Origin of the sequence: Atlantibacter sp. RC6 (assembly GCF_014193285.1) — a bacterium.
Taxonomy (GTDB): Bacteria; Pseudomonadota; Gammaproteobacteria; order Enterobacterales; family Enterobacteriaceae; genus Atlantibacter.
The window spans coordinates 343,951-394,164 of record NZ_JACHZE010000001.1; the positions used below are offsets into that span (position 1 = coordinate 343,951).

Genomic DNA, 50,214 nt, shown 5'->3' on the forward strand with positions numbered 1-50,214 from the left:
CTGAAGGTTATTGTGCAGCTTCTGGGTATCCAGCCAGTCAACCATGCGCTGGCCGGGCTGCAATCGCCCGCGCTGCTTCGGTGCGCCGGGAAGCCGCTGTATTTCAAACGTTGCCATACTGAAGAAACTCCGTCCTGGTGAATGCTCGCTCTAAAACCGGCAATGGGTCGATCCGCACACTGCCGCCATCACCCTTTGAATGCAGCATCTGATTGCCGTCGATAACGATGCCGACGTGATCAGGTGCTCCCCCGCGATAAAACACGCCAATATGCCCATCTTTCCGCGCGCCAGGATGCCAGAAAACCCGGTCGCCTTCGTAGCAGGTGATGAAATTCTTGCCGGCTTCGTAATCCGTTGTCTGGTGAACCTCCACGCTCAGGACGTGGCGGTAATAGAGAACGACAAGGCCCCAGCAATCCACTGCCTCAAAACTACAGGCGCGATCAGCCCACGGCAGGCCATTAACCTTCCGGATAAATTCTTCTTTAGTCATCAGAGATTACTCAGGCCGGGATACTCGTTGACGGTGTAAATGATGGGGTTAGCCACGCTGAGCGGATTGGTCATACCCACGGTCAGGGTGACGTTCTCCGCACCCGCTGAAACATCACGAACGTACAACTGGTAGGTTTTTAACGGAGATGAATCGCCGATGTTTTCCCAGATATCGTACCGAAACAGAATTGGCTCCATTCGCGACGCCCCGCGCCAGCCTTTCAGCCGCTGCTTGATGTCCTGCGACAAGGCTGCAAATGTGATGGTGGCGCTTAGCGTTGTGGTCCCGTCTTGCGCGGGCTCAGTGAAATCGAACCGGGTCGGCTGATACAGTTCGCCGCCGAAAGTGGCAGGCTGAAACAGATTGTTGACCAGCCGCTCAACTCCGAAAGAAGAGTGACTGAAAACTACTGTCTGTTTCAGGTCTGACGCCGGGCGGCGCTCTTTCCATTCCCTAAGAGTTGGCATCTGGAAGAATCTCCGTCACAAGTAAGTCGTACCAGTACCCGGCATCCGGCGGCGCGTTAATGATCCACTCGTCGTAAGTTTCAGTGATGTCCTTAATTCCGTTACAGATGATATTGGCCGTCCAGGTAACGGTTTGCCCGTTTTTACTGGTCTGTACCGGCATCGTAATGAAATGGACCTCCTGAACCTGCACCCCCTGGTTATCGCCAAGGTCAATGGGGATATCAAACCACGCCTGTCCCCTGTTGCCGTAATCAGGGTGACGCAACCATGACTTAAACCGCTCGGCCTGCTGAAGTGTAAAAATCCACGTCAGTGACCAGGTGGTTTTCAGGTCGGTGGTTATCGGCGTGAACACCGCAGGACCGACTGCCGGGTTGCTTTGCCGGAAGCTGGTATCCTGCGTCATGTTCATGTTGGCACGCTGCGGGAGCGGCAGGTAAGGCGGGTATTTAACGTCTGCCATCAATAATCTCCGTTAGCGTTGCGGCTGAGCCCGAAAGTAGACTGTATAGCTGAGGACATTGGGCCTCCCGTCTCCATGTCACCAATGAATAAATCCACCATCATCGCGCCATCCTGATAAGAGGCGTTTCCAGCTTCAACGCGCGATCCGTTGGTGTTGGTCACATTAAGGATGAACTGTACCCCGCCACCACCAGTAATCTCCTTATTGCTGATGACGCTGCCGTTATCGCCGGGGATCATGTATTGCTTTCCCGTGCTGGCCCGGTAGATTTCAGGCATTCCCCCTTCACCAACCTGGTACATGCTCCCGGCAGATACCGGTCCGCCATTTTTGCGCTTCCCAGACAACCCCTTTCCTACCGCAAGAGCGGCCACCAGAGCGCCTAGGCCAATAGCCGCAGCGCCGCCAAACGAACCGATAGAGGCTACCAGTGCCGCTGGGGTCCATGCTGCCGTAGTGGTAGCTGCTGATGCTGTGCTGGCTGCTGTCGTGGTGGCAAGGGAGCCAACTTGCGCAGCAGTAACGGACGCGATAGCGCCCTCCTGGATGGCGCCGCCCATGATTGCGGATTTTGCCTGCTGAATACCCATCTGAACGAATGTGTTGATCACTTCGTTGAGCACGGTATTCCCAATAGAGCGAAGCGCCTCAGACGCATCCATGCTGCCAGTTATTATGCCGGTTAGAGCATTACTGGCGCTGTTGGCGAAACCATCAAAGGCGGCCGCAGCAGCCTCGTTTGCCAGGCTTTGGTTCCGGTATATCTCCCACCCCGCCTCAACGCGCTGTTTTTCATACTGCGTATTTGCAGCATTGCGCAATGCGATAGCCTGTTCCTCAGTAATGGTTTTATTGGCTTCGAACTGCTTGATGAGCTCAAGCTTTCGCGTGTGCTCGTTAGCCAGTTGCTGGATGGGGTCAACCGTTCCTGCTGCATCCATCTGAGGCGAAACCGCCTGATCAGCTCGTATCTTTGCCAGGTTTGATTGATGCTGCGCTTCGAGTCGTTCAATAGTTTCGTTGTACTGCTCCTGGCTAATTTTCTTAGCCGATAAAGCAGTATCCAGATCGCGCACATCCTCCTGATAACTTGTATTCTCCCGCGCTTCGGGGAGTAGCTTCTCAGCCGCCGCCTGAGCTTTAATGGCGTTCGCCGTATCCCAAGCCTTAGCTGCATGCTCTCCTGCCTGCTTAATAAGCTCAGGACTGGCATTTTTGCTAAGGGAGTTTTGCGCATTGAGGATGGCCTTGGATCTACTTAGCTGCTCGGTGGATTCAGCAGCTAGTTCGGATGCTTCTTTCAGCTTCTGAACCTTCTGAGCGTCTGATTCGGCTGCAGTGGCAGATCGCTTGCTCTGCTGCTCTGCCTGCTGCTGTTCTTTCCTTCGTTTAGCAATGGCCTGCTCTGCGTCGAACTCAACGCCAGCGCGCTCGCGCGCAAGGTTAATATCTGCATCGGTGCCGCCAAGAGCTCTGAGTTCCTGCTCGGCCTTTAATTGGGCGCGCTTCTTGTCGTTGAACTCGCTTTGTAGCTCAATTTGTTCAAGTTGCTTGTCGAGGTATTCCTGGATATTTTTCGGTCGCTCGACTTTAAGGCTGGATGAGTTGAAGTTTTGCTTAGCCTTAGCGGCGAAGTTAGTCATCTCACCAAGCTGCTTCATCATCCCGGCAGCAATACCAGCCTCTTGTCCGTCTCGGCGTAAAAGATCAATGCCCTGCCGGAACTCACCGCTAAGCATTGCCCTTCCAATATTGATAGCGCTTAACGTCTGGCTGTATCTGCGACTCGCCTCGTCAAGATTCCCTGTAGCTATTGCCAGTCGATCTTGTGCTCCACCGAGCGCCTCCGCAGCCTGACGCCCCCTTGTGGTATTTGTGCCGTATTTCTCAATTTCCCTTTGATGGAATTGGACTGATGCTGTGGCTTTGTCGAAAGCTTTTTGCGCATCAGAAACAGCATCGCTTAGCTCTGGCAAGTTGCTGCTCAATTTCCCCAGCGTAGCCGCCAGCTCGACATGCGACATGCTCTGGAATTTAGCACCAAGTTCATTGACGCTATCGGCCAGTTTATTGGCCTCATCCCGAGCCTCTTGGGCGCGCTGATAAAAATAATAAATGGCAGCTCCAGCCAGCATCGCAGCACCTTGCGCGCCACCTACAAGTGATAGAGCGCGGCGTAAAATACCGCCGGATAGTGATGCTCTTGTTGCTGCGGCGGCGGCGGCATCTTGTGCAACAGCGTTTGCTGCAAGTGCGGCATTGTATTGACCAACCGTTGTGGCGGCAGCTACTCGGGCAGCAGATAAAGCCTCCTCCGCAGCGGTCAAGCTGGCGGCGCTAAAGGCCGTAGCCTTCATCATCTGCGCCAGCCTTACTTCCTCAAGCGCTCTGACCTTTGCCACTTCGGCGCTACGCAGTGTGGCGGCGGCCTGTAAAGCAGCGGACGATGCCGACTGGTTGTCAGCCAGTGCCAGTTGTCTGGCTGCGGCGGCAGATTTAATTTTCTCTGCGGTCGCTATTGCGAGCGCTCCTGTAAACCTAGCACCCAGAACGGCGGCAGCAATAGTTATTACTCCCGCCAGCGCATCCATATTTTCGCTTACGCTAACAATGGAATCGTTAAATGCAGAGACAAAGGATTTTACTGTAGCGTTCTCGCCAAAGAATTTAGTGATGTTGTTACCAGCGACCTGCATTGCCTGGCTGATTGTGGTGACCGTATTCGCAAACTCTTTACCGATCGCATCGCCCTGTGAAAGAAGGCCATTTACCACTACGTCAGTCGTCAGTTTGCCTTCAGCGGCCATGGCTCGAAGCTGACCAATACCGACCCCAAGAGAATCAGCCAGCGCCACCATCAACCGGCTGCCCTGTTCTGCTACTGAGTTAAATTCCTCACCGCGCAGGGCGCCAGAGGCGATGCCCTGAGATAATTGGATAATCGCGTTTTCTGCTTCTTGCGCTGTGGCACCAGAAACCACAAAGCCCTGGTTAATGATGGTCGTAAGCTTAGCCAGATCTTCCGCTGAAGTGTTGTACTCACGAGTGCCGCGCTCCAGGCGGGCATATAGTGTTGCCGTTGCATCGAGACTGCTGCGTGTCTGCTGCGTAATTTCAAATACGCGAGACGTAACATCAACGAGTTGCTCCTGTGGCCGCACGGCGTTAGCCAGCTTGTTATTCAGGGTTGTCCATGCATCCGCATAGTTCGCAACCTGCTGTACTGATAGTGCGGCCATAAGCCCACGCGCCACGCCGCTTAGGTTGGACATGGAGCGATCCATGTTGGCGATTGATCGCTCAGTGCGGTTAACGCTGGCCTCCAGACGACCCATTCCGCCGTTCATACCATTAAGAGCGGCATCGACTTCACGCCGCCCCTGGATAAGGCGAGCAGTATCAATATCTACTTCATAGGTGATGCTTCCAGCGCTAACTGAGCCAGCCATTGTTTATCTCCGGGCAATAAAAAACCCCGCCGGAGCGAGGTTTGTAAGTGTCACGATTTTCGTGATTGTTAAGCAACTTCAGCGCCGTGAATCAGGTGTCGAAGTGCCTTGATACCTTCTGCGTTATAACGAAACGCTTCTACCTGCTTATTCGAGTGTTTAGCTTTATCCCAAACGTACTTTCCGTATTGCTCAGTTTTGAGATTATGCTTGTTAGAAATACGGCCAATCTTTTGAGCCGTAACGCCAAGCATTTCGGCAATAGCTCCAGCAGTGTGAAGATGCTCTTCAACTTCAGGGAGGGGAAGTAATTCAATCCCCGCCGCATCGTTTACTGCACGGGCCATAGCGGTCTGCCTGGCTACGTCACTCAGCTTAGGCATGTATGACAGTGCCAGGGTCATTGCCTCCACCTCCATCTTAATGGCGCGGGCACGGCGATACTCGGGCAGGTATGAAGAGCTTTTTTGAGGCAGAACCTCACCCGTTTCAAGTTGACGCCAACGCTTTGCCACCTTGTGGCGAAGCGGGATGCTGTAGCCCATCATCAAGGTCATGGTCAAATCCTGATCGAGCCAGTACTCCTGATAAGTTCGACCGCGACTGTCTTTGTAATCTCCCGAAAAATCGGGAGATTGAAGATTGAGCGATTCGAACATCTTACGACAGTCAGCCATTACGTGATCGTGGCGCTTCCCGGTCAAAGTCGCGATTTCACGGCTTGACATCTTCGTGACAACAGCACTGCGATTTGCTACAGTTAATTTAGTCATATACGTTCCTACACGTTGTTAGACTTCGATGACCCGCCAGCTGACACTGGCGGTTTTTCTTTGCGCCATCCTGTGCGCGATCAATGAATCCATTCCTCTCCCCGCAACTTCGCCAGCATTGGCTGGGCGCGTCTTACGATAGAATTCTTTTGGTCCAGATTTTTCGATTCCCGCATGAGAAGTTCCTTGTTCCGTTCCGTCATGTAACGGGTTTCGTTTGCGATGTCGAAGATATCCCCGCTCATTTCTGAATTAATTTGTTTCAGCGCCGGGTAGAGTTTCTTGCATACCTTCTGGCTTTTCTCCATCCATAACTGCATGTAGCAGAGGCCAACAATTTCTTCATCAGTGAACTGCTTTGCAATCGGCGAATGCATCACTTCGCGATCGAGGATGTCCAGCACCCAGCGGCGAAATTCTTTGGCTACATCAGTGCGGGCGAACATTGCGATCAGGTGAGCACCGCGAAGTGAGAAAACGCGAACCTTTTTGCGGTAGTTTCCTGAGGTCACTGATTCGATGACCTGAGTCATTCCGCTGGTAAATTCGTCTGCATTCTGGTTAAAAAGGTTGGTTACTGACTTAGCGCTTTTGTACTGGAGAGCATTTGCAATTTCAGCAGAAGAAAGCCAAATTCCGCTCATGCCAGCGACAGGAACAATCGCTTTACCTTGGAAGTTCAGATCTGATTTTGCTACAATATTCATGTCGATATTTCCTATGCTGGATTTGTTCGATAAGAGGCCCTGACTATTGCAAGTAGTTGGGGCTTCGTCGTTTTTAATGACCATTTAGTAAACCTTCTTCACGCAAACTTTTCTCCAATCGCTTAATCACTTCCCCGTTCAAGGAGCGGCACTCCTTACTAGCCGACGCCTTTAATGCTTGCTTAAGCCATTCGGGAAATCTGATACCTGTTGGCGGGATATCTCTAACCTTTTCCATCGTGATTCATTTCCTCTTCATCGTGTAATGACTACACAAATCTTACATCGTGAGCATAGATTGTCAAACGCTTTGTGCTTACATTGTGTAGAAGGTTTATATTCACGGTATTTGATATGAAAGTAAGAGACATCGCCCCATACGGCGTCAGGATGCCAACAGAGCTAAAGGAAAAGCTTCAGGAAATAGCAAAAAGAAACGGACGATCTCTCAACTCTGAAATCGTAAGAATTCTAGAAGAGTACGTAACTCCACCTCATATTGATGAACTGAGAAGCCCGACAACTGAAGAAATTCAGTCTCCAGAGAAGATGCAAGAATGGATCAAGGAACTCAATTCCAAGATAAATACTCTTGAAAGGGTCATTCAAAAAAACTTCCCAAACGATGCATCCAACAAAAAACCCACCTGATGGTGGGTTTGATAATTACGTTATTTACTGCACGCATCATTCCATCTGGATGCAAAACCCTCGCTTCCGTCATCTATTGATGAGACACCATTTGCAGATACATATCTTGTTTTCCCAGCGTAAGCTCCAAAGCTGTTTTTGGCGTTTACATAACCACAAACAGAATCGTTCTTGCCTTGAAAATCACCTGAGAATTGAGCAGATGAGGCATCTTTTAAGCTTGATTTAACTGAGTCTTTAGCGGCCATTGTTTTCAAAACTCGCTGTTTTTCATTGTAAATTTCTTCTTTTCTTGCTCGTTCAGAAATCGCCTCACGCTCCATTCTTAAAGAATAACGCTCTCCGAATATTGGAGTTTGAGAATCAACCCAGAATAAAAGCCCAACACATACACAAACCGTAAGAATGGTAGCAATTTTAGCCCCGCCACCTGCCTTATCAACCAGCCAGAAACCGAATATAAAAGTTGGGACTGTGATAGCTAGCGAGATAATCTCTCTTGATGAGTAATAGCAAATAATAACGAAGCTGATAGCTGCCACGCATAAGAATGCAATGTCTATTTTTTTTCCTGCCTTCTTTTTTGCATTTTCTTGGTCCTTTTCGCCATCCTGAATCAACTCTTTCTTAAGAAGGTACTCGCTATGAATGTATTTCTTATCTGGGTAGTAATTTCCAGCGGCGTCCTTTTCTGTTATGGCCCCATTGATTTTCAGCTTCGAAAGGAGTTCCTGATAATCATCATCGCCTATTTGCAATGCTTTTTTAAGATAGTCATCATCGAACTTTCCTGAAGCAAATATAAAATTCACCGCAGTTTCATAAAGCCGTTCTTTTTCGAACTCAGTCATATCCCTATCCCCATCAAAAATTATTGCTCAATCCTATCACGGGTTCCCTGCAACGCAACGCAAAGGCTTTTACTGGGCGGTCTGTTTTTCTTTTGCCAGGCGTCGCGCCTTGCGGGCAAGGTAATCGTCAGTAACGGCTTCGTATTCTTCTTTTGTGAATCCTTTCTGGTCCGGGTATTTGGCTGCCAGAATCTGTGTGAACTCGGTCATGGTGAGCTTCTCCGCCTCTTCCCGGCTCATGCTAAAGTGGTTGCGCGCGGCGCTGATGTACTCGAAGGCGTTGAACTCCGATGTTGATTCGTTACTCTCATGCCGCTGAAGCCGACGCACTTTAGCTTTACCGATGATACCGTGCGTGATCAGGGACTGTGCGATCGCCAGCATATCGAACTCATCCATTGCGCCGCGACGCATTTTGAACGCCTTACCTGATGCTTTGGCCGGTCGTATCTCACCGATTAATGGCGTCACGTCCCGGTCACAGCACGCCTCCAGGACCGTCATGGCTGCCATCATCGCCTTGCGCCCGTAGCTTGTCGATTTGATGTGCTGGATAAGCCAGGCAGGGATAAACCCGTACGCCTCAAGCGCCGACTGCAAGACGCCAGACACTTCATCGTGGTGCAGATCATAGAACGCCTGCACAATCTCCCTGGGCTCCCCGATGCGGGTCATGTTGATAAACGACGGGCGGAAGAAGTATTCATCGTCTCCGATGGTGATAAGGCATTCACCAATCTCTTTCAGTGGGATCATGGGAAATTCCGTTTAGCGGTTATTATCAAGGGCAGCCTCAGCCACCCTTTGTAATAACCGTCAGGTGATCGTAACGGTATGTGTTGCCACTTTATTGCCGTCTTCAGTAGCCACGATGATTTGCGCGGTACCTGTTGCAACACGGTTAACGGTCACTGTGTTTCCCGATACGGTTGCAGTGGCTTTAGTCGCGTCCGTGGTTGCTACGGTAAAGTCTTTGTTGCTGGCATCTGCTGGCAGAACGTTAACCGTGAAAGTGCTTGTGCCGCCTGCTGCACCAGTGCTGGTTGTCGGTGTCAGAGTCAGGCCAGTTACTGCCACACTGTCGGTTTCGATAACCTGGATAGTAGAAGCGTCTCCCACTTTGAATTCAGTGGAAAAAGTGACGATGTCATTTGTTCCACCATCAGAGCTCAGCGCGGTAACAACCATGTAGCCAATGAAAGTTACCGGACCGTACTCCATGCGAACCCAGATGCCTGGCTGACGACGGGCTTTCAGTTCGGCAGCAAAATAACTGATGAATTTACCAATTCCGTACTGGTCCAGCTTGTCACGCTTACGCACTTCACCCTCGAAAGAAATGGTGAAATCCGAGTTAGTGATGATGCTTTCAACGTAGCCGCCACCATCATCGGCATCGCTGGTAACGGTGTTGGGGGAGAAATCCCAGCCTTTCGAAGTACCGGCAGCGAGAGCCATCCAGTCCGACTCTAACGGCAGCACATCAGGGCAGCCATCGGCCACTTCGAGCACTACAGCGCCGCCAAACAAACGCTCATTGCTATTAGGGCAATTAGCCATAGCAAAACTCCTTTGATAAAAAGAAACCCGCCGGAGCGGGTTATTTGGGGGATATGGCTAATCGCCAAAATTGCATGAAAACTGAAGTCGGAAGACTAATCTCCCCTCTTCGGTTAAAACCGGCGGCGGAACTCCGCCCATGTTCTGTATAAAGCCAACGCAATCATCTGCGATGGGATTAGCCTGAACGTAATCGACAATTCGCTGAACCGCATTCGTTGCGGCCCCGCGTTTGTCCTTTGCGCCTATCACATCAACCATCACATAATGCTCAGCGCCAAGGTCATTGCGGATCGGAGTCCCTCCACCAGGACGAAAAACCATAGCGGCTTTCGTCAGGTCATTCGGGTCTTCGTACATCAGCAACTGGATATCGAAGCCGACCGTTAGCCCTGCCTCTACAAAGAGGTTTCTCACCCGTTCGAACATCATTGGTGTCATAGCGAAAGCTCCCGGGCTACTGCGGCGTCAATTTCGCCTTGTTTTTCTTCAAAGCCCTTAGTGAGGAACTCTTTCTTCGCCCTTGCGAGCCTGAAGTTTTGCGGTATGGACGGATCATGAACATAGGCAGCGTAATTTGCTGAGTATCCAACCCTGCCAGTCATTCGAGTGCCATTTACAACTAACTCCCGGAACTGACTGTTGATCAAAAATGAAGTGTCGACTGGCGTATAGGCTGCCGCCTGCAACGCCCCGATATTGAGAGCGGAATAAATGGCCCTGGCGACTTTTCTATGCTGAATGTTATCTATGACACGATTAATGTTTCTCGATACCTGACGAATACCCCTGACCTTTACTCCCACGCTACACCCCCGTCAGCAATGCCCAGTCATCCGCAAGACGCTCAAACGTGTCGGCATAGCGAATAACCTGACGAATCTCGTCAGCTCCGGCCGCCACCGGGTCTGGATTATCAGACTCCCCTATGAGGAGGTAGTCTCCAGACCCGGCATCTGTAAATTCAGTCCAGACGGTGTTCTTCACGACTATTTCAGCGCCCAGGCTACCAATACGCTTGCTAAGGCCGCCTTCGTAATCGCAGAGGATGATTACCGGCGCAGCGTAGCCAAGCGGGTCTCCATACTCATCTTTACCTGGTAATTTCCGCCAGATGGTGGCCTTGGCGGTGTAGGACCACGAAGCAATGCTCGACATCAGTCCTCCTTCCAGCGCAGCACCTTCGCGCCAGTCGCCCGGATGCGCGGGCAGTTGATATGCCACTCGCCGTCCGATTTCACGTAGCCAGTAGTCTCCCGCCCGGTGTTGGTCATCACCCAGACGCGGGTGAACGAGCGCGGCAGCCCGTGCTTAACTGATTTGTACGTCATCACTTATCCCCGCACATGCAGCCGCCTTTTCCTATCCAGATACCAGCGAATGCCGGAGCGGCGGTAGGGTCGGCAGGGATCATCGAGGTGGCGCAGCCGTACTTATCCAGCCCGCGCAGCAGGTTCACTGATGCTTTCCAGCGATCGGTGAAAGAGTGGTATCGGAACGAGCGAGACGCCCCGCTCGGCGCTGTTTGGCTGGAAATGTACTTATCTCCCTGCCCGAGCCCCATAAGCGCCAGCAGATAGAGCTGAATCAGCAGCGCGGTCGACGCCGGATAATGCGCATCGAGACATTCCTGAATGCTGTTAGCCTGGTCGACGAGAGCCTGAAGAACAAAATCGGGAATGGTAATTCCCTGGCTATCCAGATACTCCTTCGCCTGTTCGAGAGTTACCATTATCGACTCCGTGAAATACCCCGCCGGAGCGGGGCATAAAAAAACCGCCTTAGCGGCGGCTGTTATTCAGCAGGGAAAAGCTTTTCGAGCTCGCCATCAGGCAACAGCTCACTGAGCTTTTCAGCGCCCAAATTGCCTTTGAACTCAATACCCAGCTCAGTAAGGCGGCCCTGAATAATCTCTTTGCGAGATTTCTCACCGGTACCGGCATCAGGAGTCGACGGTGTAAGTTCTCCGCCTGCCTCACCATTCATGAGACGGACGTTAGACTTCAGCGCCGGGTGAAGTTCTTTCAACTCCACCACCTGCCCCACCTTTACGCCGAACCACGGGCGCACAACTTCGTATTTAGCCATGCTGTTTCCTTAAGCCAGGTCAGCGCCGTAGACAACGCCAGACAGGCCCTGATCGTCTGCGGTGATTTGCAGGCCTTCAGCAGACATAATCTGGAAGTTGTAGTTAACGTTTGGCAGTGGACGCGGCAGCGGAACAACACCGACAGCCATACCCACCAGTGGAGAGATCACGTCACGGCGACGAACGTACGCGATAAACTCGTTACCGGTCAGCGCGAAGCTCATACGGATTTCTTTCACCGGTGCGAACGGCAGAACCGCCTGCAGTACAGTGCCGCTTACAACGCCGTTTACCACATACGGCTGAGCCAGGTTTGCCCAAATTTCTGGAGAAACCCACATCACATCGTATGCGGCGACTTTGTTAGTGCGTGCGGTGGTGCCGAATGCGCCTTTACCGAAGAACGCAAAGAGCGCGGTCATGTCAGCGGTGGTCAGGTCGATGTTCGCGCCACCAGCACCAGACCCAAGGTTAATCTTCTTGGTGTGACGGTGGTTTTTGATGCCCTGCGCCGGATAGGACTGAACCTGAATTTTTGAATCGCCGTTCAGGTAGTAGTTGACGCGCTTCTGGTTGAACTTGCGCATCTTCGCCATCTGAGAGTCCAGCACCAGATCGATGCCCACAGAGTTCAGGCCAGCAGCATGACGCCAGTTAACACCGTAACCAGCAGTGAACACTGGAATCGGGTCGCCATCGCTAGCGTAGTCAGTGTGGTCGAAGGAGAACGGTGCCTGACCATCGATGCTTACTGACACGTCGTCGGCGATGTCGCCAACCACGTTATACAGCTTGGCGGTTTTACCGACCGGCAGCACCGTCTGAACGCCGATAAGGTCGTTCACGATTTCCATGCCTACTTCCTGATCGCGCAGTTGCAGCACCTGGTTGTCAATCTCAGCCCAGAAGTCACGGGAGAAACCGCCAACAGCGTTACAAGCCAGCATGTCAGGCGTCATGATTGCGCGGTTAGCCGCGATGATGGAATCGTTCTGCAGGTTCCACATGTTACGGTTTGCCCACAGCTCGCTCCAGTGCCCGCCGAGGCGGGAGTTAGTCGCCAGCGTCTCTTTAGAGAAGTACATATCTGTTTGTCCTTTTGTTACGCGCCAGCTGCGGCGACAGTGCCAACGCGCATGCGCACGCGAATGAAGTCGGTAGTGCTGGCTGCGATGGTGTATTCATCCTGGCTGTAGCCGATCACTGAATCAGTGTCGGAGGTGGCAAGGGTGAACTGACCAGCTGTGCCCAGTTTGATCGGGCTGTCTTTCTTATACGCACCAGGCAGGCAACGCAGCGCCAGCTCGCGGCCTTCTTCGACGTAGTTGCCGACAGCCGAATCACCGGCAGGGATTGATTCGGTGATAGTCAGACCCTGGTGATAACCGACATCGATGATATACAGGCGGCCGGTTAGCTCGGTGGCCTGAGCGAATTTATCGGATGAGTTGATGGTTGCGGCGGTGCCAGGAAGCAACGCGGCGGCCGTTGTGCGGGTTTCGGTCTTGTACAGAGACTGACCGTCGATATTAACGCGACGATAACGTGGCATTATTCCGGCTCCTTACTTGAAGTGTTCGTCAGCGGCAGGTGCGCCGGTTTCTTTGTGCTGCTGTGCATTGTTGGTGCCCAGCGGAGCAGCTTCGCCCAGCGACTTGAACATCGCGTCCAGAGCTTCGCCTGACAGAGCGTTCGCGACGATATCGCCATGGACCTTCGCAACCGCTTCGCGCTTTGCTTTCTCTTCGGCACGGGAGTTCGCGGTCAGGGTTTCCGCGAGTTGCTTCTGATTGGCCTGCAGCGCATCAACCTTTTCCGCGAGAGGCTTAATAGCCGCTTCAGTATTGGTCGCAACAGCCTGGCCGATCATGCTGCCGATTTGTTCCAGTTCTTCTTTGGTTAAAGGCATGTCGCCCTCCGTTTTGTGGTTTGGTGCAGGCTGTTCCTGCGGTGTGAATAGAGCTTTAAATTTGTTGGCGACGACGGCCACCCACGACTCCTGGCGCGCTACTGCGGTGCCGGTATCGTCGAAGGTGATAACGCCGCCCTCATACTTGTAGCCAAACACCTCAGCGGTGCCGCCGTTGCGGATGATTACAGCTTGCGAGTCAGTGAAGTCAGCAACCCATGCGTATTCATCCGCGCCCGCCGCAAACTTCGCTTTGGCTGCGCGATCGAGACGCTGCTCGCGCTCCCGGTAGGATTCGCCCACCAGTGCGCCAGAGTTGGCCTTAAGAGGCTGGGCAAGATCGGCATTGACCATCAGGCCAACACCTTGCTCAGGGGTGGCCGCTCCGACTTCATGCAGCAGGATTGCGTCGTGGTCCATGCCGTGGATGTCGGCAACCCACTCCGCGCCTGTTGCACGCTGCTGCTCGTTGGGCTCGAGTTGGTCAAGGAATGCGGCGACGCTGGTATGAATCGGCGGAACATCTTCACCGCGCTCAATAGCAGCGACTCGCTCAAGCAGTTCTTTACCACCTTCCGACTCACTGGCGCGGGCCACATCAACCCACTTTTCGAGGTAAATGCGATTGCCGGACTTCTTAACGTTGCGGTTCCACGCGCCGATATGGCCTGCGTTAATCCCCTCTGGCGAGAAAGCAGACACGAACTGACCGTTAACCTGAGGGTGGCCCAGCGGCGCCAGGGTGCCTTCCAGCCCCTTATAGTGGGCGTCGATTTGTTCTTGCGTGTACAAGCCGCCATTCATGACGACGTTCGCCGGCAGCGTGTAGCTCGGCAACACCAGATGCTCACGCCCGTTGTATGTTTCGCGCCGGATAGACTGGCTGTTCACCTTCGTGGTGATGTTGACCTGCATAGGCATAGCTATTTCTCCGCCCAGGCGTAAGCGCGCGCCTGCATCGATTTATATTCCTGTTTGAGTTTCGTGATGGTGTCCGGGTATTCCGGATTACCGTCCGCATCCACCAGCACCGACTGCTGGCTGCATTTGCAGTTGATGGAGTTGCCATCTTTGCTGTACCAGTCACGGACCTCTTCATTGGTGTAGAGGTGGGCGTGGCGCACTGCGTGGGTATGTCGGGTTGTCGGTGACAGCGCCGAGATATGAACCAGAAGGGTTTTTAGCCCGTAAAGGTCATTCGCCTCCTGGTCTTCATCCCACTTAGCCCGGCGCAGCGCGGTGGTCACTTCAGTCCGCGCTATCCGGTTAGCCCTGCGCTTCTCAATGCCGGTCTGCTCGGTAAGGTTCCTGGAGATTTCCAGCGGGTTAAGCCCGCGCCCGACACCATCCGTCAGCACCCTCGCCATATCGCGCTTCACCTCAGCACTGAGCCCTTTCATCTCCTCAAATACGCGAGCGTGAACCAGCGCCATTCGTTGCTGGTACGGGTCACTTGCGAGGATGGAGGCCAGAGACTCCCGCCCGGCGGCATACACAGGAGACTGCTGGCTGAGGTTGTAGAATGACTGACCAGTACCTTTCTCTGATGCCAGATCGATGTACTCGTAGAACCAAAGGTCGTACTCGTTACCCCCCATCAGTACCTGATCCACCAGGTAACTGGCATCGTTTAGGATGATGGAGAGTAGCGTTGGGTTTATCTGGTATTCGTATCTGGCGTTTACTGCGAGGGAGGAAGGTATTTTGTTGAGTGCTGATTTGTACGCTTTGCCAATCTTATTCATCCGCCTGGCGAAGTCTTTCATTGCCCGGCGTTCCAGCGCATCGGCCCCAGTCGGATCCTGATAGTTACGCGGCAGAATCGGTGGCTTCGTCTTCTTCGTCGCCATCCTCTTCTCCTAACGGCTCTTCGTCATCATTGTCATAGCCCGCAGCCGTGCGAATCTCTTCACGGGTGAACGCGGGTTCATCGCCGCTGCCCTGCATGGTCTGGTTAATCTCACCCATAGTCTTGGCATTAGTGAGCTTCTCAGTACCGGTCTGTTCATTCAGGTCATCCCAGATAACTACTTTCTGGCTGACGGGGTCGATGATTTGCAGGTCAATAAGCTTGTCGCAGAAGTCCTCTATCTCGAAAGCGAGGTCTATGCGGCGCGACTGACAACGAGCATTAAAGTATTTCTGGTCTTCGGTGCTGGACCGCTCAGCCTGCTGGTTACCAACCAGAATCCGCGTCGGGATGTCCACCCCGGCAGCGGCTGTTTGCAGGTTAACGTCATAGGTTGGAGACGGGTCAGAAACCGGAGAAACGAGGGAGGTTACGCTGGCCCCCTGGAGAGAAAGCAGCACATCATTTCCGCGATTCATCTCACGGGCAGCGTCGTTGAATCTGTCCTGCAACTCGTCAACACTGACGTTGTACATTGATGCCAGACTGGCAAAGTTGATTTCCTTGTCGAAACTAAGTGCTAATTGGCGAGCGGCGTTCTTCAGGAATGATTCGCCTGAACCACCCTCTACTTTCTCCAGGCTCACAAAGGCGTTATAAGCTGGTTCAAGGAACCCAATGGCATCGTCAGAATAATCACCAAGGATGAAAACGCGATCGGGGTGGATATTGACGCGGCGACTTGAACCATTCGGCAACCGTTCAGCGTACTGCCACATCTTCGGTTGGCCGTACGTATTCGAGTTCAGGCCAGTGTCCCACTCGCTCACCGTGAGCGATCCGGCCCACGCCACGGATATTTTCTGAAGACCTCGCCCTTTGGTAACCGGAAGGTTCCAGTCTTTTTCATCGCGGACGTGCAGAAGGATGCCTGCATAACGACCGACAAGGCGACGACGATCCGCCTCGGCAAATGAGCGCCAGAACCGGTTGTTGAATACCTGCTTTGACTTGTTTTCCCAGGCGGTTTCGTTTTCGCTCTCGTCGGCATCATCACCCTCGATGATTTCCGGGTTCGTCTGCCAGCACTTGCCCACCAGCTTCTCTACTGCGCCGTGTGCTATGCCACCGCGCCGGTACAGGGCATAGAGGTTTTCGTAGGTTACCTGCTCAGGGAAGCCATACTCGCACCATGCGGAATGGCGCTTATTGTCCAGCCCCATCGTTGGTGCCATCAGCCCCATACGGGCGCGCGCCATCCGCGCATCGTTCAACGCATGGTTGACGGCTAGAGTTAATTGGTCAGTCATGGTTTGTCCGTTTGGTTAGCGAAGGCGTTTCGGAATCATCATTCCAGCCATCTGGCCCTTACGTTTAATGTGTCCGTCAAGGCTGTAGCGAATACCGTCCCAGCAGTGCTCATAACCATCAGCGAGCTTCGGTAACACCTCACCGGTGATGCGGTCCGTTTTGTACGACCACATGCGGGCCTCACGCGCTACGTTCTTGCAGCGCGGATGGATAATGATTTCGTCGAAGCCGCGAAGATGGGCGATCCCGTCCTCAACGCTCCCCTGCCATTTCTCAGCAGCTGAGATGTTGAATCCCTGCCGCTTGAGATAGCTAATCGTCTCGGGTCGAGCGGAGTCAGCCTTGATGGGCCAGTCACGCGATCCGGGGATAGTGTCGTACAGCTCTGGCATGTGGTCGAGCTCTGTCTGCTGCCCATATGCCTCGTACTCGATATACAGCCGGTTATGCAGGATGAACGAGCGCACCAGAGTGTTCGGGTCTTTAGCGAAACCGAAGTCAGCACCGAAGAACAGGCGCTCAGCTTCTTTCCAGAGTTGGTCCGAGAACTCAGCAATCCGGTATTTTCCGGCCAGCACCTGCTTATCAGAGTTTTCGAGGTAAGCGCCTTCCCACACCCATGCGTATGTCGCCGGGTCGAGGCGGCGCTGATCGTTCTGTCGCTCACCTTCAAGCACGTCAGGGAACCACGGGTTATCCGTATAGTTCATCTCAACGGTAATGCAGTCGTCGCCGGCTTCTTTGCGGAAACGTTTATCCGTTGCGCTGCCGTCGCGCTCCGGGTTCCACGTCACCCAAATCTCTGAACCTTCCTCACGAACGGTCGGGCTCAGCTTCTGCCATGCTATTTCGCTGACTGATTCAGCCTCATCGACCCAGCATAGCAGGATGCGCGCTTTCGACTTGATGCTGTCGAGGTTATGCCGCAGACCGCAGAATACGTAGTTAACGCTCTTGTCGATGGTGCGGATGTACTTCTCGCCGATATCAAAGTTGGAAGCCAGCCAGGGGACAGACAGGATCGCCTGTTTCACCTCCTGCATGCTCGACTCTTCCAGAGAGTTCATGAATTCACGCGCGCAGAGCACCACTCCGCTTTCTCCGTTCATCATCGACTGATACGCCTTTACGGCTGTCATCAGCGCAAAAGTGCGCGTCTTGGCACTGCCACGCCCACCATGCGAGCACCGGTAGCGCTTATTCTCAGCAGTGAACAGCGGCGCAAGCTTCGCGGGGATCGGTAGTTGAACGGCGTTACTCATACTTTCGGCTCAACGGGTAGTAGCTGGATGATTGTCGGCTGCGGAGTCATGCTGCCATCAGGGCTTGTATGCTCGACTTTCTGGCGATTAGTGTAAGCATCGCCCATTTCTTTGGCGGCCTGCTCGATAAGTTGAGAGGTCATGCCGTAGTTCTTCATCTTTTCAGCATTGGTCGCCATTCTGTCGAGAACGCGCAACCGGTACGCTTTATTTGCGATCGGGATGTCGGCGATCTCATTCTGGAATCGTTTACGGGTGGCGTTGAACAGATCAATCCACTTCTGGCTCAACTTGGCCGCCATTGCGTTGCCGGGCGTATATTGCGACACCTGCTGCCGCGAGACATCGATGCCGTATTCAGCCTTTACAAGCTCAATGACTTTTACCGGGGTCTCGTAGCAGGCGAGTGATTGAACGATGAAGGCTTTAACCTCTGTCGATAATGCTGCCACAGGCTACCTCCATGACAATCTGAATAAAGCGTTACGCCAGCTTCAACATGCATGTCCCGCATGACCTGGCTATATCGATGTGAGCCACTTCTGCTGGCGCATTGGCCGCATCAACGAGCTCCTGTACTTCTTTGCTGGCACCGTATCGACGTACGACACCTGTGAATTCTTCGACATCGTGGCCGCGCAGTGTAAGCACTGGCTGCCCGGTCTCTTTGTTGAACTTCGGCGCGCCGAAATCATCGGTGGCCTGGGCGATGTGGTAAAGCTCATGCTCTACCAGCGCGCAGAACTCGAGGTCACTGCATTGTGAGCAGTAATCAGCTGCCAGCGTGATGATGAACTTCGGGATTCGCCCGAACCATTCATACATCTGCTGTTCCATTCTGGCTTTCTGCCAACCACCGGCGCGGAGCATTACCTGCTCGGCCTGGCCGAGAACGTAGCGCCCTTTCTTCGAGAATGAGCCTGACGCCCACATGAAGCAGAGGTCAGCCTCTAACAGGTGTTCGTGGTCAGGGTTATGGATGCTTCCGGTATCGCTGAGGATTTGGCGGCTTACCCACTCATGCACTTCATTGGCGGGTATCAGCCTGGTGTATGGCTGCCAGTTGTCGGAGGCGATGAAGTTAACTGGCGGGTATGGCCTGCGCTCGTCATCGTTAGCCATGGGTTACTCCGTTGTTTGTTCGGTCTGCTCTGCCGGTACCGGCGTGAACTCCACGCGTTTCACATCGGCAGGAGCGAAATACAGCCATTGGCCCGTTTCTGTCGCCAGCGGCACAAAGCCGTTAACCAGCTCAGGCTGACGGCGTGACATCTGGCCTTTGTACTCTCCGCCGTCGTTCGTCGTCAGTTTGATGTTGTAGATGTCGGACATGATTACCTCTTTTCCTTGTCGCAGCTGTTGCCCTGCTTCTCAGAAGTGCTTAGCCACTTACGGCTTACCCGTCAGCACCTAGAATCTCTTGGCCGAGTAGGCACAGCCCATGATCAAGCCCACCGATGACAGGCTTTGTAATAGGGGCAAAAGACACGCTTTCGGCAAGCTAGGCTATTTGTTACTCTATGCGCTAAGAGGAGATAGGTATGCGTACTTATGCAGTAATGGCTTTGATGCTTGTTTTTTTGATGGCTATATTTTCCGTTTTTGTGCCAGTGATAATATTTTTCAAAACAGCGCTTCTCGCGATCCTTGAGTGCTGGTTAAACCATTACAAATACTCTTTAGTACCCGAAGTTTTGAAAGATTATTTCACGCTGAATAAGATCCTGCGTCTCGTTGCTGCGGGCGCGTGGTGTGGATTTCTTATTTCCATACCTATTTGCTGGAAATTATGGCGCTCAACTCCTAAATACGACCCGCTCGATAAATACTTCAAATAGTTACCTCTGGCACTGCGTTTTAATGTATTCCTGCAGGGTTCTCAGGGAAGTTTGGTCGCTGATGATTCCGGATCGAATACCGAGAACGTTTCGTCCAGCAACGTCAGAGAGTTCGACGGTGGCATCATTGCCCATGCCGGAGGTGCCGGAGGTTTTGGTTGTGGCTGACACAGGGCAGCTTCCTTTGACGCGCACCCGGCCACCATTATCGAGACGCTTACGCAGAGCATCATTTTCAGCATTCGCATCAGCCAGCTCCTTCGTGTATTTAGCGTCGAGTGCCGCGTTGTCACGCTGGCGCACTGTCATGTCTTTGATGGTGTCGTTCGCGAGATTCAACCTTTCAGTGGCCTTATCGCGCTGCTCTTTGTAGGTGACGGCATTATCGCGATAGTGATTAACCGCCCAGACCAGAGCACCAAGAACAGCTGTGAGCAAAAGCGGAAGCCAAAGCTTTTTCAGCACCGTAGTAACTTCAGCGAGTGAAATCATGATTTCGCTTCCACAACGAAACCACCTGCCTCCCGGAATTTCTTCAGGAGGTCTTCGATTTTGTGCTCATACTGACCGTAGCCCGCGCCAGGCAGCGATGCCCAGATGTTGCTACAGCGGTCGATGGCCTGCCGGATATTGCCGTTGTCGATCAACTCCAGCGCGCGACGCTCTTTAATCTGCTGAAGCGCCACGGCATCCTGGCTGGCCGGTGAGAAATCTTTCAGCCCAAGCTGTTTGCGGTATGCATCCCAGTAACGGGCCAGTAGTTGATAGCGACCGGCTGCCGTGGATTTAATCTTCAGTCTCGGCAGGTCGACCAGCTTGCGGGGATGGTCGGCATAACTGGTAAAGAGCGATCCGCCAACAATCACGTTGTAGCCGTTATCGGATGCCTTCAGCAGTTTGTCACCGATTTCAGACCAGGCCAGCATATCGAGGAAGGCCTTGCGCTGCTTATTGATTACCTGCATTGGCATCCCCCGCTTTACTCAGGAACCGGGCTTCCAGCGCTTTAATCAGCGCCGGGCCAGACCATCCAGCCAGACCACAGATGCCACCAGTAACCTCCAGCGGCCACATGTAATGCAGGCCGGCCATAATCATCAGCGAGCCAGCAAATATCGAAACGATGACCTGCAACAGCAAAACCAGCCAGGAGAATCTTTCCCCTTTGACTATTCGGTTGGCGTAGCTTGCAATCGCGCCGAGCGTCGTCATTAGCAGAGCGACGAGCATAGATAGCAGGTCAGGTTGGTTTTTCCACGGCATAGGCATATCTCTCACCTCCGGACAAATGGTCGGGGTGCTGGGTGTAGGAGGTTCAGGCCACGGACACGATGTGACAGATAGATGAGGGTATGATTGTCCGGGCCTGAAAATAAAAACCCCGGCATTAGCCAGGGTAATTGGTGTTCTGCTTCGAGTTGCTTTGATGAGCCGAATGAGGGAGTTATTCGGCTCATGTTTTGATGCGAATAAGGCAATAAAAAGCCACCGTGGCAACTTAAGAGTCACTGACGGCAGCTTACCCTGTAAGTATGGCTAAATGGATAATTGGCTGTCAAGCACTTTAGGAGCAATATGCTTGACTTTACCAACACGTTTGCGACTTTTGAAAGCAACTTGCATTGGTTGGTATAAAACGAAAAGGGACGCATTGAGGATTTCGTCAATTTCGTTCCGGCACGTGGCTAAAGATGGCTTCCTCCACCCTTCCCCGCTTCTTCCGCACATCTTGCGTGGCTTTGCAGTCGAATGATAGTACGATGCAATTGCTCTCTTGGATGAGCCGTGAGAGTAGTAACTGAGCAGAATACCGAAGGCCTTTGTGTCGATGCGCATAACGGAATCTACGACCTGAGAAATCAACATTCCGTCATCGTCATTGCACATTGGCCGCGTCATTACCCTGGACGGCTCAACCTTCTCCATGAACTGAGCTATAACGCTGCTCATGCGCTTTTCAAGTCTGCCTGAGTAAACCCATGCCCCCCATAATTCAAGCCAGCCGTTGAGCCACTCATGCTGTTCTTTATTTAGGTTTAGCTCTCTCGTCCTCACGCTGCATCCTCCGGGCCGTTCGTTTTGTTAATCCCCAGCCTGTTGATTAGTTCCCGCCTCGCCTCTTCCAGTCTTAGTCTTGCGTCCTCGTTAAACTGCAAAGCTGCTTCGATGGTCTTCAGCATCTCCCGGTCTTTGTGGTGCTGCTGTGCTGACTGGAGATTAATTACATCTGGCATGATTTATCCCCCTGCACCTGGACGATTGTCAGGTTTCCGCAGAACACGGCACCGGTATCGATATAGAGTTGATTGGCGTATTTATAAGGCTTGCGGGCTGGCGTGTGACCGAAAATGAACAGGTCGGCGCCGGATATTTCACGCGTAATCCCATCCATAGAATTGCTGATTCTTTCCCTGTTCCAGATAACCATCTCAGTATCGATTTGTTTTCCGAACTGGTATTCATCAGACGGATAATCAGCGTGACAAACCACGACTGTTTTACCGTTGGTGGATAGCTCGATAATCAGCGGCAATTCTGCGGCTTTATGGACCAGCGCTTTCGCCAGCACTTCTTTTTCATAGTCGAGATTGAAAAACCATCCGCCCCCATTACAGAGCCAGTGATTTATGTTCCCGTATTCACTAAGTCCATCAATCATCATCTGTTCATGGTTTCCACGTACCGCCCTGAACCATGGCTGAGTAATCAGGTCGAGGCATTCAACATTTTCCGCCCCACGGTCTACCAGGTCGCCCACTGAAATAATAAGGTCTTGCGCCGGATCGAACTGCAAAGAGTCGAGTTGGCCCATCAGATTTGAGTAGCAGCCATGCAGATCGCCAATCACCCATATATTTCGGTAATTGCTTCCGTCTATTCGTTCGTAAATGTTCATGCTGCCTCCCGAATTAACTGGTCATCGGTCAGATACAGACCGCCAAAGCTGTAGCGGATGCCTTCACGGATATTTTCCAGCGTCGCGTATGGGAAGAAGTCGAGATAAAACTCAGCAGCCCGGTCAGCCTGATTTAGAAGCTCCGAGTAGTGATTTACTCGCATAAAGAAAAGCACATCCTGAAATATTGCTGCTGTTTCGCATGGGTAATGGATTTTCTTGACGTATTCTCTGGTCATGCGGCCTCCCCTAAACGGATTGTTATCCCATCCTGATACCAGTCAGGCAGTGTGAACTCGATGCGCCCCATAACACCCTGCCGCCTGAGCTCCTCAATGCGCTTCAGTTCGCTTTTCATGTGCTGGTAAAGCTCATCCATCTGCCACGGCTTTAAACGCACAGGAACGCATGCCAGATGCGCTACGCGGTCGATTGTCATTTCGCCGTAGGTTAGCTGGGCGTGAGAGGTGAATTCGTACGGGTCTTCTTCGAGCTTTCTGTGGCAACCGATGCAGTGAGCAAAGGCGTTATAGGGGTGGTATCGGGTTGCTTTGTGTCTTCGGGATTTGAAGTGGGAACAGTGTAGTCGTTGTCGTTCTGATGGGTCTGTGGAGTCAAATATTTTACCGCAGTAGTCGCATTGCCATCCCGTTCGCTCTCTGACGAGCCGGGAGAATATGTCATCAAACTTGTCCCGTTTTAGTGCCATGACTCCTCCAGTACTTATTCATAATATGATTAGGTACTCGCAGACTGATGCGATTGCGATGACCCCAGTTGTAAACGTTCTTTTCCTTACGACCTATCTGTTCAGCCATTACGCCAGCCGGTACTTTGCCAGCCACGCGTCTGATGTATGCCTTCTCTTCGTCGGTAAAGTGTTTATGGAATTTGCTAACCATCTTCCTCGTCCTCATCAAACATGGTGGTGTTGGGGTCCGGATAAAGGTTTATGGCGCACTGGTCGCAAACATAGGTTTCAACCATCGCGAGCTTCGTTCCGCAATGCAGGCAGTATCCGGCGCGACAATTACTTTCGGCCTGGTACTGGCGGATGGATTCAGGAGAAAGCATTTTTGGCCTCCAGTTCCAGAACTAATCGCTCCAGATACCAGCGGGCTTTTTTCACATCTTCCAGCCCATTCTTTTTCTCGTAGCGCCAAAGATATTTGATCACGTTAGCGACACACACGGACTGAATACCATGCTTGTTAATGGTGGCGGCAGATATGGCGTCTATGCACTCAATGCCAGCCTGTGTGTAATGATCGGGATGATTTACATTGTCAGTCATGTCTTTTCCTCGCACGCATACGGTCCCATTTCACCTGGGTGAGATGAGCGGTATACGGGAATGATTTAATGTCGGATGGGTTTGGTTCTGGCTTGCGTTTAGTGCGGGTGGTGACGCGGAAAATCATATTGTCTATCGCGATTTGGGTAACGCTTCGTCGTCGTGTCATGCCGCCGCCTTTGTTATCCGGTTGATGATCCGCCTGCCAAATTCCATCAACTTTCCTTTTTCGACTGTTGTGAGTCTGCATTCTCCGGAGCGGAGATAAGGGTGCCAGATAACCAGCATTGAGCCCTTGTTATTTCCGTTTACCGCTTTGCCTGTAGTCGCGTTCAGAAATGACAGCCGGCCGCCAGTGATAAAACGCACTTCATGGGCTGTGCTTATTGCTTCCCTGAACCATGCGACGGACGTATCTGCCGGGAGTAGCATTACGCATCCGGTGAAGTGATCCGCGTTTTCCTGCGCAGCCTTTTTCACGAATGGCATAGGTTTGCTGTACGGCGGATTAAGCCAGGCGTATCCGGGAATATCCGGCATCACTTCATTCCACGGCGTTTTGAGCGTGTCCTGATATTCGGTGATGAAGTGGTTGCACAGACTGTTATCAGCGCTTGCAGCGGCATCCAGCACAAAGCAGAACTCAGCGTTCAGTGCGTGGAATATTTCAGGCGGGGTGCGCCATCTGTCTTTGTCTTCTGGCGGGGTATTTGATTTGTCGGTCATGCTGCTTTTCCTGTTCGTTGGGCCCATTCGTATTCCCGGCGAGAATCATCACTCCACCTGACGTTTCGCTCAGCGCCGAACCAGAACATGATTTCGATTAACTCCGTCATGCTGGCCTTGCGCATTTTGCTGGTACGAACGCCGAGCAGCACAACGCCGCCGTCAATGCCGGGTACGATTCTCTGCTCAAGCTTCTTCGTCTTCAGCCATAGCGCGGTGAAAATGTCTTTCCAGTCTTCAGGCGCTAATCGCTGTCCATGCCAGAGAACCTGACGCGAGACGTCCTGAAGCATCGGCCAGAGACGGTCGTTCTGCGCTTTGGTGCGCTTGGGCTCTTTAACGTGGATTTCGTGAGGTGACTTATCGTCGAGTGGTAATGAGAGAATTGTGTCTATGGCGTTATTTCTGATTGCTTCGCTTCGAAGCAGGTATGTTTGCTTTGTCATGATGTCCTCTAATGATTCTCACCATGTCACGGTAAATTATTGGATATGACCTGCATGAGGCGAAGTTTGTCTTAAGTAGATTCCCCATAACTGGCTGCTCTTTGAAATTTTTGGTCCATTTACTGAATAACCATCGTCGCCACAAAAACCATTTCACTATTGGCATGCTCACCCCTTCGCTTTGATTCCAGCGGCGCGGATGGCGTTAGCGCTATCGTATACGCCGGAGTTGTAGGCTGACTTTTCAGCCTGCGCCCTGGTTGTATCCTGATTTGTGTAGTCGTGGTATTTCGGCAATTCAATCTCGATAGCTGCGCGGCTTGCCTGCCATGACGCCCACTGATTTGTGAAAAGCATTGAGCGCTCTACCGGTGGCATTGATATCTGGTCGTAGCGTGAATGAAACCACGCCTCAAACTGTTTCCGTGACTCTTCCATATTCCCCTCCACATGCCAGCAGACTGGCTGCTAAATAACGTCACCGCCATCAACCCAATGCTGCAGGACTTGAATTAACTGACGCGCTTGCTGTTCATCAATACCTAGTTCATCGCTGAGATAGAAAAATTCGTTGTCAGCGGTTACCTCTAATTCCCAGCATTTTTCGCTTTCGTCGATTATCACTCTCCCACCTCCATCAGCTCATCGGGAATGTCTACCTCATCGCCAAGCTTTGAGGCGACTATTAAGCGACATGCGGCTTCCTGATGCGTCAGACCGTAGCAATAGTGAGGGTCATGCAGATACGAATGGGCTTCCAGAGTTGCGTCTGATACCCATTTGAACTCAATCCCTTCTGCTTCAATCAGGTTGCCGCACTGGCTCCAGTCGGTAGATGGACTAAATGTTTTCAGTCCTGATCCGTTGTAGTAACTACACCCGTATCCACCTCGAACGCGTAAATCTCCGCCTGTCATTTCAAGAGCTAATGCCACTGCAACGTCAAGTTGCACACCGCTAAGCTCTGATGTTTTTACTTTCACGATTTATCCCCTTCCTTAGGCTCCACCTTTACCGACCAGTTACCGTTTTTCTTTCTCTCGATGAGTGCTGAACGGCCTGAATTTGTTACAACAAACGACTGGCTGGGACTCCTATCATTGCCGATGTACATGTCGGCCCACTCGGTGGCCAACTTCATTCCCTGCTCGTCATTATCAGGAACGTTAATCGTTATCCGCATATCTCTATCCTCAAATAAAAAGGCCACTGTGTAAGTGGCCCTGTTAACAGGTGGCTTCTTTCAGCCTTTCATTGAAATCCTCTGCGCTTATTCCAGGCTGAATGCAGTTAGCAAAAACTATCTCGCCGTCCAAAGTTCTAACCCAGCGCCAGTCAGCAAAAATCACATCGGAAACGTTAGCGCTCATCGCTTTGCTGGGTGAGATATCGTCTGGAAACCGGTAATAATTTCGAAGAAGCCATTCCATTGCATCTTCTCGTAGTATTGCGTCTTTGTAGTCCATGACGAACATGCCCATCAAAAACCTCCTTTGCGGTTTCGTGGTTTTTCTTCCAGCTCGCGTCGCTTGTTTTCCGCGGCTACCTGGTCGGTGTCGTAGATTGATCCATTGCGCTGTTCGCAATAGACCACACCAGAATTGCCATGGCGATTAAGGCGAAGCAAAAGCTCTGTATCACTTTGGTTGGCGTTTTCGTCATAAGCCCCTTCCCTGTAAATCCCAAGCCAGTAGTCGCAGTCCTGTTCAATCTGTCCGGTATCACGCGAGTCACTTGGCAGTGGGCGTTTGTTTGTCCGTTTCTCCAGATCACGGTTCAGTTGCGTGAGTAACACAACAACGCAATCCAGTTCCTTGGCGAGGCTCTTTAAACCTTTCGTGATCATCCCGTAAGCAAGATCGTTACGGTCGGCTTTTTCAGCCGTCATAAGCGTCAGGTAATCAACCAGCACCATGCCAACCTTCCCTTTTTCGCGCTTAATTCTGCGGGACTCAGAGAAGATGTGAGACAGAGAGGCGCCGGGGGTATCGTCAATGAACAGGTTTCCACTTTCTGCCATTTGCATAGCCCTGGCGTTTGCGTGTGAAAACTCAGACTGATTATCAGCACCGCGGTAGAAAATATCGGTGTTACAGCCAGATAATTGCCCAACCATACGTTCGAGGATCTGCTTATCAGGCATTTCAAGACTGAAAAGAACAGCCGGGAGGTCTTCACTGATGGCACAGTTGATAGCCAGCTGACTGTATAGCGTCGTTTTACCCATTTTGGGACGGGCACCGATTACCAGTAGCGAGCCACGCACCAGTCCTTTTGGCTGTAGCATTTCATCCAGTGAGGCAATCCCTGTTGATAAACCCCTTGCACGTTGCCGTGGATCGAATCTCCCTTCCAGTTCTGTTACCCAATCCTCCATCACTTCCATGAACGGTCGGGCACCGCGGCGTATTCCTGTTCTTCCATGCTCAGCCATATGCGTAAAAATCGCCTGGATGGCTTCATATTTCTGTGCGGCCGTCATTCCATTGCGGGCATAAAACAGCTCTGTTGCCTCGGTCATCCGCTGAATTCCGTAGCGCTCCATGGCTGCTTCGCGTACAGAAATGGCATAGGCGACTGAGTTAGCTGCGCTGGGCATCACCTTGGTTAGTTCAGAAAGATATGCAAAGCCGCCAACCTGAGACGCCAGGCCTTTGCTTTCCAGTGCGTCGTAAAGCGTCAGCCCATCCACAGGCTTGTTCTCCCTGTACATCTGCCGCATTTCTTCGAAAATTACCTGGTGGGCGCGGCTGTAGAATGACTCCGGCTTCAGGATGGAAAGAACTTTCTGGACCCGCTCGCTGCTGTCGTCGTCAATCAGGAGGCTGCCAAGAACGCTTTGCTCTGCTTCAAGGTTATGCGGTGGGGTAAAAATACTATCGGTCATCTTTGTCTCCTTCCCGGACTTCGATGTAGAGCTTGGCATTCAGGAAACTGTCGAATTTCATGCGTCGCCATGTCTTACCAGTTTTCTGGTCCGGGCGGTCTTCCAGCATCCAGCGGCAGTTTTCGCTGATGTATTTCAGGTATCCACGAAACCCCTCCATGTCCAGAGGCTTTCCGTCCAGTTCGCGGGCAATCTTGTTCGCCTTTCCCCAGAAGTTGCGGATCATGTTTTTCCGGTCGTCAGTGAGAGCCCTCCATCCCCTTGCCTCTGGCAGTTCGTCTTTCAGGCATTGCCAGACTTCTTCACAGGATATTTTTGCCCGGGCTGGTTTCTGCTTTTCAGCCTCTGGATTTCCGTCGCGAGTTGCACACTCATTAGGTTTACCTAATGAGTTATTAGTTAATAAATTCTTTGTGGCACTCTGTTGGCACTCTGTTGGCACAACCTCCTCTACAGCCCTTTCCTGATGCGGGTTTGCGATGGCACTCTGTTGGAATTCTGTTGGCACAAAAAAATGCTGATATTCGTCATATTTCGTGACTGTCAGCAGGGTGAATTTTTTGTTCGCCAGCGTGGTGATCATGCCCATTTTCTCAAATTTGTTGAGCAGGTATTTAATCCTGTCCGGTTCAATCCCTGTCTCACGCGCCAGCGTGTTCCGGCCTGTAATAGTCTGCCCACGTCCAACAGGATATTCACCAAACTCCGTAGTTACGTTAGCGGACTCATGGTTGACTCCCATGATGAGATGAACCCAGAGATGTACAGCTTCGCTATCCGTCCTGTAGAACGGTAATTCACGTATTTTACGGTGCAGGAATACCAACCCCTGCCCTGATGATTGAGGCTTCTCCATGGGCTTATGAGACCCTCTGAAATCGGATATTCGGAGAACGTTACTCATGACCTTTACCTCTGAATAATTGCTTAACCCTTTCCCACTCAGCCCGGAATCGACCAGGCTGCTTGAAACCGGACAGGTAGCGATCACGAATAATGTTTTTGTGTAATTTGTCCTGGTCAGGACTGAATGGTTTTGACATAATTACCTCAACTGATGTTGGCGAAACACAGTGTGATCAGGCCTCTAAGAATTCACCGTTCTTAGGGGCTTTTTCTTTTGTCAGGATTGATGCAACCTGACGGGCGAGATGTGCCATTTCTTCATCGACAACACCCCACTCCAGAACGGCGAGAAGCATCGAGAACTTGGGTATCCAGTCTCGTTTCCACCGGCTAATCTGCGCTTTATCGACACCGACAGCTGCGGCTGTTTTCTCAGTGCCGAGTAATGCGATTTTGTTGAGTAATGCGCTCTCAATGCGGAGCGCCTCATTGCGTTTGTTTGCGTGTTCCATTTCGTAGTATTTCCATAGTGAATAGTTAATTGGTCGCATCGGTTGATGCGATTGTGAGAGTGGGCCGAATCAGCCCGCAGGTTATTAAAGAGCGTGTTGCTTAAGCTGCGTTATCAGCTTTCATGTAACGTTGCGGATAGAGAATCTGCATCTCTGAGATTTCCTGCTTGAAGAACTTTGCGAGCTTCTCCGCCGTTTCGAGAGATGTGATTTGAATGCCACGCTCGATCCGGCTCAGGTTGCCAACATCAATTTGAGTGGCAGCTGCTACATCAGAGATTGTGAAACCTTTCTCTACACGCATTTTTCTTAGTGGTGTTTGCATATTACCGCCTCCTTAATGCGTTATACGCATAATATGACATCCGCAAATTTTGCGCAAGGCGCTTTGCGAGGAACGCATAAAATGTTTTCTAATAGTGAAATGAACGTAGGGGAAAAAATCCGCCAAATCCGTAAGGCGAAGAAAATCACACTCAATCAACTGGCGACGCTAGCGGATAGCGATGTCGGTAATCTCTCGCGCCTTGAAAGAGGACTTCAGGGCTATAGTGACGCGCTTATAAAAAAAATTGCGACCGCTCTTGAGGTTCCTGTTTCTGAACTATTCTCTTCTAATATTGTTAGTGATACTGTGGGAATATACAGTATTAATTCACTCACAAAAGAAGGGAGGGAGGATGTGTATAGGGTTGACGTACTTGATGTTTCCGCCAGCGCAGGCGATGGCTCTCCGTCGAAAGATATAGTTGAAGTTATCCGTTCAATTGAATATGTAGCAGATCAGGCAAAGCTCATTTTTGGTAACCGACCGGAGTCTTCAGTGAAGCTTATCAACGTTCGCGGCGATAGCATGCAAGGAACCATTGAGCCAGGCGATCTGATTTTCGTGGATGTCAGTGTCAGCTATTTTGATGGGGATGGGATTTACGTGTTCGACTTTAATGGCGACATGTATGTTAAGCGTCTTCAGAAAGTAAAATCTGACTTATATGTCATCTCTGACAACCCAAAATATCGTGAGTGGTCAATATCTAGTGAAGAAGCACCTATGCTTCACGTTGCTGGACGTGTGATGCTGAGTCAGTCACAGCAATACAGACGCCACGGTTAACTCCCCCCCACCCTACCTGCCCGCTTATGCGGGCTTTTTTGTGCTCATTGCAAAGCCGCTTATTAAAGCCTCAAAAAATATATTTCCATTACATTCAAACGCATATGTAATTTGTGTCAAAAATCTACCCACATTTATAAATATGCGCTTGACGCATTTGCGCATAACGCATATCTTTACCCCATCAGCAGGACGCACTACTCACCAGGACGGTGAATGCTCTTTAACAATACAGGGGCTGTTTCGGCCCAACAATACCAAACGAGATGGGTTTGGGGTTTGGTGAGCAAAAGCTCCAGTGAATAAGCACATCGAATCGCAGTGCGATCGTGATGCCCAACCGATAGCTGATAGAAGCATCTGAGTGCTCGGTAATCGCCAAACCACCAAAGCCATTTCAGGAGGCAATCATGACCAATCGTGAGCACAAGAAATTACTCCGCGCTATCCGTCATCAACAGGAAAAGCGCGACAACCAACAGTTAGCCAAGAAGATAGACCGTGCATTTTCACGTCTGTCAGAAGACTGTTCTAACCGTGTACTGAAAGCCACTTCGCTTATTGCAGTACGGGAAAAGCCAGAGCAGGAAGTAACGATTAAACAGAACCGCACCTATTACCGTGACGCTAACCCGTTCGGTAACAAAATACATGCGGTGCAGAAGATGAAGTTATCCAGCAAGCCACTTATTTGAGGTGACCATGAACGACAACGGTAAGCAGCGGGATTTGCTCATGCATGTATGGAGTGGGCTGAGGAATAAAAGTTCACGCAACCACAGGCGTGTGATGAAGAAATTGAACAAGGCTGCTAAATAGGCGGCCTTTTTAATAGCCAATTACAGCGAGGTAATGGAATGACCCAATATGCAATTTTCGAACTGTCGATGCCTAACCGTGGCTCATGGAATGGCGGATGGTCTGGTGCGATGGATAAGTATGTGAAGCACAGACAGCTTCCTGCGAAGGGCAATCCAAACGTGAAAGACGGAGCTAACCACTATTACAACTTTGGTGATGGCTGGGGTGCAAATGTCAGCGTCAGGATTGTCGAGGGAGCGAAAGCCAAGAATCAGGCCATCAAAGGCAGCAAGGGATTTTGCGGTTACGACTGGATGATAGACAGCATCCTGAAGCACGGAAAGATTATCGCCGAATAAGGTCGCAAATTAGCGGCCTTTTTTATTAGCAACGTTAACAGAGGTGAGGGATATGGAGTGGATTAAATGTAGTGAGCGGATGCCTGACGCTGAAATACCTGTACTGATAATGAATAACGGCGTCATCAGAATTGGAGAAATTAGATGGGATTTTCCGTCTCATGAAGAAACATATGAAGCCTTTAAGTATTGGGATGACCCTAATAATGACGGTCAGCCTTGGGAGGTGTTTGATATTACACACTGGATGCCATTACCTGAACCGCCAACCGAGTAATTCCCGATAGCTAATTCCCTGAGTTAGCTATGTGGATACCCTCAATCATCCCTTGATGTTTATTTGCCGCTCGCAGTCAGGGCGGCTTCTTTTTGCCTGGAGGAAATAATGAGTGTGCAGGTTAATACCTATGTACTTTGCGGCGTAAAGTTGCCGTTTAGCGAATGCGATGATGACGCAGCATTCGAAAAGCTTGAACCTTATCTTGATAGCGCTTTTAAAGGCATTCATCACCACAACGGCTTGTGCGTAATTGATGATGGAATGAATGGTAATTACACATTCATTGGTCGTGTACTGGCTAAAACGCAGAATTATGAACACTTCAACGAGCCAGTATCGCCTGACATATCAAATCTTGAAAAGGAGCTCATTGCTAACCTCATTTCAGCGCAGTTCTGCATCGAGAAGCCAGACGTTAAAGTTTGGGTTTTCTCCCATTACCGATAGCCGCCTGAGTGCGGCTTTTTCATATCTGCATCTGAGTAATGGTTAATCAGCCATTAGCCACATGCAATCACACAACCAAAGGAACCTACCCCATGATGCACTTACAGCTCGCGGGTAGCGGCGTCATGTCCGCTTATTACCCGCCTGAATCTGAATTACACCGCAAAGTTCGCCAGCTTATCCGCGCCGCAATGCTGCGGCTGAAGGACACATTATCTCAGCCCGGAGTGCCTGCCCATGACCATTTTACCCGTTAACGGAACCGTACTGGTTCAGCAAGGTAATCGTGACTTTAACAAGCTCTACGAAGCGTCATTCCCCGACACTCAGGAAGGCCTGAAGTCTGCCTATTCGTGGGCATGGGAAATAGCGATGGGCTGGCACGATATTCAGAATGACGACTGGAATAAAACCCATGCTGCATGACTTTAACGATGAAGAATTTATTGCGCTTATTTCTACCGAAATTGAGGAAGAAGTAGAGCAGCAAATCAATCTGGCAGCGGAACGAAATAATCCGCCGATTACATGGGCAGAGTTTGCAGGAGACTTCACATGATTGTTTACAAGGCAATAAGCGCAGTAGCCAGGGATATGGCTGAGCAGGGAATTAGTAAGGACAGGGAAAACCGCCAGCAAGGATTTAACTTCCGTGGAATCGACCAGGTATATAACGCACTGGCTCCAATGCTCGCTAAACACGGACTGGTTATTCTGCCACGAATTACAGAGCGCACGGTAACTGAGCGTACAACACAAAAAGGCGGCGTGTTGTTTTACGTTGTCGTTAAAGCTGAGTTCGATTTTGTAGCCACCGAAGATGGAAGTAAGCACACCGTTATCACTTACGGCGAGGCCATGGATAGCGGCGATAAGGCCACAAATAAAGCGATGTCTATCGCCTACAAATACGCTGCATTTCAGGCATTCTGCATTCCGACAGAACAGACAGCAGTCGATCCGGATGCAGAAACACACGAAGTGGCTGCGCGTTCTCCTGACGACATCCTGGCCGACTTTTCCGCGCTGGCCGCAGACTGCGGAACCATTGAAGAACTGAAAGGCATTTACAAGCCTGCGTGGAATGCCCTGGCTAAGTTCCCCGAACATCAGCAGAAGTGCGTTGATGTATTCAAAACACGTGGCACAGAACTAAAACAGGCGGCATAAATGGCAATTAATACAATCACTATATCCGGCAATGTTGGTAAAGACGCGGTGCTCCGCGTCACGCCAAATGGAAAGCATATTGCCTCTTTCTCCCTGCCAGCTAAGACCGGGTTTGGAGACAACGAAAAAACCTCCTGGCTGAACTGCAAAATGTTTGGCGCGATGGCCGAGAAGCTGTCCGCTGCAATTGTGAAAGGTGCGAAGGTTACTGTGTCAGGTGAGTTTCTCGTTGAGGAATGGACTCGTCAGGACGGTACACAGGCGCAGACGCCGACCATTCTGGTGCGGGATATCGATTTACCGCCGCGCGGCACTCCCGGCAATGATGCGCCTCGCCAGCAAACACGGCAACAACAGCGACCGGCTCAATCCAGCGAGCCGCCTATGGATTTCGATGATGACATCCCATTTGCACCTGTCGGACTCCCCTTCCCTCGCCACGCTATACACGCAGTCTAAATAAATAACCGGAGTCAAAAATGCTCACACCTCAGCAGGTATTAGCCTGCCTACGGCGGGATAGCCGCAACCATATTACAGAGTCATGGAGATGGATGGGTGACCTTACGGACGTGGCATCCGGCTCCGGTATTTACGAAATGTCTCTGAACGAAATAGACCCCTATTACGCAGGCTGGTCAACGCTACTGGAATACCAGTATCACATCATCCACCCGGTAACACTCAAGACCATCATGGACCAACTGGATAAGGAGCCATGGGGAGACGGGGCGCTTGGAGGCGTCGTTTACCGGCTTAAAGAAGGTTACTCATCATGATTGGTCAATACAACCCTGATATATCCCCTAACGAATTAGTAGCCCGCCACAGAGTAAAGCCTATGCCAGACAAATCGGAGTTACTCAAACGCCACAGTTTTCCCAGCGTAAACGAGAACAAGTACATCAGCCTGATGATTAAAGGAGCGCGGAAATGACAGATAACAACAAACACCTGGTACGCGCCGGGCATGAATTTGCGGCGGCTATGAGTGACGACACGCCGATCATCACGATTGCGAAGATGGTGACCAAGCTTGCATCGGCGCTGGACGTGCAGAGTGCGCGTAGTGAAGCGCTGACGGCGAAGTTAAACGATGTATGCGCTGAGAATGCGGCGCTGAAGAGTGTGATTGGGGAATGTCAGCGGTACTTCATAGCAGGGATACGAAACGCAATCAGGCCAACCAATGAAGGCTATCTGCATATGCGTTGCGATACCGTAGCAGATGAAACCCCCAACACGGACGCATGGGTGAACGAACAGCGGGCGGTGGGCGCGACTCGGGTCGAAACCAATTTACGGGCTTGCTATGAAGAATTCCCCGAATCATCACGGGACATCGTAGACGAGTGCATCCAAATTGCTGCCAATGCCGCAGCACAGCTTCGCGGGAGCAAGGTATGAGCACTTTGGCGAATGGGGCAAAACTGACCCCTCAAACGTTCGATGATTTCATTTCGCGGTTGAAATATCACCATCTCGGTGATGGGGTTAATTGGCATCACACCGCAGACCCGATTTTTATGGTTCAGCAGCAATCGAAAATATACGGCCTAGACGATGAATACTGTGAATCGAAAATCGTCCATTTCGATGGCTGTGAATGGGATTCACCGCAAGCGTATTGGGAGGACGCCGACGAGGATGAACGAAGCGAACTCAACAGCCAGGCACAAAGTTTATGTGAGCATGACTTCCTTGATTGCGAAGAAGATGAGCAGTGGCAAGTGTTGGCTGATCTTGATGATCACACTGTATGCGGAATCAAAAAGGAGTGGCGGCACGTTAATGCCCACCTGACCAGAGAGGCAGCAGAGGCGTTTATTCGCCGTAAACAACATGACTATCCACCACTTCGCGTTTACGTCGAAAGCATGTGCTACGGGTGGGAGTATCAGGAAATCATCGCGGCGCTTTGTGATGGGCGCCTGGTGCTGGCAGAAAGCAAAGGTGGTGCAGCATGACCATGACAGCAGAACAACGGGCGCAACTGCGCGAAGTGGCGGAACGGGCTACATGCGGGCGATGGGAGTTATCGTTTCCCTGCGATTCAGATAGCGCAACCATCGACCGCGAAGTGGAAGGATTCATTCCAATTTGTGTCATTGAAGGTGCTCATCCTGATGGTGGCTATGACGAGGATTTCCAGAGCGAACAACAGGCTAATGCTGAGTTTATCGCCGCGTTTCACCATGCCGTAGCGCTGGCGCTGCTTGATGAACTGGAGCGGAAAGATAAGCGCATCGCTGAGCTGAATTTCGTCTGTAAAAGTGCCGACCAGGTTCAACGAGAGTACGCCGAAGCGTTGGGCTGCGCAGGCGATAACGAATCTATTTTGGTAGCTATTGACGAGATTAAGTCGCGCATCACTGAACTGGAAGCGCGGACGGTCACTGTGAAGCTGCCTGAGTATAAATGTTCGCCCGACATGCACACTAAGCAGTTTTATGAAACGGTTGGATTTAACGCAGCCATTGACGAATTTAAGCGCCTGAACGGTGAGGAATAAACATGATTCAGGAAAGGAGATCATACGACAAAGGTGCCTGGGTTGTAGTTCGAGAGCATGACCGCGTTGTTGTTTACACAACAACTAGTAACCGCGAAGCGCACGACTTTGCAGACAGAATTACTGATGCAGAAAATATCTACCATTACGTAGATGAGTGCGTGTCTGCTGGCATCAATTTAACGGTGGAGGGCTAACGATGAACAATCAAATTACAGAATTACCAGTAGAACGTGACCAGTACGGCTACTGGACGCACCCGGTTTACGATGCGTTTTGCGATGGTCGCGAGTATGTTCCGACCGAGGAATTTAACGCATGGATGAGCGAAAACGGTCTGGAATGGACAGTCGAGTACCGCGATGAGAGCGACATTGACCCCAATGTTGATGGTTACGACATTTCAGAATGGGAGCCTGAATCGCCAGCAGGGGATGGCTGGTTTGTTGGTTCCATTCACGACACTGAAGACGGCGCTGTGTGTATTTGGCTGCGGAATAAAGCGGAGCGTGCGCAATGACAATCAACGAACGCGTATCAGACGCAACTATCGACGAAATCCTCGCTGGATGTATCGAGGGCGTTGAACCGACTTCGCACGAAATAGCGATGGCCGCAGAGATAAAGCAGTACCGCGCCGCCGCTGAGCCTGTGGCGTATCTAATTCAGGACAGAGATGACCGGCAAAATGGGTTTAGTGGCAGCCTATCGCCTCATTCGATTAAAAGCTACAGCGATAAAGATATCGCCGAATACGAGCTATCACAAATCCCGCTCTACGCAGCCCCGCAGGTTGCGAGCGTGCCGGATGAATCCGCGATATTCGATGCAGCGATTGATATATGCCGGAAGTCAGACGCTATTGACGAGCATGCATGGAATCGCGGCGTACTGGCGGTTATGTCTGCTTTTCGCGCATGTCTCGCCGCCACCGCAGCGCCAGCAGTACAGGCAGAGCAGCAGGAACCTGTAAGTCATCCTTACACGTTGCGCGATGATACGCGCCGACTTGATTGGCTGGACGCGCAGAACAAAAGGCTTAACGAATATTACGGTACTGCATACGGGTGGAAATTTGACGCGAATTTCCAGCGCAACGCCATGATGCTTAATGACAGCAATTATCCGGTTATGTCAGTCCGGCAGGCTATAGACGAAGCTATGCGTACTGCCGCACCGCAGCAGGAGGCTGAATAATGCACACCGTAGAGTTGACTAACGCGGCGCTGGTATTCACCGACGCAGCAACCGGTCAGGGTTATCTTCGCGTTCTGAACGAGTGGGAAGCCAAACTGGTTTCTGCACAGCTTACCGCGCTGGATGATGGCGAAATGAAAGCCGTCCCTGTTCATCCTTTTGAGATTCGCAAGATGAAACCGGGCGGTGAGTGATGCCTGAATCAGCAACGAATACAGCCCGCTTCGGCGGGTTTCTTTTTGCCTGGAGGAAATGATGTTCTTTATATCTGGCTTCATATTGAAATTTAAGAACGCCAAGGCTGTAGTTCGCCAAATTCAAAGCGGTGAATGGGATGGCATAGTAAACGTGATAGGTGGAGAAATTTATACCGCAGAAAGAAACGGTTATCGCTTGTGGTTAGCAAACGGGCCTTTTTTCTGCGAAATAGACGAGTTCAATGGCGAAAAATGCGCGCCGGCTTTTGGTTTGGTATGGAGGCACTATGTGTGGTGGATGGCCGCGAGAAGTATCCGATTAAAAAAGCACGTTCCGATTCTTTAAAAGCCGCAGACCAGCGGCTTTTTTATTGCCTGGAGATAACCAATGGGAAGCGAAAAACCCTTTCTGAAAGTGGCTGAGTTCGCAGAGAGAATAAATGTATCGCCCAGCACTATCTACCGCAATCCGGCTCGCTACCACATGTTCAAGGTCGGAGGGTCATGGCGGGCCAATGAAGAAAGCGTGGAAAAATTCTCCAGAACACCTAACAATGTCTTCCGGCTGGCTGTGGTCGGTGAGGAGTCAAAGAAATGCCGATCTACAAGAGAGGGAAAAACTACTGGGTTGATATCTCAGCTCCAGACGGATCGAGAATTAGACGCTCTGCTGGCACCGAAGAGAAAGCAAAGGCTCAGGAGTACCACGACAAGATAAAACATGAGTTGTGGGAGATGACCCGCTTAGAGAAACAGCGGGAACATCTGTTTGAAGAAATCGTCGTGTTGGCGCTTAAGGATGCAGAAGGACAGGCGCTGTACGACACCAAGAAAGGGTATGCCAAGTACTGGTTGTCAGTGTTCAGGGGAAGGAATATCACCGGGATTAAGGGTGATGAAATTGCCCGGAAAATGCCGACGCATTCTCAGCATAAATCCAGAAAGCGTCTTGAGAACGGTACGATTAATCGCTACCGGGCGTTTATCGTCAGGGCGTTTTCTCTGGCCTTAAAACATGGATGGATAACGCATCGGCCCTATGTCCCTGAGTTGAGGGAGCCAAAGGTACGCGTTCGATGGATAAGAAAGTGGCAGGCAAGAAACCTGATTGATGCGATGCAGTCTGATGTGATGAGAAGAATTGTCTCCTTCGCCTTACTTACCGGAGCAAGGCGAGGAGAGATTCTTTCTCTGACATGGGAAAACGTGGACATGGAAAACAAGAACGCCATTGTCACGGCAGAAAATGCGAAATCAGGACGCGCCCGCCCTCTTCCTCTTAACGATGAGGCGATATGCATTTTACGAGAATGCGATATGTCATGCGAATTCGTTTTCACGGTAGATGGTCAGAGACTAACCGATATCGACAGGGCTGAATTTTCCAGGGCTCTTGAGATTTCTCAAATCACGGATTTCAGATTTCATGATTTGCGACATACCTGGGCAAGCTGGCATATCCAGAACGGAACACCCCTGATGATGCTGAAGGAGATGGGGGGATGGGAAACGCTTGAGATGGTGAAAAAATACGCACATCTGAGTGCTGAACATTTAAACAAATTCGTAGGCTCTGTCACGTTTCTGGCACATGAAAATGAGATTGAGCTGAGAAGGAATTTAAAAAGTGCGGCAACTTCATGATTGGAATGTATATTTATTTATCACATCAAGCGCTGTTAATTTCGTAAAATAGATTTTTACTCTGATTTAGCCGGATGGTGACTTGCCTGAATATAGCCGGGACTATAACATGCCGTGAGGGTTTCGGAATATCATCCCACCGTTGTGGGGATTATAACTGAATTGAGTAAGGCCAGGATGTCAAACACGCCCATCGAGCTTAAAGGCAGTAGTTTCACGTTATCAGTGGTTCATTTGCATGATGCGCACCCTGAGGTGATTCGCAAAGCGCTGGAAGATAAAATCGCTCAGGCACCGGCCTTTTTGAAAAACGCGCCCGTCGTGGTCAATATTTCAAATCTGGAAGGCCATGTTAACTGGCAGGCATTACACGATGTCGTGCTGGGCAGCGGCCTTCATCTGGTCGGCATCAGCGGCTGCAAGGATGACGCGCTGAAAGCTGAAATCAGCCGTGCCGGCATTGCGTTGCTGACCGAAGGCAAAGACAAACCCGCTCGTCCCGTTTCTCCCCCCGCTCCCGAACCTGTTGCGACACCTGGCACAAAAACACGCTTAATCGATCTGCCGGTACGTTCCGGGCAGCGTGTTTATGCGCCAAATTGTGATTTGATAGTCACTAACCACGTGAGCGCTGGCGCGGAGCTTATCGCCGATGGCAATATCCATGTCTACGGCATGATGCGCGGACGGGCGCTGGCGGGTGCCAGCGGCGATCGGAATGCACAAATTTTTTGTACTAACCTTGCGGCGGAGCTGGTCTCCATTGCGGGGGTTTACTGGCTGAGCGATCAGATCCCAGCCACTTATTCTGGCAAGGCGGCACGACTGCAACTCGCAGAAAACGACTTGACCATTCAACCATTAAATTAAGCCCTTTTAACAAGGAATTCCTTTATGGCACGCATTATTGTTGTTACTTCGGGTAAAGGGGGCGTTGGGAAGACCACCTCCAGCGCGGCCATCGCTACGGGTTTGGCCCAGAAGGGAAGAAAAACCGTTGTTATCGATTTCGATATCGGCCTGCGTAATCTTGACCTGATCATGGGATGTGAACGTCGTGTCGTATATGATTTTGTTAACGTCATCCAGGGCGATGCCACGCTGAACCAGGCGCTGATCAAAGATAAGCGCACTGAGAGCCTCTACATTCTTCCCGCTTCGCAAACCCGCGATAAAGACGCGCTGACCCGCGAGGGCGTGGGTAAAGTGATTGATGAACTGAAAAGCATGGACTTTGAGTTTATCGTCTGCGACTCCCCGGCGGGTATCGAAAGCGGCGCGCTGATGGCGCTCTATTTTGCCGATGAAGCGGTGATCACCACTAACCCGGAAGTCTCCTCGGTGCGTGACTCTGACCGCATTCTGGGTATTCTGGCCTCTAAATCCCGCCGCGCCGAAAACGGCGAAGCGCCGATTAAAGAGCATCTGCTGCTCACTCGTTATAACCCAGGCCGCGTCAGCCGCGGCGACATGCTAAGCATGGAAGATGTGTTAGAAATCCTGCGCATCCCGCTGGTAGGCGTGATCCCGGAAGATCAGTCAGTGTTGCGTGCATCTAACCAGGGCGAGCCGGTGATCCTCGATCAGGACTCCGACGCCGGTAAAGCGTATGCCGACACCATTGAGCGTCTGCTTGGAGAAGAACGTCCTTTCCGCTTCATTGAAGAAGAGAAGAAAGGTTTCCTCAAACGCCTGTTCGGAGGATGATTTATGGCATTACTCGACTTTTTTCTTTCGCGTAAAAAGAATACTGCCAGTATCGCGAAAGAACGTTTGCAAATCATTGTTGCGGAGCGACGCCGCAGTGATTCAGAACCGCATTATTTGCCGCAGCTCAAGCGCGATATTCTTGAAGTGATTTGCAAATATGTGCAGATCGATCCGGAAATGGTCACCGTACAGCTTGATCAAAAAGGTGATGACATTTCGGTGCTGGAACTTAACGTAACGCTGCCGGAAGCGGAAGAAACAAAATAACCTTTTAAGAGCCCTCTTATTTCCTTCGAAAATAGAGACGGCTGTTATTTTGATTCGTTGGCAACGATATAAAAAAACCCTGTGAATATACACAGGGTTTTTTGTTAATAGCGGCTTAATAGTTCTCTTAACGCTGGCCCGAATAATTCGCCGCGCCAGCCGCTAATTAATTCTGGCAGCGTCGTGTTCGGTTTAAGCTGCCAGTGCCAGTTGAGTAACTGATTAATCTGGCGGCGCGAAGCCAGTAATTCCGCGCTCACGCCCTTCGCTTCGCTGGTGGCCTGAACCAGCGCCTTGATCTCTTTAAACACTTTACGATAACCGGGCATATCAACCAGATTGGCAATCGGCTCCGGGAGTTCGGACTCCGGCAACGCCTGCGCCTGCGCCACTAAGGCCAGCAAGGTTTTGCCGTGAAAACGAATTTCACTGCCCGACAGCCCCAGGCTGTCTAACTCGCCCAGCGAGCCCGGCATATAGCGCGCCACCTGCCAGAGATGCTCTTCGCGCACCACAAAGTTCAGCGCCAGATCGCGTTCGCGCGCCTTTTTCAGCCGCCATGCCGCCAGCAGTTTTAAACATGCCAGCTGGCGAGTACGCAGTTGCCAGGCGTTGCCGATATCGCGCCAGACTTCATCAGGGTTAGCCTGTTCGCTACGGCGCGTCATCATCAGGCGACACTCGTCCAGCGCCGCTTCCAGCCAGCCGGACTCCCGGGTTTTTTCCACCAGTTGGATGGCGATAGGCAGCAGATACCAGACGTCCGCCGCCGCGTAGTCGCACTGACGCTCCGTCAGGGGACGCGCCAGCCAGTCGGTGCGCGATTCGCTTTTATCCAGCGCAATGCCGGTAAAACTCTCCACCAGCGCCGCAAACCCGCATGACAGCGCGTGACCGGAGAAGGACGCCAGAATTTGGGTGTCGATAAACGGCTCCGGCATCATGCCGAACGCGTTCTGGAACACTTCCAGATCTTCGCTACCGGCATGCAGGAATTTGGTCACGTTAACGTCCTGCAGCAGCGCTTTAAAGGGTGCCCACTCGGTGATGGTCAGCGGGTCGATCAGCGAAACCTGCTCGCCGTCGTAGAGCTGGATAAGCCCCAGTTGAGGATAATAGGTGCGGGTGCGGACGAATTCGGTGTCCAGCGCCAGCGCCGGGTGACGACGCGCCGCTTCACAGCAGGCGGCCAGCGCGTCGTTGGTGGTGATCATCTGATAATTCAAATTACTTTCTCTTTGGTTTGCGCCAAAAAAAACGCCGGTTAACCGGCGTTTGGCGACTGTCTCGGAGCTCAGGCGTTATTGTTGCCTGGCTTGCGTGCTTCGTCACGCAGTTCTCGTCGTAAAATCTTTCCAACGTTGGATTTCGGGAGCTCGTCGCGGAATTCTACCAGCTTCGGCACCTTGTAACCGGTCAAATGACGGCGGCAGAAGGTGATCAGCGACTCTTCGGTCAGCGCCGGATCTTTCTTCACCACGAAGATTTTCACGGTTTCGCCGCTGGCGCCGGACGGGACGCCCACCGCCGCCACTTCGCTGACGCCGTTATGTTGCATCACCACGTCTTCGATTTCATTAGGATAAACGTTAAATCCGGACACCAGGATCATGTCTTTTTTGCGATCCACAATGCGCAGGAAGCCTTCGTCGTCCATCACGGCGATATCACCGGTCGCCAGCCAGCCGTCTTTGATGATTTCGTCAGTGGCGTCCGGGCGCTGCCAGTAGCCTAACATCACCTGCGGCCCGCGAATGCACAGCTCGCCCGGCTCGCCGTGCGGCACTTCATTGCCCTCGTCGTCAATGAGCTTCGCTTCCGTAGACGGCACCGGCAGGCCGATGCTGCCGCTGTGGTAGTCGATATCATGCGGGTTAACGCTCACCAGCGGCGAACACTCGGTCAGGCCATAGCCCTCAAGCAAAAATTGCCCGGTGAGTTTTTCCCAGCGCTCCGCCACCGCCTGCTGAACCGGCATACCGCCGCCCGCAGAGAGGTGCAGCGTGGAAAAATCGAGCTGGTGGAATTCTTTGTTGTTCAGCAGCGCGTTAAACAGCGTGTTTACGCCGGTCATGGCGGTGAACGGGTACTTCGCCATCTCTTTCACCAGACCCGGAATATCGCGCGGGTTGGTGATCAGCAGATTCTGGCCGCCGAGTTCGATAAACAGCAGGCAGTTCATGGTGAGCGCGAAGATGTGGTACAGCGGTAAGGGCGTGACCACAAACTCTTTGCCCTGGAACAGCAGCGGCCCGTAGGTGGCTTTCACCTGCTCCAGGTTAGCGAGCATATTGCGGTGGGTCAGCATCGCGCCCTTGGCGACGCCGGTGGTGCCGCCGGTGTATTGCAGGAAGGCAAGATCGTTGCCGGTCACTTCCGGCTTGATGTACTGCATCCGGTAGCCGTTATGCAGCGCGCTACGGAATGAAATGGCGTCCGGCAGATGGTATTTCGGCACCAGCCGCTTGATGTATTTAACCACAAAGTTGACCACCGTGCCTTTGGCGGTGGAGAGCTGGTCGCCCATGCGGGTCAGGATCACGTGCTTAACCTGGGTGCGGTCAACGACTTTTTCCAGGGTATGGGCGAAGTTGGAAACGATCACGATGGCGCTGGCGCCGCTGTCATTTAGCTGATGCTCGAGCTCGCGCGGGGTGTACAGCGGGTTAACGTTCACCACGATCATCCCGGCGCGCAAAATCCCGAACAGCGCCACCGGATATTGCAGCAGGTTAGGCATCATCAGCGCCACGCGATCGCCCTTTTGCAGCCCCAGCCCTTCCTGGAGATAAGCGGCGAAAGCGCGGCTACGCTCTTCCAGCTTACGGAAGGTCATCACCTCGCCCATATTGATAAAGGCGGGCTGGTCGGCGTAACGCGTCACGGCCTGCTCAAAAAGTTCTACCAGGGATTGATAACGATCGGGGTCGATTTCAGCCGGAACATCGGCCGGATAACGGTTAAGCCAAACCTTCTTCAATGCATCACCTCTGAAAGTAGTATTCGTCGTCATCGCAACCCCAATAATAAAAACATGTCGTTAACATAATATTAACTCAGCGTACCAGTTTATTAATTAGGCTGATTTAAGGATGCGAAGCGCGTCACTATTTATTTTTCTTATGTCCTGAAAACGAACAGACAGCGGACCTGCCGCTGTCTGTTATTACCGCAAAACAAAGGGTTACTCGGTCACAATGGTCTGAACCTGAGCCGGGCCGGGATTATACCAGCCCCATGGACCATAACCATAGCGCCACGGGTACGGGCCGAACCAGGGATCGATGGGTTGCGGCGGCATCACCACCTGCTGGGTGATATGCCAGCGCTTATAACCTGTCACGTCCATGGTCATAAACTTATACGGCGTTGCGCCGACTTTCCCATCCACCGCGCCGGTAATCGTGCCGAGTACCGTCACCAGTTGACCACGAAAGTCTACCGGATCGAGGAAGCCGTTCACGTCGGCATAAATACGCCCACGCGAAGGCTCGCCCAGCACCGGACGTGCGCCGCTGTCGAGCGGCACGGTGGCGATTTCCAGCCGGGTTTTGCCCTGCTGGTTGAGAATACTCACCACTTTACCGCCGAAACGCGCTTCTTGCCCGACGTACAGGCGCGGCGCGTCCATTACGGCAGCCAGATCCTGCTGGGGCATCTGGCTGGAGCCTTTGATAGCGTCCGGGATCGAGACGCATCCGGAGAGCACCAGCGCGCCTGCCGCCATCAGCCATATGCGAAACATCGTTTTTTGCATCGCCATTGTTGACTCCTTAACCCGACGCGCCGCGTCAGGCGATTACGCTCTGCCTGGCAGTTTTTTCCAGGCGACTTCATTGCGCAGATAAACCGGTTCGGCCTGTTCAACCGGCACCGTTTTCTGTTGTTCAAAAGCCTGCGCTGCCAGCGGCAGCATGTCTTCAGCGGCGGGCAGTTGAATACCGCCGTCTACCAGCGTCACGCTGCTACCGTTAGCCATCTCGGGCCAGGCCTGCCAGCCGGTACCGACCGTTGCCCATTCTCCGCTTAATTCCATCAACCGCGCGTTAACCACTTCCGGCTTTAACACGGCTTCTGTGTGTTCGCCATGCCAGACGCCGTGCTCATCACGCTGGTACTCCGCCCAGTAGACTTCGCCCATACGCGCGTCAATGGCGGCCAGCACGCGGGTCGCGCCGGTTTTGCGGTACGCGCCCTGGGCCATGGTGGCGAGCGTCGACACGCCGATCATCGGCAGTTCCGCGCCCAGCGCCAGGCCCTGAGCGATGCCGATACCGATGCGCACGCCGGTAAAACTACCGGGGCCGCGGCCAAACGCCAGCGCGTCAATCTCAGACAAGGAAACCGCACACTGGTTCAGAAGTGACTGAACCAGCGGCAAAATTCGTTGGGTGTGCTCACGTTGGCACAGCTCGAAATGAGCATGAGTGGTGTCGTTATCCTGTAGCGCTACGGAACAGGCTTCGGTGGCGGTGTCTATGGCCAGAATTCGCATATCTTTTCGCACTCTCGCGAGGTGGGGTCATCTAAAAATGGTGCGCATCTTACCATAGTCTGGCACAAATTACTCCGTCACGGGGGTGGCGAGAAACGCGGCGGCGCGGGTAATGTCGCGGGTACGCGGCGCAGGCGGCAGGCTCGCCAGGAACACCGCGCCATAAGGACGCATCACCAGCCGGTTGTCGCAAATCACCAACACGCCACGGTCGTCGACGTCGCGGATCAAACGCCCGACGCCCTGCTTCAGGGTGATGACCGCATCCGGCAGTTGCACTTCGTCAAACGGATCGCCGCCGCGCAGGCGGCAATCTTCCATGCGCGCTTTGAGCACCGGATCGTCCGGCGAGGTGAACGGCAATTTATCGATGATCACCAGCGACAGCGTATCGCCGCGCACGTCCACGCCTTCCCAGAAACTGCTGGTCGCCACCAGCAGGGCATTGCCTGCGTCGACAAACTGTTGCAACAGTTGGCCTTTGCTGGTTTCGCCCTGCAATAGCACTGGCAGCGTCAGCATGGCGCGGAACTGCTCCGCCAGATCGCGCATCATGGCATGAGAGGTACAGAGCATAAAACAGCGCCCGTTGTTGGCCTCGATCATTGGTTTCAGCATTCTGGCCAGATGACGCGCCGCGCCGGGCTGGTTGGCCATTGGCAAGCCGCGCGGCACGCAAAGCAACGCCTGTTTCTGGTAATCAAATGGGCTGGGCAGCAGCAGGGTTTCCGCTTCGCTGATGCCTAACCGATCGGTGAAATGGTGGAGATCGTCATTCACCGACAGCGTGGCGGAGGTGAAAACCCAGGTGCCGGATTTTTGCGCCATCACCTCGGTAAACTTATCCGCCACGTTCAGGGGGGTCAGCGCCAGGGTGAAATGGCGTGAATTGCACTCGTACCAGTAGCTGAAGCCCGGCGTGTTGATCTCTTTAAGCCGCTTCAGACGGGCGCGATACAGGGTGGCGCGCTCAAACGCCGCATCCAGCAGCGCCGAGCGGCCCAGTGACAGCTTCGCCACGTCGTAGCACAGCTCCAGCGCATCATCGAGCAGCACCAGCGCCCGCTGGATAGCGGGATCCGCCAGCAATTCGCGCAGATTACCGCGAAAGCCCGGCTCCCCCAGTTGCAGGCGGAAATCCTGCGCGCTCTGGGCCAGCCGGTCGGCGCATTTTTGCAGTTGCTGGGTATCTTTGACTTCGGTGCGGTAGGCGATGGTGATGTCTTTTGCCAGATCCTGAAGCTGACGGCTGGACAGCGACTGGCCGAAATACTGGCTGGCGATATCGGGGATCTGGTGCGCTTCATCGAAAATGGTCACGTCCACTTCCGGGATCAGCTCGGCGAACCCACTCTCTTTGACCACCATATCCGCCATAAACAGATGATGGTTGACCACCACCACGTCGGCCTCCATGGCGTTTTTACGCGCTTTCACCACGAAGCAATCTTTGTACAGCGGGCAGTCCGTCCCGAGGCAGTTATCGTTGGTGCTGGTGACCAGCGGCCAAACCGGGGCATCTTCCGCCACGCTGGCGCAGGTGCTGATGTCGCCGTCATAGGTTTGATTGGCCCAACTGCGCAGCAGGATCACGTCACTCAGCGTCTGGACCGGCAGATCGCCCCCGGCCAGCGCCTGCTGTTCCAGGCGTTCGAGGCACAAATAGTTAGAGCGCCCCTTGAGCAGCGCCAGTTTACCTTTATAGTCCAGGGCGCGGGCGACGGTAGGCAGGTCGCGGCTGTAAAGCTGATCCTGAAGGGCCTTGGATCCGGTGGAGATAATGACTTTCTTTTCCGAGCGCAGCGCAGGGGCCAGATAGGCGTAGGTTTTCCCTGTGCCGGTTCCGGCTTCGACCACCAGCGGGGTTTGCGTCTCGATCGCTTTCGCCACGGCCTGCGCCATCAGACGCTGCGGTTCACGCGGTTTAAAGCCTGGTATCGCTTTTGCCAGTTGCCCGTCGGTTGCGAAATCGTCCGTCACATTTTCTTCAGCCACACTGATGTCCGTCACACTACCCCCTGGATAAATTGCCAGTGATTATGTCAGGGGCGCGCGGCTTTCGCCAGCCAAAGAGATGACGCGACGCTCCCAATATGGCAGTCTGGCACTCTTTGAAAACCATAAGGACATAACGATGACAATCCTTCGCATCAATCCGGAAGCCCGCTGGTCCGACGCCGTGATTTACAATCAGACCCTCTACTATACCGGCGTGCCGGAAAATACCGATGCCGATGCCGATGCGCGTGCCCAGACCGCCAATATTCTGGCGCAGATCGATGAAATGCTACAGGCCCAGGGCAGCGACAAAACCCGCATTCTCGACGCGACGATTTTCCTCGCCGATCGCGCCGACTTTGCGCAAATGAATCAAGCCTGGGACGCCTGGGTGGCTGCCGGTCATGCGCCGGTGCGCTGCACGGTGGAAGCGAAACTGATGAAGCCGCAATACAAGGTGGAGATTAAAATTATTGCGGCGGTGTAATTGCCATGTCTTAGCGAGCGATTATTCGCTCGCTGTGCGCTTTATATAAGACCATTATTTTTCATTAAGCGTCGCCATGATTTCCTCCCATCCTGTAGTTGCTTTATCTTTTTCTACCTCTCATTTATTGTTGAAGAACTCATTTGGCGAACCCTGGCGTGCTGCGTATGAACATTCCCGGAAAAATAATAAATCTGCGATTGGTTGTACAAACCATAATTAACGGAGAGCGAAAAGCAGCCCTCCGGCGTGAATCACTCATATAGCCAGCGGCCCGCTCTGGCGGACTCAATAAGCATATTGATGGTCAGCGGTTTTTCGTCTTTGCGGTGTTTAGCAAAATAAATCTTAAAATTTAAATCTTCAAAATTTAGGCCAAATTCATCAAAGATTTCCAGCAACAGATCTGCCGCTTCGATAGGATCCATGTTAAGTGAATGATTCAAAGAAGTTTCGCCGGTCAAGGGCTTAACTTTGAAGGCAGACCATGTAATGCCATTCCATGGTTTAATAATCTCATAAATCCGTTTTTCGATAGCATCTACCATATTTTGTCATTTCCTCTGGCTATACGGTTGTAATCTCTTACAGTGTGATAAGAAATTTGCCAAACATCCGAGGCAAGTATACTCCAGCCAACAACCGGAACAGCTCTACCAGCAAAATATACGTGGTATGTATTAATTGACTTAACTTCTGGATAATTAAAAAATTCATTAAAAATATTACCAGAGCAACAGACAAGTATCTTTGTTACCCTTTTCAATGAACTTATCACACCTGTTAAGGTTAAAAGATTTTAATTACTAAATAAGCACTTCTTTTCATGCTTCTTTGCTTATCGCTCTCCCGGCACCATTTGATGGCGCCGGATTTTGCGACGATCGACAACATCTTATTCTTCGTCGTCTTCATCTTCAAAACGGGCGACGATGCGGTCGCCCTTATGGGACGCGCGAATTTCTTCCGCCACCTGGGCGATAGCCTGGCCGCTGCTTAATCCCTGCGCCATCAGTTCCTGAATCCGCTCGACCGCCTGCTGCTGCTGTTCATGGGTGAGTGAAGGTAATCCTGCAAACATGGTTGACTCCTGTTACATTGCTGACGGTTATTATTTCACGTTGCCCGGATTGCGCCAACCACGGCGCACAGGCAACCCGTGTTGATGAGTTTAGCGATGCAAACAATCCACTCCTCCGGCCTGAAGTCGGTTACGCTGCCCTGGCAATCTGATGCGCTGTTGACCCGTTTTGCCACCCTCCACCATCAGCCCTGGGCGATGCTGCTGCATTCCGGTTTTGCCGACCATGCCCATAACCGGTTTGATATTCTGGTGGCCGATCCGAAAATCACGCTGCAAACGGTCGGTTCCTCAACCGATATCGACACCGGCGACCCGATCCAGACCTCAAATGACTGCCCGTTAGCGCTGTTAAAATCTGCGCTGGCGTCGCTGAATATTCATCCTGACACCGCCTCTGACCTGCCCTTCCAGGGCGGCGCGTTGGGTTTGTTCGGCTACGACCTTGGGCGACGCTTTGAAAAACTGCCGGTAATAGCCAGCCAGGACATCCACGCGCCCGATATGGCGGTGGGGATTTACGACTGGGCGCTGGTTGCCGATCACCATCGCCAGACCCTGACGCTGATAAGCTGGGATGACGCCGAGGCGCGCCTCGCCTGGCTGGAGCAGCAATGTGCGCCAGAGCCCGCGCCGTTTGCGCGCACCTCTGACTGGTCAGCGAATATGAGCCGCGAAGAATACGGCGCTAAATTCCGCCAGATTCAGGCTTACCTGCAAAGCGGCGACTGCTATCAGGTCAATCTGGCGCAGCGTTTTCAGGCCAGCTATCAGGGGGATGAATGGCAGGCGTTTTTGCAGCTCAATGCCGCCAATCGCGCGCCGTTCAGCGCCTTCTTACGTTTGCCGGACCAGGCGATACTCAGCTTGTCGCCGGAGCGCTTTATTTTGCTGGAAGGCGACCAGATCCAGACGCGCCCGATTAAAGGCACCCTGCCGCGCCTGGCTGATCCGCAACAGGATGCGTTACAGGCGCAAAAACTGGCCGCATCGCCCAAAGACCGGGCGGAGAATTTAATGATTGTCGATCTGCTGCGTAACGATATCGGACGCGTTGCACTGCCGGGCAGCGTCAGGGTGCCGGAGCTGTTCGTGGTGGAGCCTTTCCCGGCGGTGCATCATCTGGTGAGCACCATTACCGCCACCCTGCCCGCCACGCTTCAC

The 50,214-nt window shown here is 52.2% G+C and carries 83 protein-coding genes and 1 pseudogene (2 of these 84 cut by a window edge); 27 read left to right on the forward strand and 57 right to left on the reverse strand.

Annotation, left to right across the window (positions count from 1 at the left end; genetic code table 11):
- The 8 genes from FHW74_RS01615 to FHW74_RS01650 form a co-directional block, all read right to left on the reverse strand.
- Window positions 1–117, reverse strand: partial view of a host specificity factor TipJ family phage tail protein gene (locus FHW74_RS01615; protein ID WP_183168843.1) — the beginning only. Its footprint begins 2,373 nt before the window's first position; 117 of the gene's 2,490 nt are visible here — the first part of the coding sequence; the start codon lies at window positions 115–117; the stop codon falls past the left edge of the window.
- On the reverse strand, window positions 104–496 hold the full coding sequence (locus tag FHW74_RS01620; protein ID WP_183168844.1) for an NlpC/P60 family protein: 393 nt from the start codon (window positions 494–496) through the stop codon (window positions 104–106). The genes FHW74_RS01615 and FHW74_RS01620 overlap by 14 nt, the downstream gene beginning before the upstream one ends.
- On the reverse strand, window positions 496–966 hold the full coding sequence (locus FHW74_RS01625; RefSeq protein WP_183168845.1) for a DUF1833 family protein: 471 nt from the start codon (window positions 964–966) through the stop codon (window positions 496–498). Before FHW74_RS01625 ends, FHW74_RS01620 begins: the two co-directional genes overlap by 1 nt.
- On the reverse strand, window positions 953–1,432 hold the full coding sequence (locus FHW74_RS01630) for a hypothetical protein (protein ID WP_183168846.1): 480 nt from the start codon (window positions 1,430–1,432) through the stop codon (window positions 953–955). The genes FHW74_RS01625 and FHW74_RS01630 overlap by 14 nt, the downstream gene beginning before the upstream one ends.
- Window positions 1,432–4,884, reverse strand: coding sequence for a tape measure protein (locus tag FHW74_RS01635; protein WP_183168847.1), 3,453 nt, complete (start codon window positions 4,882–4,884; stop codon window positions 1,432–1,434). Before FHW74_RS01635 ends, FHW74_RS01630 begins: the two co-directional genes overlap by 1 nt.
- A gap of 68 nt (window positions 4,885–4,952) precedes the next feature.
- A complete protein-coding gene (locus tag FHW74_RS01640) occupies window positions 4,953–5,657 on the reverse strand; it encodes a Rha family transcriptional regulator (protein WP_183168848.1) in 705 nt (234 codons plus the stop codon).
- A gap of 80 nt (window positions 5,658–5,737) precedes the next feature.
- On the reverse strand, window positions 5,738–6,364 hold the full coding sequence (locus FHW74_RS01645) for a P22AR C-terminal domain-containing protein (protein WP_183169424.1): 627 nt from the start codon (window positions 6,362–6,364) through the stop codon (window positions 5,738–5,740).
- Between the two features lie 73 nt (window positions 6,365–6,437).
- The gene (locus tag FHW74_RS01650; protein WP_183168849.1) at window positions 6,438–6,602 is read right to left on the reverse strand and encodes an Arc family DNA-binding protein; all 165 of its coding nucleotides are present in this window, start codon (window positions 6,600–6,602) and stop codon (window positions 6,438–6,440) included.
- Between the two features lie 116 nt (window positions 6,603–6,718).
- Between FHW74_RS01650 and FHW74_RS01655 the strand changes: the two genes are divergently transcribed.
- On the forward strand, window positions 6,719–7,015 hold the full coding sequence (locus FHW74_RS01655; RefSeq protein WP_183168850.1) for an Arc family DNA-binding protein: 297 nt from the start codon (window positions 6,719–6,721) through the stop codon (window positions 7,013–7,015).
- 20 nt (window positions 7,016–7,035) lie between these two features.
- On the opposite strand, the gene FHW74_RS01660 is transcribed toward FHW74_RS01655, so the two are convergent.
- The 18 genes from FHW74_RS01660 to FHW74_RS01745 form a co-directional block, all read right to left on the reverse strand.
- The gene (locus FHW74_RS01660) at window positions 7,036–7,866 is read right to left on the reverse strand and encodes a hypothetical protein (RefSeq protein ID WP_183168851.1); all 831 of its coding nucleotides are present in this window, start codon (window positions 7,864–7,866) and stop codon (window positions 7,036–7,038) included.
- Between the two features lie 69 nt (window positions 7,867–7,935).
- Window positions 7,936–8,622 carry a DUF6246 family protein gene (locus FHW74_RS01665; protein WP_183168852.1) on the reverse strand — a complete coding sequence of 229 codons (687 nt, stop codon included), beginning with the start codon at window positions 8,620–8,622 and terminating at the stop codon, window positions 7,936–7,938.
- A gap of 60 nt (window positions 8,623–8,682) precedes the next feature.
- Window positions 8,683–9,426: a phage tail tube protein gene (locus FHW74_RS01670; protein WP_183168853.1), complete on the reverse strand. Its 744-nt coding sequence runs from the start codon at window positions 9,424–9,426 to the stop codon at window positions 8,683–8,685.
- 57 nt (window positions 9,427–9,483) lie between these two features.
- The gene (locus tag FHW74_RS01675) at window positions 9,484–9,867 is read right to left on the reverse strand and encodes a hypothetical protein (protein ID WP_002462736.1); all 384 of its coding nucleotides are present in this window, start codon (window positions 9,865–9,867) and stop codon (window positions 9,484–9,486) included.
- Complete coding sequence (locus FHW74_RS01680) at window positions 9,864–10,232, reverse strand: HK97 gp10 family phage protein (protein ID WP_183168854.1); 369 nt, start codon at window positions 10,230–10,232, stop codon at window positions 9,864–9,866. The genes FHW74_RS01675 and FHW74_RS01680 overlap by 4 nt, the downstream gene beginning before the upstream one ends.
- A gap of 1 nt (window position 10,233) precedes the next feature.
- A complete protein-coding gene (locus FHW74_RS01685) occupies window positions 10,234–10,584 on the reverse strand; it encodes a hypothetical protein (RefSeq protein ID WP_183168855.1) in 351 nt (116 codons plus the stop codon).
- Window positions 10,584–10,757 (reverse strand): 50S ribosomal protein L13, encoded by a 174-nt coding sequence (locus FHW74_RS01690; RefSeq protein ID WP_183168856.1) that lies wholly within the window; start codon window positions 10,755–10,757, stop codon window positions 10,584–10,586. Before FHW74_RS01690 ends, FHW74_RS01685 begins: the two co-directional genes overlap by 1 nt.
- Window positions 10,757–11,158 carry a hypothetical protein gene (locus tag FHW74_RS01695; protein ID WP_183168857.1) on the reverse strand — a complete coding sequence of 134 codons (402 nt, stop codon included), beginning with the start codon at window positions 11,156–11,158 and terminating at the stop codon, window positions 10,757–10,759. The genes FHW74_RS01690 and FHW74_RS01695 overlap by 1 nt, the downstream gene beginning before the upstream one ends.
- Window positions 11,159–11,220: 62 nt before the next feature.
- A complete protein-coding gene (locus FHW74_RS01700) occupies window positions 11,221–11,514 on the reverse strand; it encodes a hypothetical protein (protein ID WP_016245425.1) in 294 nt (97 codons plus the stop codon).
- A gap of 9 nt (window positions 11,515–11,523) precedes the next feature.
- On the reverse strand, window positions 11,524–12,600 hold the full coding sequence (locus tag FHW74_RS01705) for a major capsid protein (protein ID WP_183168858.1): 1,077 nt from the start codon (window positions 12,598–12,600) through the stop codon (window positions 11,524–11,526).
- A gap of 17 nt (window positions 12,601–12,617) precedes the next feature.
- Window positions 12,618–13,067 (reverse strand): hypothetical protein, encoded by a 450-nt coding sequence (locus tag FHW74_RS01710; RefSeq protein WP_183168859.1) that lies wholly within the window; start codon window positions 13,065–13,067, stop codon window positions 12,618–12,620.
- Window positions 13,068–13,079: 12 nt separating this feature from the next.
- Window positions 13,080–14,345 (reverse strand): hypothetical protein, encoded by a 1,266-nt coding sequence (locus FHW74_RS01715; RefSeq protein ID WP_183168861.1) that lies wholly within the window; start codon window positions 14,343–14,345, stop codon window positions 13,080–13,082.
- Window positions 14,346–14,347: 2 nt separating this feature from the next.
- Window positions 14,348–15,274, reverse strand: a complete 927-nt coding sequence (locus FHW74_RS01720) for a phage minor head protein (RefSeq protein ID WP_183168862.1) — start codon at window positions 15,272–15,274, stop codon at window positions 14,348–14,350.
- Entirely contained in the window at window positions 15,234–16,583 is a 1,350-nt protein-coding gene (locus tag FHW74_RS01725) for an anti-CBASS protein Acb1 family protein (RefSeq protein WP_183168863.1), read from the reverse strand. The genes FHW74_RS01720 and FHW74_RS01725 overlap by 41 nt, the downstream gene beginning before the upstream one ends.
- 15 nt (window positions 16,584–16,598) lie before the next feature.
- The gene (locus FHW74_RS01730) at window positions 16,599–17,846 is read right to left on the reverse strand and encodes a PBSX family phage terminase large subunit (protein ID WP_183168865.1); all 1,248 of its coding nucleotides are present in this window, start codon (window positions 17,844–17,846) and stop codon (window positions 16,599–16,601) included.
- On the reverse strand, window positions 17,843–18,298 hold the full coding sequence (locus tag FHW74_RS01735; RefSeq protein WP_183168866.1) for a DUF2280 domain-containing protein: 456 nt from the start codon (window positions 18,296–18,298) through the stop codon (window positions 17,843–17,845). Before FHW74_RS01735 ends, FHW74_RS01730 begins: the two co-directional genes overlap by 4 nt.
- A gap of 31 nt (window positions 18,299–18,329) precedes the next feature.
- Window positions 18,330–18,968 (reverse strand): putative metallopeptidase, encoded by a 639-nt coding sequence (locus tag FHW74_RS01740; protein ID WP_183168868.1) that lies wholly within the window; start codon window positions 18,966–18,968, stop codon window positions 18,330–18,332.
- A gap of 3 nt (window positions 18,969–18,971) precedes the next feature.
- Window positions 18,972–19,178, reverse strand: coding sequence for a hypothetical protein (locus tag FHW74_RS01745; protein ID WP_180240230.1), 207 nt, complete (start codon window positions 19,176–19,178; stop codon window positions 18,972–18,974).
- Window positions 19,179–19,387: 209 nt separating this feature from the next.
- On the opposite strand from FHW74_RS01745, the gene FHW74_RS01750 reads away from it, so the two are divergent.
- The gene (locus tag FHW74_RS01750; protein ID WP_076730577.1) at window positions 19,388–19,684 is read left to right on the forward strand and encodes a hypothetical protein; all 297 of its coding nucleotides are present in this window, start codon (window positions 19,388–19,390) and stop codon (window positions 19,682–19,684) included.
- On the opposite strand, the gene FHW74_RS01755 is transcribed toward FHW74_RS01750, so the two are convergent.
- The 23 genes from FHW74_RS01755 to FHW74_RS01865 form a co-directional block, all read right to left on the reverse strand.
- Window positions 19,685–20,176 carry a lysis protein gene (locus FHW74_RS01755; RefSeq protein WP_183168869.1) on the reverse strand — a complete coding sequence of 164 codons (492 nt, stop codon included), beginning with the start codon at window positions 20,174–20,176 and terminating at the stop codon, window positions 19,685–19,687. It abuts the gene before it with no gap.
- The gene (locus FHW74_RS01760; RefSeq protein WP_183168870.1) at window positions 20,173–20,649 is read right to left on the reverse strand and encodes a glycoside hydrolase family 104 protein; all 477 of its coding nucleotides are present in this window, start codon (window positions 20,647–20,649) and stop codon (window positions 20,173–20,175) included. Before FHW74_RS01760 ends, FHW74_RS01755 begins: the two co-directional genes overlap by 4 nt.
- Window positions 20,633–20,953 carry a phage holin family protein gene (locus FHW74_RS01765; protein WP_183168871.1) on the reverse strand — a complete coding sequence of 107 codons (321 nt, stop codon included), beginning with the start codon at window positions 20,951–20,953 and terminating at the stop codon, window positions 20,633–20,635. The genes FHW74_RS01760 and FHW74_RS01765 overlap by 17 nt, the downstream gene beginning before the upstream one ends.
- 267 nt (window positions 20,954–21,220) lie before the next feature.
- Window positions 21,221–21,739, reverse strand: coding sequence for an antiterminator Q family protein (locus FHW74_RS01770; RefSeq protein ID WP_183168872.1), 519 nt, complete (start codon window positions 21,737–21,739; stop codon window positions 21,221–21,223).
- Entirely contained in the window at window positions 21,736–21,918 is a 183-nt protein-coding gene (locus FHW74_RS01775) for a hypothetical protein (RefSeq protein WP_183168873.1), read from the reverse strand. Before FHW74_RS01775 ends, FHW74_RS01770 begins: the two co-directional genes overlap by 4 nt.
- The gene (locus FHW74_RS01780) at window positions 21,906–22,580 is read right to left on the reverse strand and encodes a metallophosphoesterase (RefSeq protein WP_183168874.1); all 675 of its coding nucleotides are present in this window, start codon (window positions 22,578–22,580) and stop codon (window positions 21,906–21,908) included. The genes FHW74_RS01775 and FHW74_RS01780 overlap by 13 nt, the downstream gene beginning before the upstream one ends.
- Window positions 22,577–22,819 (reverse strand): hypothetical protein, encoded by a 243-nt coding sequence (locus FHW74_RS01785; RefSeq protein ID WP_183168875.1) that lies wholly within the window; start codon window positions 22,817–22,819, stop codon window positions 22,577–22,579. The genes FHW74_RS01780 and FHW74_RS01785 overlap by 4 nt, the downstream gene beginning before the upstream one ends.
- Window positions 22,816–23,289, reverse strand: coding sequence for a hypothetical protein (locus tag FHW74_RS01790; protein ID WP_183168876.1), 474 nt, complete (start codon window positions 23,287–23,289; stop codon window positions 22,816–22,818). Before FHW74_RS01790 ends, FHW74_RS01785 begins: the two co-directional genes overlap by 4 nt.
- 185 nt (window positions 23,290–23,474) lie before the next feature.
- Complete coding sequence (locus FHW74_RS01795; protein WP_183168877.1) at window positions 23,475–23,654, reverse strand: protein NinF; 180 nt, start codon at window positions 23,652–23,654, stop codon at window positions 23,475–23,477.
- Window positions 23,641–23,874 (reverse strand): DUF3310 domain-containing protein, encoded by a 234-nt coding sequence (locus FHW74_RS01800; protein ID WP_183168878.1) that lies wholly within the window; start codon window positions 23,872–23,874, stop codon window positions 23,641–23,643. The genes FHW74_RS01795 and FHW74_RS01800 overlap by 14 nt, the downstream gene beginning before the upstream one ends.
- On the reverse strand, window positions 23,867–24,124 hold the full coding sequence (locus FHW74_RS01805; protein ID WP_370527945.1) for a NinE family protein: 258 nt from the start codon (window positions 24,122–24,124) through the stop codon (window positions 23,867–23,869). The genes FHW74_RS01800 and FHW74_RS01805 overlap by 8 nt, the downstream gene beginning before the upstream one ends.
- Window positions 24,040–24,600, reverse strand: coding sequence for a phage N-6-adenine-methyltransferase (locus FHW74_RS01810; protein WP_183168880.1), 561 nt, complete (start codon window positions 24,598–24,600; stop codon window positions 24,040–24,042). Before FHW74_RS01810 ends, FHW74_RS01805 begins: the two co-directional genes overlap by 85 nt.
- On the reverse strand, window positions 24,597–25,046 hold the full coding sequence (locus tag FHW74_RS01815; RefSeq protein WP_183168881.1) for a recombination protein NinB: 450 nt from the start codon (window positions 25,044–25,046) through the stop codon (window positions 24,597–24,599). The genes FHW74_RS01810 and FHW74_RS01815 overlap by 4 nt, the downstream gene beginning before the upstream one ends.
- 168 nt (window positions 25,047–25,214) lie before the next feature.
- Complete coding sequence (locus FHW74_RS01820; protein WP_183168882.1) at window positions 25,215–25,484, reverse strand: hypothetical protein; 270 nt, start codon at window positions 25,482–25,484, stop codon at window positions 25,215–25,217.
- 30 nt (window positions 25,485–25,514) lie between these two features.
- The gene (locus FHW74_RS01825) at window positions 25,515–25,670 is read right to left on the reverse strand and encodes a hypothetical protein (RefSeq protein WP_183168883.1); all 156 of its coding nucleotides are present in this window, start codon (window positions 25,668–25,670) and stop codon (window positions 25,515–25,517) included.
- A complete protein-coding gene (locus FHW74_RS01830; protein ID WP_183168884.1) occupies window positions 25,667–26,029 on the reverse strand; it encodes a phage protein NinX family protein in 363 nt (120 codons plus the stop codon). The genes FHW74_RS01825 and FHW74_RS01830 overlap by 4 nt, the downstream gene beginning before the upstream one ends.
- Complete coding sequence (locus FHW74_RS01835) at window positions 26,026–26,229, reverse strand: hypothetical protein (RefSeq protein WP_183168885.1); 204 nt, start codon at window positions 26,227–26,229, stop codon at window positions 26,026–26,028. The genes FHW74_RS01830 and FHW74_RS01835 overlap by 4 nt, the downstream gene beginning before the upstream one ends.
- Window positions 26,230–26,272: 43 nt before the next feature.
- A complete protein-coding gene (locus tag FHW74_RS01840; protein WP_183168886.1) occupies window positions 26,273–26,527 on the reverse strand; it encodes a hypothetical protein in 255 nt (84 codons plus the stop codon).
- Window positions 26,527–27,933, reverse strand: a complete 1,407-nt coding sequence (locus FHW74_RS01845; RefSeq protein ID WP_183168887.1) for a DnaB-like helicase C-terminal domain-containing protein — start codon at window positions 27,931–27,933, stop codon at window positions 26,527–26,529. The genes FHW74_RS01840 and FHW74_RS01845 overlap by 1 nt, the downstream gene beginning before the upstream one ends.
- Window positions 27,923–28,837, reverse strand: coding sequence for a DNA replication protein (locus FHW74_RS01850; protein WP_183168888.1), 915 nt, complete (start codon window positions 28,835–28,837; stop codon window positions 27,923–27,925). Before FHW74_RS01850 ends, FHW74_RS01845 begins: the two co-directional genes overlap by 11 nt.
- Window positions 28,830–28,976 (reverse strand): DUF2740 family protein, encoded by a 147-nt coding sequence (locus FHW74_RS01855; protein WP_183168889.1) that lies wholly within the window; start codon window positions 28,974–28,976, stop codon window positions 28,830–28,832. The genes FHW74_RS01850 and FHW74_RS01855 overlap by 8 nt, the downstream gene beginning before the upstream one ends.
- A gap of 36 nt (window positions 28,977–29,012) precedes the next feature.
- Complete coding sequence (locus FHW74_RS01860; protein WP_183168890.1) at window positions 29,013–29,291, reverse strand: lambda phage CII family protein; 279 nt, start codon at window positions 29,289–29,291, stop codon at window positions 29,013–29,015.
- A 100-nt stretch (window positions 29,292–29,391) separates the two neighbouring features.
- The gene (locus FHW74_RS01865) at window positions 29,392–29,616 is read right to left on the reverse strand and encodes a helix-turn-helix transcriptional regulator (protein WP_183168891.1); all 225 of its coding nucleotides are present in this window, start codon (window positions 29,614–29,616) and stop codon (window positions 29,392–29,394) included.
- 99 nt (window positions 29,617–29,715) lie between these two features.
- Between FHW74_RS01865 and FHW74_RS01870 the strand changes: the two genes are divergently transcribed.
- The 23 genes from FHW74_RS01870 (at window position 29,716) to minE (ending at window position 40,989) form a co-directional block, all read left to right on the forward strand.
- Window positions 29,716–30,405 (forward strand): helix-turn-helix transcriptional regulator, encoded by a 690-nt coding sequence (locus FHW74_RS01870; RefSeq protein ID WP_183169425.1) that lies wholly within the window; start codon window positions 29,716–29,718, stop codon window positions 30,403–30,405.
- A gap of 410 nt (window positions 30,406–30,815) precedes the next feature.
- Window positions 30,816–31,100, forward strand: coding sequence for a transcriptional regulator (locus FHW74_RS01875; RefSeq protein WP_183168892.1), 285 nt, complete (start codon window positions 30,816–30,818; stop codon window positions 31,098–31,100).
- 162 nt (window positions 31,101–31,262) lie between these two features.
- Entirely contained in the window at window positions 31,263–31,565 is a 303-nt protein-coding gene (locus FHW74_RS01880) for a hypothetical protein (protein WP_183168893.1), read from the forward strand.
- A gap of 52 nt (window positions 31,566–31,617) precedes the next feature.
- Complete coding sequence (locus tag FHW74_RS01885; RefSeq protein ID WP_183168894.1) at window positions 31,618–31,842, forward strand: DUF551 domain-containing protein; 225 nt, start codon at window positions 31,618–31,620, stop codon at window positions 31,840–31,842.
- Between the two features lie 108 nt (window positions 31,843–31,950).
- Window positions 31,951–32,292 (forward strand): hypothetical protein, encoded by a 342-nt coding sequence (locus FHW74_RS01890; protein WP_183168895.1) that lies wholly within the window; start codon window positions 31,951–31,953, stop codon window positions 32,290–32,292.
- Between the two features lie 92 nt (window positions 32,293–32,384).
- A complete protein-coding gene (locus tag FHW74_RS01895; protein ID WP_183168896.1) occupies window positions 32,385–32,549 on the forward strand; it encodes a protease FtsH-inhibitory lysogeny factor CIII in 165 nt (54 codons plus the stop codon).
- Entirely contained in the window at window positions 32,530–32,718 is a 189-nt protein-coding gene (locus tag FHW74_RS01900) for a DUF5444 family protein (protein WP_002462810.1), read from the forward strand. Before FHW74_RS01895 ends, FHW74_RS01900 begins: the two co-directional genes overlap by 20 nt.
- Window positions 32,708–32,851, forward strand: a complete 144-nt coding sequence (locus FHW74_RS01905; RefSeq protein WP_183168897.1) for a hypothetical protein — start codon at window positions 32,708–32,710, stop codon at window positions 32,849–32,851. The genes FHW74_RS01900 and FHW74_RS01905 overlap by 11 nt, the downstream gene beginning before the upstream one ends.
- Complete coding sequence (locus FHW74_RS01910; RefSeq protein ID WP_183168898.1) at window positions 32,848–33,462, forward strand: ERF family protein; 615 nt, start codon at window positions 32,848–32,850, stop codon at window positions 33,460–33,462. Before FHW74_RS01905 ends, FHW74_RS01910 begins: the two co-directional genes overlap by 4 nt.
- The gene (locus FHW74_RS01915) at window positions 33,463–33,921 is read left to right on the forward strand and encodes a single-stranded DNA-binding protein (RefSeq protein ID WP_183168899.1); all 459 of its coding nucleotides are present in this window, start codon (window positions 33,463–33,465) and stop codon (window positions 33,919–33,921) included.
- A 95-nt stretch (window positions 33,922–34,016) separates the two neighbouring features.
- A complete protein-coding gene (locus FHW74_RS01920) occupies window positions 34,017–34,241 on the forward strand; it encodes a hypothetical protein (RefSeq protein ID WP_142984821.1) in 225 nt (74 codons plus the stop codon).
- Window positions 34,238–34,399 (forward strand): DUF2737 family protein, encoded by a 162-nt coding sequence (locus FHW74_RS01925; protein ID WP_183168900.1) that lies wholly within the window; start codon window positions 34,238–34,240, stop codon window positions 34,397–34,399. The genes FHW74_RS01920 and FHW74_RS01925 overlap by 4 nt, the downstream gene beginning before the upstream one ends.
- Complete coding sequence (locus tag FHW74_RS01930; RefSeq protein WP_183168901.1) at window positions 34,396–34,869, forward strand: hypothetical protein; 474 nt, start codon at window positions 34,396–34,398, stop codon at window positions 34,867–34,869. The genes FHW74_RS01925 and FHW74_RS01930 overlap by 4 nt, the downstream gene beginning before the upstream one ends.
- A complete protein-coding gene (locus FHW74_RS01935; RefSeq protein ID WP_183168902.1) occupies window positions 34,866–35,429 on the forward strand; it encodes a hypothetical protein in 564 nt (187 codons plus the stop codon). Before FHW74_RS01930 ends, FHW74_RS01935 begins: the two co-directional genes overlap by 4 nt.
- Window positions 35,426–35,974 carry an ead/Ea22-like family protein gene (locus FHW74_RS01940; protein WP_370527946.1) on the forward strand — a complete coding sequence of 183 codons (549 nt, stop codon included), beginning with the start codon at window positions 35,426–35,428 and terminating at the stop codon, window positions 35,972–35,974. Before FHW74_RS01935 ends, FHW74_RS01940 begins: the two co-directional genes overlap by 4 nt.
- A gap of 199 nt (window positions 35,975–36,173) precedes the next feature.
- Entirely contained in the window at window positions 36,174–36,494 is a 321-nt protein-coding gene (locus FHW74_RS01945; RefSeq protein ID WP_183168903.1) for a hypothetical protein, read from the forward strand.
- Complete coding sequence (locus tag FHW74_RS01950) at window positions 36,491–37,171, forward strand: hypothetical protein (protein ID WP_183168904.1); 681 nt, start codon at window positions 36,491–36,493, stop codon at window positions 37,169–37,171. Before FHW74_RS01945 ends, FHW74_RS01950 begins: the two co-directional genes overlap by 4 nt.
- On the forward strand, window positions 37,171–37,365 hold the full coding sequence (locus tag FHW74_RS01955; RefSeq protein WP_183168905.1) for a hypothetical protein: 195 nt from the start codon (window positions 37,171–37,173) through the stop codon (window positions 37,363–37,365). Before FHW74_RS01950 ends, FHW74_RS01955 begins: the two co-directional genes overlap by 1 nt.
- 61 nt (window positions 37,366–37,426) lie before the next feature.
- The gene (locus tag FHW74_RS01960; RefSeq protein ID WP_183168906.1) at window positions 37,427–37,714 is read left to right on the forward strand and encodes a hypothetical protein; all 288 of its coding nucleotides are present in this window, start codon (window positions 37,427–37,429) and stop codon (window positions 37,712–37,714) included.
- A gap of 248 nt (window positions 37,715–37,962) precedes the next feature.
- Window positions 37,963–39,012: a site-specific integrase gene (locus tag FHW74_RS01965; RefSeq protein WP_183168907.1), complete on the forward strand. Its 1,050-nt coding sequence runs from the start codon at window positions 37,963–37,965 to the stop codon at window positions 39,010–39,012.
- A 177-nt stretch (window positions 39,013–39,189) separates the two neighbouring features.
- Window positions 39,190–39,882 carry a septum site-determining protein MinC gene (gene minC / locus FHW74_RS01970; protein WP_183169427.1) on the forward strand — a complete coding sequence of 231 codons (693 nt, stop codon included), beginning with the start codon at window positions 39,190–39,192 and terminating at the stop codon, window positions 39,880–39,882.
- A 24-nt stretch (window positions 39,883–39,906) separates the two neighbouring features.
- Window positions 39,907–40,719, forward strand: a complete 813-nt coding sequence (gene minD, locus FHW74_RS01975) for a septum site-determining protein MinD (RefSeq protein ID WP_183168908.1) — start codon at window positions 39,907–39,909, stop codon at window positions 40,717–40,719.
- 3 nt (window positions 40,720–40,722) lie between these two features.
- On the forward strand, window positions 40,723–40,989 hold the full coding sequence (gene minE / locus FHW74_RS01980) for a cell division topological specificity factor MinE (protein ID WP_125291965.1): 267 nt from the start codon (window positions 40,723–40,725) through the stop codon (window positions 40,987–40,989).
- A gap of 104 nt (window positions 40,990–41,093) precedes the next feature.
- Here the strand turns inward: minE and rnd are convergent, their stop codons facing one another.
- The 5 genes from rnd to FHW74_RS02005 form a co-directional block, all read right to left on the reverse strand.
- Window positions 41,094–42,215, reverse strand: a complete 1,122-nt coding sequence (gene rnd / locus FHW74_RS01985; RefSeq protein ID WP_255459840.1) for a ribonuclease D — start codon at window positions 42,213–42,215, stop codon at window positions 41,094–41,096.
- A gap of 68 nt (window positions 42,216–42,283) precedes the next feature.
- The gene (fadD, locus tag FHW74_RS01990) at window positions 42,284–43,969 is read right to left on the reverse strand and encodes a long-chain-fatty-acid--CoA ligase FadD (RefSeq protein ID WP_183168909.1); all 1,686 of its coding nucleotides are present in this window, start codon (window positions 43,967–43,969) and stop codon (window positions 42,284–42,286) included.
- Window positions 43,970–44,173: 204 nt separating this feature from the next.
- Window positions 44,174–44,752, reverse strand: a complete 579-nt coding sequence (locus FHW74_RS01995) for a Slp family lipoprotein (protein WP_183168910.1) — start codon at window positions 44,750–44,752, stop codon at window positions 44,174–44,176.
- 36 nt (window positions 44,753–44,788) lie between these two features.
- Window positions 44,789–45,484: a tRNA (adenosine(37)-N6)-threonylcarbamoyltransferase complex dimerization subunit type 1 TsaB gene (gene tsaB / locus FHW74_RS02000; RefSeq protein WP_183168911.1), complete on the reverse strand. Its 696-nt coding sequence runs from the start codon at window positions 45,482–45,484 to the stop codon at window positions 44,789–44,791.
- Between the two features lie 69 nt (window positions 45,485–45,553).
- Window positions 45,554–47,464, reverse strand: coding sequence for an ATP-dependent DNA helicase (locus tag FHW74_RS02005; RefSeq protein ID WP_183169429.1), 1,911 nt, complete (start codon window positions 47,462–47,464; stop codon window positions 45,554–45,556).
- A 154-nt stretch (window positions 47,465–47,618) separates the two neighbouring features.
- On the opposite strand from FHW74_RS02005, the gene FHW74_RS02010 reads away from it, so the two are divergent.
- Complete coding sequence (locus FHW74_RS02010) at window positions 47,619–47,969, forward strand: RidA family protein (RefSeq protein ID WP_183168912.1); 351 nt, start codon at window positions 47,619–47,621, stop codon at window positions 47,967–47,969.
- A gap of 254 nt (window positions 47,970–48,223) precedes the next feature.
- Here the strand turns inward: FHW74_RS02010 and FHW74_RS02015 are convergent, their stop codons facing one another.
- The 3 genes and pseudogenes from FHW74_RS02015 to FHW74_RS02020 all read right to left on the reverse strand — a co-directional run bounded on the left by FHW74_RS02015 (window position 48,224) and on the right by FHW74_RS02020 (window position 49,050).
- Window positions 48,224–48,517: a DUF1493 family protein gene (locus FHW74_RS02015; RefSeq protein WP_183168913.1), complete on the reverse strand. Its 294-nt coding sequence runs from the start codon at window positions 48,515–48,517 to the stop codon at window positions 48,224–48,226.
- Window positions 48,511–48,633, reverse strand: a pseudogene (locus tag FHW74_RS22975) (STM2901 family protein); the annotation flags it as partial. The gene FHW74_RS02015 and the pseudogene FHW74_RS22975, both read right to left, overlap by 7 nt.
- Before the next feature lie 231 nt (window positions 48,634–48,864).
- Window positions 48,865–49,050, reverse strand: a complete 186-nt coding sequence (locus FHW74_RS02020) for a YoaH family protein (RefSeq protein WP_183168914.1) — start codon at window positions 49,048–49,050, stop codon at window positions 48,865–48,867.
- A gap of 96 nt (window positions 49,051–49,146) precedes the next feature.
- Between FHW74_RS02020 and pabB the strand changes: the two genes are divergently transcribed.
- Window positions 49,147–50,214, forward strand: partial view of an aminodeoxychorismate synthase component 1 gene (pabB, locus tag FHW74_RS02025; protein WP_183168915.1) — the 5' portion only. Its footprint extends 297 nt past the window's final position; only the first 1,068 of its 1,365 coding nucleotides appear in the window; it begins with the start codon at window positions 49,147–49,149; the stop codon falls past the right edge of the window.

Excerpts from the sequence above, each read along its gene's own strand:
- FHW74_RS01620 (WP_183168844.1), bottom strand. The coding sequence starts at position 496 with ATGACTAAAGAAGAATTTATCCGGAAGGTTAATGGCCTGCCGTGGGCT.
- FHW74_RS01625 (WP_183168845.1), bottom strand. The coding sequence starts at position 966 with ATGCCAACTCTTAGGGAATGGAAAGAGCGCCGCCCGGCGTCAGACCTG.
- FHW74_RS01630 (WP_183168846.1), bottom strand. The coding sequence starts at position 1,432 with ATGGCAGACGTTAAATACCCGCCTTACCTGCCGCTCCCGCAGCGTGCC.
- FHW74_RS01635 (WP_183168847.1), bottom strand. The coding sequence starts at position 4,884 with ATGGCTGGCTCAGTTAGCGCTGGAAGCATCACCTATGAAGTAGATATT.
- FHW74_RS01640 (WP_183168848.1), bottom strand. The coding sequence starts at position 5,657 with ATGACTAAATTAACTGTAGCAAATCGCAGTGCTGTTGTCACGAAGATG.
- FHW74_RS01645 (WP_183169424.1), bottom strand. The coding sequence starts at position 6,364 with ATGAATATTGTAGCAAAATCAGATCTGAACTTCCAAGGTAAAGCGATT.
- FHW74_RS01650 (WP_183168849.1), bottom strand. The coding sequence starts at position 6,602 with ATGGAAAAGGTTAGAGATATCCCGCCAACAGGTATCAGATTTCCCGAA.
- FHW74_RS01655 (WP_183168850.1), top strand. The coding sequence starts at position 6,719 with ATGAAAGTAAGAGACATCGCCCCATACGGCGTCAGGATGCCAACAGAG.
- FHW74_RS01660 (WP_183168851.1), bottom strand. The coding sequence starts at position 7,866 with ATGACTGAGTTCGAAAAAGAACGGCTTTATGAAACTGCGGTGAATTTT.
- FHW74_RS01665 (WP_183168852.1), bottom strand. The coding sequence starts at position 8,622 with ATGATCCCACTGAAAGAGATTGGTGAATGCCTTATCACCATCGGAGAC.
- FHW74_RS01670 (WP_183168853.1), bottom strand. The coding sequence starts at position 9,426 with ATGGCTAATTGCCCTAATAGCAATGAGCGTTTGTTTGGCGGCGCTGTA.
- FHW74_RS01675 (WP_002462736.1), bottom strand. The coding sequence starts at position 9,867 with ATGACACCAATGATGTTCGAACGGGTGAGAAACCTCTTTGTAGAGGCA.
- FHW74_RS01685 (WP_183168855.1), bottom strand. The coding sequence starts at position 10,584 with ATGTCGAGCATTGCTTCGTGGTCCTACACCGCCAAGGCCACCATCTGG.
- FHW74_RS01690 (WP_183168856.1), bottom strand. The coding sequence starts at position 10,757 with ATGACGTACAAATCAGTTAAGCACGGGCTGCCGCGCTCGTTCACCCGC.
- FHW74_RS01695 (WP_183168857.1), bottom strand. The coding sequence starts at position 11,158 with ATGGTAACTCTCGAACAGGCGAAGGAGTATCTGGATAGCCAGGGAATT.
- FHW74_RS01700 (WP_016245425.1), bottom strand. The coding sequence starts at position 11,514 with ATGGCTAAATACGAAGTTGTGCGCCCGTGGTTCGGCGTAAAGGTGGGG.
- FHW74_RS01705 (WP_183168858.1), bottom strand. The coding sequence starts at position 12,600 with ATGTACTTCTCTAAAGAGACGCTGGCGACTAACTCCCGCCTCGGCGGG.
- FHW74_RS01710 (WP_183168859.1), bottom strand. The coding sequence starts at position 13,067 with ATGCCACGTTATCGTCGCGTTAATATCGACGGTCAGTCTCTGTACAAG.
- FHW74_RS01715 (WP_183168861.1), bottom strand. The coding sequence starts at position 14,345 with ATGCCTATGCAGGTCAACATCACCACGAAGGTGAACAGCCAGTCTATC.
- FHW74_RS01720 (WP_183168862.1), bottom strand. The coding sequence starts at position 15,274 with ATGGCGACGAAGAAGACGAAGCCACCGATTCTGCCGCGTAACTATCAG.
- FHW74_RS01725 (WP_183168863.1), bottom strand. The coding sequence starts at position 16,583 with ATGACTGACCAATTAACTCTAGCCGTCAACCATGCGTTGAACGATGCG.
- FHW74_RS01730 (WP_183168865.1), bottom strand. The coding sequence starts at position 17,846 with ATGAGTAACGCCGTTCAACTACCGATCCCCGCGAAGCTTGCGCCGCTG.
- FHW74_RS01740 (WP_183168868.1), bottom strand. The coding sequence starts at position 18,968 with ATGGCTAACGATGACGAGCGCAGGCCATACCCGCCAGTTAACTTCATC.
- FHW74_RS01745 (WP_180240230.1), bottom strand. The coding sequence starts at position 19,178 with ATGTCCGACATCTACAACATCAAACTGACGACGAACGACGGCGGAGAG.
- FHW74_RS01750 (WP_076730577.1), top strand. The coding sequence starts at position 19,388 with ATGCGTACTTATGCAGTAATGGCTTTGATGCTTGTTTTTTTGATGGCT.
- FHW74_RS01755 (WP_183168869.1), bottom strand. The coding sequence starts at position 20,176 with ATGATTTCACTCGCTGAAGTTACTACGGTGCTGAAAAAGCTTTGGCTT.
- FHW74_RS01760 (WP_183168870.1), bottom strand. The coding sequence starts at position 20,649 with ATGCAGGTAATCAATAAGCAGCGCAAGGCCTTCCTCGATATGCTGGCC.
- FHW74_RS01765 (WP_183168871.1), bottom strand. The coding sequence starts at position 20,953 with ATGCCTATGCCGTGGAAAAACCAACCTGACCTGCTATCTATGCTCGTC.
- FHW74_RS01775 (WP_183168873.1), bottom strand. The coding sequence starts at position 21,918 with ATGCCAGATGTAATTAATCTCCAGTCAGCACAGCAGCACCACAAAGAC.
- FHW74_RS01780 (WP_183168874.1), bottom strand. The coding sequence starts at position 22,580 with ATGAACATTTACGAACGAATAGACGGAAGCAATTACCGAAATATATGG.
- FHW74_RS01785 (WP_183168875.1), bottom strand. The coding sequence starts at position 22,819 with ATGACCAGAGAATACGTCAAGAAAATCCATTACCCATGCGAAACAGCA.
- FHW74_RS01790 (WP_183168876.1), bottom strand. The coding sequence starts at position 23,289 with ATGGCACTAAAACGGGACAAGTTTGATGACATATTCTCCCGGCTCGTC.
- FHW74_RS01795 (WP_183168877.1), bottom strand. The coding sequence starts at position 23,654 with ATGCTTTCTCCTGAATCCATCCGCCAGTACCAGGCCGAAAGTAATTGT.
- FHW74_RS01800 (WP_183168878.1), bottom strand. The coding sequence starts at position 23,874 with ATGACTGACAATGTAAATCATCCCGATCATTACACACAGGCTGGCATT.
- FHW74_RS01805 (WP_370527945.1), bottom strand. The coding sequence starts at position 24,124 with ATGCAGACTCACAACAGTCGAAAAAGGAAAGTTGATGGAATTTGGCAG.
- FHW74_RS01810 (WP_183168880.1), bottom strand. The coding sequence starts at position 24,600 with ATGACCGACAAATCAAATACCCCGCCAGAAGACAAAGACAGATGGCGC.
- FHW74_RS01815 (WP_183168881.1), bottom strand. The coding sequence starts at position 25,046 with ATGACAAAGCAAACATACCTGCTTCGAAGCGAAGCAATCAGAAATAAC.
- FHW74_RS01820 (WP_183168882.1), bottom strand. The coding sequence starts at position 25,484 with ATGGAAGAGTCACGGAAACAGTTTGAGGCGTGGTTTCATTCACGCTAC.
- FHW74_RS01835 (WP_183168885.1), bottom strand. The coding sequence starts at position 26,229 with ATGCGGATAACGATTAACGTTCCTGATAATGACGAGCAGGGAATGAAG.
- FHW74_RS01840 (WP_183168886.1), bottom strand. The coding sequence starts at position 26,527 with ATGGGCATGTTCGTCATGGACTACAAAGACGCAATACTACGAGAAGAT.
- FHW74_RS01845 (WP_183168887.1), bottom strand. The coding sequence starts at position 27,933 with ATGACCGATAGTATTTTTACCCCACCGCATAACCTTGAAGCAGAGCAA.
- FHW74_RS01850 (WP_183168888.1), bottom strand. The coding sequence starts at position 28,837 with ATGAGTAACGTTCTCCGAATATCCGATTTCAGAGGGTCTCATAAGCCC.
- FHW74_RS01855 (WP_183168889.1), bottom strand. The coding sequence starts at position 28,976 with ATGTCAAAACCATTCAGTCCTGACCAGGACAAATTACACAAAAACATT.
- FHW74_RS01860 (WP_183168890.1), bottom strand. The coding sequence starts at position 29,291 with ATGGAACACGCAAACAAACGCAATGAGGCGCTCCGCATTGAGAGCGCA.
- FHW74_RS01865 (WP_183168891.1), bottom strand. The coding sequence starts at position 29,616 with ATGCAAACACCACTAAGAAAAATGCGTGTAGAGAAAGGTTTCACAATC.
- FHW74_RS01870 (WP_183169425.1), top strand. The coding sequence starts at position 29,716 with ATGAACGTAGGGGAAAAAATCCGCCAAATCCGTAAGGCGAAGAAAATC.
- FHW74_RS01875 (WP_183168892.1), top strand. The coding sequence starts at position 30,816 with ATGACCAATCGTGAGCACAAGAAATTACTCCGCGCTATCCGTCATCAA.
- FHW74_RS01880 (WP_183168893.1), top strand. The coding sequence starts at position 31,263 with ATGACCCAATATGCAATTTTCGAACTGTCGATGCCTAACCGTGGCTCA.
- FHW74_RS01885 (WP_183168894.1), top strand. The coding sequence starts at position 31,618 with ATGGAGTGGATTAAATGTAGTGAGCGGATGCCTGACGCTGAAATACCT.
- FHW74_RS01890 (WP_183168895.1), top strand. The coding sequence starts at position 31,951 with ATGAGTGTGCAGGTTAATACCTATGTACTTTGCGGCGTAAAGTTGCCG.
- FHW74_RS01895 (WP_183168896.1), top strand. The coding sequence starts at position 32,385 with ATGATGCACTTACAGCTCGCGGGTAGCGGCGTCATGTCCGCTTATTAC.
- FHW74_RS01900 (WP_002462810.1), top strand. The coding sequence starts at position 32,530 with ATGACCATTTTACCCGTTAACGGAACCGTACTGGTTCAGCAAGGTAAT.
- FHW74_RS01905 (WP_183168897.1), top strand. The coding sequence starts at position 32,708 with ATGCTGCATGACTTTAACGATGAAGAATTTATTGCGCTTATTTCTACC.
- FHW74_RS01910 (WP_183168898.1), top strand. The coding sequence starts at position 32,848 with ATGATTGTTTACAAGGCAATAAGCGCAGTAGCCAGGGATATGGCTGAG.
- FHW74_RS01915 (WP_183168899.1), top strand. The coding sequence starts at position 33,463 with ATGGCAATTAATACAATCACTATATCCGGCAATGTTGGTAAAGACGCG.
- FHW74_RS01920 (WP_142984821.1), top strand. The coding sequence starts at position 34,017 with ATGGGTGACCTTACGGACGTGGCATCCGGCTCCGGTATTTACGAAATG.
- FHW74_RS01925 (WP_183168900.1), top strand. The coding sequence starts at position 34,238 with ATGATTGGTCAATACAACCCTGATATATCCCCTAACGAATTAGTAGCC.
- FHW74_RS01930 (WP_183168901.1), top strand. The coding sequence starts at position 34,396 with ATGACAGATAACAACAAACACCTGGTACGCGCCGGGCATGAATTTGCG.
- FHW74_RS01935 (WP_183168902.1), top strand. The coding sequence starts at position 34,866 with ATGAGCACTTTGGCGAATGGGGCAAAACTGACCCCTCAAACGTTCGAT.
- FHW74_RS01940 (WP_370527946.1), top strand. The coding sequence starts at position 35,426 with ATGACCATGACAGCAGAACAACGGGCGCAACTGCGCGAAGTGGCGGAA.
- FHW74_RS01945 (WP_183168903.1), top strand. The coding sequence starts at position 36,174 with ATGAACAATCAAATTACAGAATTACCAGTAGAACGTGACCAGTACGGC.
- FHW74_RS01950 (WP_183168904.1), top strand. The coding sequence starts at position 36,491 with ATGACAATCAACGAACGCGTATCAGACGCAACTATCGACGAAATCCTC.
- FHW74_RS01955 (WP_183168905.1), top strand. The coding sequence starts at position 37,171 with ATGCACACCGTAGAGTTGACTAACGCGGCGCTGGTATTCACCGACGCA.
- FHW74_RS01960 (WP_183168906.1), top strand. The coding sequence starts at position 37,427 with ATGTTCTTTATATCTGGCTTCATATTGAAATTTAAGAACGCCAAGGCT.
- FHW74_RS01965 (WP_183168907.1), top strand. The coding sequence starts at position 37,963 with ATGCCGATCTACAAGAGAGGGAAAAACTACTGGGTTGATATCTCAGCT.
- minC (WP_183169427.1), top strand. The coding sequence starts at position 39,190 with ATGTCAAACACGCCCATCGAGCTTAAAGGCAGTAGTTTCACGTTATCA.
- minD (WP_183168908.1), top strand. The coding sequence starts at position 39,907 with ATGGCACGCATTATTGTTGTTACTTCGGGTAAAGGGGGCGTTGGGAAG.
- minE (WP_125291965.1), top strand. The coding sequence starts at position 40,723 with ATGGCATTACTCGACTTTTTTCTTTCGCGTAAAAAGAATACTGCCAGT.
- FHW74_RS01995 (WP_183168910.1), bottom strand. The coding sequence starts at position 44,752 with ATGGCGATGCAAAAAACGATGTTTCGCATATGGCTGATGGCGGCAGGC.
- tsaB (WP_183168911.1), bottom strand. The coding sequence starts at position 45,484 with ATGCGAATTCTGGCCATAGACACCGCCACCGAAGCCTGTTCCGTAGCG.
- FHW74_RS02010 (WP_183168912.1), top strand. The coding sequence starts at position 47,619 with ATGACAATCCTTCGCATCAATCCGGAAGCCCGCTGGTCCGACGCCGTG.
- FHW74_RS02015 (WP_183168913.1), bottom strand. The coding sequence starts at position 48,517 with ATGGTAGATGCTATCGAAAAACGGATTTATGAGATTATTAAACCATGG.
- FHW74_RS02020 (WP_183168914.1), bottom strand. The coding sequence starts at position 49,050 with ATGTTTGCAGGATTACCTTCACTCACCCATGAACAGCAGCAGCAGGCG.